Source organism: Variovorax ginsengisoli (assembly GCF_030811835.1).
GTDB classification, from domain to species: domain Bacteria; phylum Pseudomonadota; class Gammaproteobacteria; order Burkholderiales; family Burkholderiaceae_C; genus Variovorax; species Variovorax ginsengisoli_C.
In genome coordinates this window covers 1-55,928 of sequence record NZ_JAUSRO010000007.1, presented here as the reverse complement: position 1 = coordinate 55,928, position 55,928 = coordinate 1, and the positions used below count along the sequence as shown (strand labels likewise).

The window sequence follows — 55,928 nt, the reverse complement described above, 5'->3', positions numbered from 1 at the left end:
CACGCGACAGTCGCCAAGTATAGAGAGAGCCCAGATGACAAAGACTTTGGTTATTGCAGAAAAGCCGTCGGTGGCGCAGGACATCGTCCGCGCGCTGACGCCGACCGCAGGCAAATTCGACAAGCACGACGACCACTTCGAGAACGAGCATTACGTCGTGACGAGCGCCGTCGGCCATCTGGTCGAGATCCAGGCCCCCGAGGAATTCGACGTGAAGCGCGGCAAATGGAGCTTCGCCAACCTGCCGGTGATTCCACCGCACTTCGACCTCAAGCCCGTGGACAAGACCAAGACGCGCCTGAACGCCGTGGTCAAGCAGGCCAAGCGCAAGGACGTGACCCAGCTCATCAACGCCTGCGACGCGGGCCGCGAGGGCGAACTGATCTTCCGCCTGATCGAGCAGTACGCCGGAGGCAAGACCCCGCTGAACAAGCCGGTCAAGCGCCTGTGGCTGCAGTCGATGACGCCGCAGGCGATCCGCGACGGCTTCGAGTCGCTGCGCACCGAAAAGCAGATGCAGGGCCTGGCCGACGCCGCGCGCTCGCGCTCCGAGGCCGACTGGCTGGTCGGCATCAACGGCACGCGCGCCATGACGGCGTTCAACTCGCGCGATGGCGGCTTCTTCCTCACCACCGTGGGCCGCGTGCAGACGCCCACGCTGTCGGTGGTGGTCGAACGCGAGGAACAGATCCGCAAGTTCGTCTCGCGCGACTACTGGGAAATCCACGGCACCTTCCAGGCCGAGGCCGGCCAATACCCGGGCAAGTGGTTCGACGCGAACTGGAAGAAGTCGACCGCGCCGACGCTGGCCAACGGCGAGCCCGATGCCGAGCAGCGCGCCGACCGCGTCTGGAACGAACGCGACGCCCGCGAAATCGCCGACGCCGCACGCGGCAAGCCGGCCACCGTCACCGAGGAAAGCAAGCCCACCACGCAGGCCTCGCCGATGCTGTTCGACCTGACCTCGCTGCAGCGGGAAGCCAATGGCCGCTTCGGTTTCTCGGCCAAGACCACGCTGGCGCTGGCGCAGAGCCTGTACGAACGCCACAAGGCGCTGACCTACCCGCGGACCGACTCGCGCGCGCTGCCCGAGGACTACCTGCCGGTCGTCAAGGACACGATGAAGATGCTCGCCACGAGCGGCATGAAGCACCTGGCACCCTTCGCGCAGCAAGCCGTCGACGGCAGCTACGTGAAGCCGAACAAGCGCATTTTCGACAACGCCAAGGTGTCGGATCACTTCGCCATCATCCCGACGCTGCAGGCGCCCAGCGGCCTGTCGGACGCCGAACAGAAGCTCTACGACTTCGTGGTGCGCCGCTTCATGTCTGTCTTCTTCCCGAGCGCCGAATACCAGGTGACCACCCGCATCAGCACGGTCGAACAGAACGGCAAGAAGTACCCCTTCCGCAGCGACGGCAAGGTGCTGGTCAAGCCGGGCTGGCTCGCCATCTACGGCAAGGAAGCCATCAACGACGACGACGAGAAGGATGGCAAGAACCTGGTCATCGTGAAGCCGGGCGAAACCGTGCAGGCGGTCGCCGTCGACACCAAGGGCCTGAAGACGCGCCCGCCTGCGCGCTACTCCGAAGCCACGCTGCTCGGCGCCATGGAAGGCGCGGGCAAGACCATCGACGACGACGAGCTGCGCGAAGCCATGCAGGAGAAGGGCCTGGGCACGCCCGCCACGCGCGCGGCGACCATTGAAGGCCTGATCGCCGAGAAGTACATGCTGCGCGAGGGCCGCGAGCTGATCCCGACGGCCAAGGCCTTCCAGCTCATGACGCTGCTGCGCGGGCTGGGCGTGGAAGAACTCTCCAAGGCCGAGCTGACCGGCGAATGGGAATACAAGCTCGCGCAGATGGAAAAGGGCGCGCTCAGCCGCGATGCCTTCATGCGCGAGATCGCCGCGATGACCGAACACATCGTGAAGAAGGCCAAGGAATACGACCGCGACACGGTCCCCGGCGACTATGCGACGCTGGCAGCGCCCTGCCCGAACTGCGGCGGCGTGGTCAAGGAAAACTACCGGCGCTACACCTGCACCGGCAAGCAGGGCCAGGAGGGTTGCGGCTTTTCCTTCGGCAAGTCGCCAGCCGGGCGCACCTTCGAGGTGGCCGAGGCCGAGCAGTTGCTGGCGAACAAGCACATCGGCCCGCTGGAAGGCTTCCGCTCCAAGGCGGGCTGGCCCTTCACCGCCGAGATCATCCTGAAGTTCGACGAGGAAGAAACGAAGAACTGGAAGCTGGAGTTCGACTTCGGCGACGACAAGAACGAGGAGAGCGGCGAGATCGTCGACTTCAGCGCGCTGGACACGGTGGGCCCCTGCCCGATCTGCGGGGCGCCAGTGTTCGACCACGGCAGCAACTATGTCTGCGAGAAGTCGGTGCCGACGACGGCCCAGCCGACACCCAGCTGCACCTTCAAGACCGGCAAGATCATCCTGCAGCAGCCGGTCGAGCGCGAGCAGATGGAAAAGCTGCTGGCCACCGGCAAGACCGACCTGCTCGACAAGTTCGTCAGCATGCGCACGCGCCGCGCCTTCAAGGCCTTCCTGATCTGGAACAAGGAGGAAGGCAAGGTGACCTTCGAGTTCGAGCCGCGCACAAGCAAGTTCCCACCGCGCAAGACCTTTGGCAAAGCGGCGCCTGCGGCAAAGAAAACGGCGGCTGCCAAGAAGGCACCGGCGGCAAAAAAGGCAGCCGCCAAGAAGGCCACTGCGCCCAAGGCGCCGCGCAAGACCGGCGCCGGGCTGACGCCGAGCGCTGCGCTGGCTGCGGTGATCGGCACCGAACCGGTGGCGCGCACGGAGGTGATCAAGAAGCTCTGGGACTACATCAAGGCCAACGGCCTGCAGGATGCAACCAACAAGCGCGCCATCAACGCCGACGCCAAGCTCAAGGCTGTGTTCGGCAAGGACCAGGTGACGATGTTCGAGCTCGCCGGCATCGTCGGCAAGCACCTGACGGCGGCGGCGGCCTGAGATCCGCCACCCCCTGCACCGTTGGGGGTGACCGCACGGCCCGCGGGGGTTGGTACATGTTCTTACGTGCGCCCCCGCCTGGCCCGCCTATAGTGGAACGACACTTTCGGAGTCCCAATTTGAAGTTCTTGAGCATCGTCCTGGTCGCACTGGCCTTCGTTTCGGCCTGCAGCGGCGTGCCGAACGCGGGCGATCACCGGGCGGACGACAACCGGGCCGGCGCCTCGCGCAGCGGGGTGGAGGTGTTCGGCACGATCGACGCCGGCGTCAGCCGGTACGAGAAGAAGTAACCGTCGCCACGGGCGGCGGCTGCAGTGCCGCCGTCGCTTCCACGGCCTGCTCGGCCATCGGCAGCAGCCAGTTGCGGAAGTGGCCCAGCGTGGCCAGTTGCCCGCGCCCCTCCGGGTAGCAGAACCAATAGCCGGTGTCGCCCCGGTACCCGCCTCCCGGCAGCGGCTCCTCGACCAGCCCCGAGCCGATCTCGTCCTGTACCAGGCAGCGCGGCACCAGCGCCACGCCCATGCCCACCATCACGGCGCGGATCATGGTCTGGAACTGGTCGAACTGCGGCCCGGCCAGCGGGTCGAGCCCGCGCACGCCGTGCGCCTCGCTCCACTGCAGCCACGATTGCGGCACGCTCACATGGCGCAGCAGCGTGCAACGCGCCAGGTCCTGCGGCGAGCGGATGGGCACTTCGGCCAGGCCCGTGCGGGGCGCGATCAACGCGACGTCCTGGCCGGCCAGGTAGTGCGAGCGCGCGCCCGGCCAGTGGCCATCGCCGAACAGGATGGAGCAGTCGAGCTCGGGCCGCTGGAAATCGTAGCCGTGCACGAAGGGCACGAAATGCAGGGTGATCTGCGGATGCACGCGCTGGAAGTCCGGCAGCCGCGGAATCAGCCACTTGGCGCCGAAGGTCGGCAAGGTCGACAGATGCAGGGCACCGCCACCGTCGCCGCTGGTGATGAGTTCGAGGGTGGCGGCTTCCAGTCTTGCGAGCACGGCGCGCACTGCCTTTTCGTAGCGTTCGCCCGCAGGCGTGAGGGTCAGGCGCTTGCGACTGCGCTCGAACAGCGGCACGCCGATCCAGCGTTCGAGTTCCTGCACCTGCTTGCTGACGGCGCCCTGGGTGAGGTGCAGCGCTTCGGCCGCGCGGGAGACGCCGCCGAAACGCGCGACGGTGGAAAAGGCGCGCAGCAGGTTGAGCGGCGGGTTCAGGCGGCGAAGCGACATTCAAAAGCACCCATCAAATCATTCCAATTTGGAATGTTATCAGGTATATCCTTTGCTTCATACAACGCAGCATTCCGCTCCATTTCCCATTTCTCGCTGGTAACAACTCATGCATCGTCGTCACCTTCTTTCCGCTCTTGTCGCCGCCAGCATCCTTCCTGGAATATCCTGGGCCCAAGGCCGGCCCATCCGCATGGTCGTGCCCTTCCCTCCAGGTGGCGCCACCGACATCACCGCGCGCGTGCTGTCCGAGCCGCTGGCGCAGATCCTCCAGCAGCCCGTGGTGGTCGACAACCGCGCCGGCGCGGGCGGCTCGATCGGCATGGCCGAGGTGGCACGCTCCGCACCGGACGGCCTGACCTTCGGCGTGGCCACGCTGTCCACCCACGGCGTGAACCCGGCCGTCTACCAGAAGCTGCCCTATGACCCGATCAAGGGTTTCGTGGCAGTGACGGAGCTGGTGAAGGCACCTGGGGTGATCGTCATCAACCCGAAGGAACTGCCGGTGGCCAACTTCGCCGAGCTGGTGAAGTACCTCAAGGCCAACCCGGGCAAGGTGTCTTACGCATCGCCCGGCAACGGCACCATCGGTCACATGTGGGGCGAGCTGTTCAAGAGCAGCACCGGAACCTCGATGGTGCACATCCCCTACCGTGGTGCAGGTCCGGCCGTGAACGACGTGCTGGCCGGCCAGGTGTCGGTGTACTTCGACCAGGTGGCATCGTCGCTGCCGTACGTGAAATCGGGCAAGCTGCGCGCGCTGGCCGTGTCGTGGCCCAGCCGCCTGGACGTGCTGCCGGACGTGCCGACCTATGCCGAACTCGGCTACCCGGCGAACAACGACCCGTCGTGGTTCGGCCTGGTCGCACCGGCCGGCACGCCCGCGCCGATCGTGCTGCGCATGCAGCAGGCGGTGGCCACCGCGCTGAAGGACCCCTCGGTGCGCGAGCGCCTGGCCCTGCAGGGACTCTACGGCTCGGGCAACACGCCGGCCGAGTTCGAGAAGCAGCTGGTCAGCGAGATCGAGAAAATGAAGAAGGTGGCTGCCTTCGCCCGCATCCGCCTGGACTGATATGCATGAGAAAGCGCCGATGCATCCCGTCCTGAAGCTGATCCAGACGCGTCCTCGCCACGCAGATGACGGGCTCGCCGCCGACGGCGAGCAGCGCCGCGTCACGTCCCTGCCGGGCACCACGCCACTGGTGCTCGATTCGCCGCACAGCGGCACGTTCTATCCGGCCGACTTTCGGCCGGTCTGCGACCTGCTCACGCTGCGACGCGCCGAGGACACGCACGTCGAAAAACTCTACGCCTTCGCGCCGGAGCTGGGCGTGGCCTGGGTGGAAGCGCATTTTCCGCGCAGCTACCTCGACGCCAACCGCGACACCACAGAGCTCGACACCACCCTGCTCGACGGCCCGTGGCACGGGCCGCTGGCGACCGACCCTCGGGTGCTGGCCAAGGTGCGCCTGGGCAAGGGCCTGATCTGGAAGCTCACCGACGAAGGCCTGCCGATCTACGACAGGCTGCTGGGCGTGGACGAGGTCGCCGCGCGGATCGCGCACTGCTGGGTGCCGTACCACGCGGCCGTGGCCGAGGCGATCGACGCAGCGCACGCGCGGCATGGCTACAGCATCCACATCAACTGCCATTCGATGCCGGCCATCGCCGGCAGCCATGCGACCGACTTTCCCGGACTGGCGCATGCGGATTTCGTGATCGGCGACCGCGACGGCACCACTGCCAGCCCGGCGCTGTCGCAGGCGCTCTGCGCGCACTTGCGCAGCCGAGGCTACAGCGTGGACTACAACCATCCGTACAAGGGTGTGGAACTGGTCCGCCGCCACGGCCATCCGGCGGCGAACCGCCACAGCATCCAGGTGGAGATCAACCGGCGCCTCTATATGGACGAGGCCACGCTCGCGCTCGACGAGGTCGGCGCCTTTGAACTGCAGGAGAGCCTGCGTTCGATGGTCGACCTGCTGCTGGCGACCGACCCGCGCTGAATCGCCCGGTGCACCGCCTGCGCACTCAAGTGCGCAGCAGCGCCTGGCGCAGCATGCGCGCTGCACGGTCGCGGATCTTGCCCGGCGTGCTGCGATGAGGCCGCGCCGGCTGCACGCGCGCGGCGGTGCAGGCGCCCAGGAAGTCGTGGAGGATGGCCGTGTCGTCCACCGTGCTGATCGTGCTGCCGGCGCGATGGAATTCGGGATGCCACTGCGTGGCCGCGATGTAGCTGCGCGGACCGCGCCCGTCGCTGCGCTGCACCCGGCGAATGGCCTCAGGCACACGGTCGGGATAGCTCCAGGCTTCGACCTCGAAGCCCGGCGCCAGGTCCTTGATGCCCTGGTGATGGATGCTGTTGACCCGCGCGTGCTGCACACCCGGGTACATCTGCGACAGCTTCGTGCCCTCGACCATCACGATGTCGTGGAAGTTCTGGTCGTAGCTGACCGGGTCGCGGTGTTGCAGCGCGTTCGGATGCTGCGTCGCGATGTCCTGGAACAGCGTGCCGCCGAAGGCCACGTTGATCAGCTGCAGACCGCGGCAGACACCGAAGATCGGCTTGCCGGCCTGCTCGAAGGCTTCCACCAGCGCCAGGTCGTAGAGATCGCGGATGCGGTCGCCGATCCACGCCTCGCGCAGCGGCTCTTCCCCATAGCTGCCGGGCCAGACGTCGACCCCGCCGTGCATCACCACGCCATCGAGCCATTCGGCGTAGTGCGAGAGGTTGGTGTCGCCGCGTGCCGTCTCGCCCGTCGGGCAAGGCACCATGACCACCATGGCGCCGGCCGACATGAGCCAGTGCGCGATCGATTGCTCGACGTACTGCAGCGTCTTGTTGGTGAACAGAGACCGGGCGGGGTCGGCGTGCTGGAAGCAGGCGGACAATCCAATCTTGAGGCGGCCGGCAACGGTGTGGGGCATGGCTTCTGGCGCAGTACGAAAAGAGAAATTCATTGTGCTACCGGCGGCCGAGGTCCGGGGGTCGGACGGCATGCCAAGTATGCTTTCCACAACGCCGCAAGACACCACCGAGAGGACAACACGATGAAGACCATCCAGGGGCCGGCCATCTTCCTGGCCCAGTTCGTCGGAGACAGCGCTCCATTCCATTCGCTCGACGCGATCGCCGGCTGGGCGGCGGGGCTGGGCTACAAAGGCGTCCAGATCCCCAGCTGGGACGCACGCCTGATCGACCTCCAGCTAGCCGCCGAAAGCGCCACCTACTGCGAGGAGATCCAGGGCACGCTCGCCCGGCACGGCCTGGAGATCACCGAGCTGTCGACCCACCTGCAGGGCCAGCTGGTGGCCGTGCACCCGGCCTACGACGCTGGTTTCGACGGCTTTGCGGCACCCGAAGTGCGCGGCAATCCGGTGGCGCGCCAGCAGTGGGCGGTCGAGCAACTCAAGCTCGCCGCCAGGGCGTCCGCACGGCTGGGCCTCAAGGCGCACGCCACCTTTTCCGGCGCGCTGGCCTGGCCGTACCTGTATTCGTGGCCGCCGCGTCCGCCGGGCCTGATCGAGGAAGCCTTCGACGAGCTGGCGCGCCGCTGGCTGCCGATCCTCAACGCCTTCGACGACGCGGGCGTGGACGTGGCCTACGAGGTCCATCCGGGCGAAGACCTGCACGACGGCGTGAGCTACGAGATGTTCCTCGACCGCGTGGGCCAGCATCCGCGCGCCTGCCTGCTCTACGACCCCAGCCATTTCCTGCTGCAGCAGCTCGACTACCTGGCCTACATCGACCACTTCCACGAGCGCATCAAGGTCTTCCACGTGAAGGACGCCGAGTTCAACCCGACCGGTAAGCAGGGCGTGTACGGCGGCTTCCAGCCGTGGATCCACCGTGCGGGCCGCTTCCGTTCGCTCGGCGACGGCCAGGTCGACTTCAAGGCCATCTTCTCCAAGATGGCGCAATACGACTTTCCCGGCTGGGCCGTGCTCGAGTGGGAGTGCTGCATCAAGCACCCCGAGGACGGCGCCCGCGAAGGCGCGAAGTTCATCGCCGACCACATCATCCACGTCGCCGACCGCGCCTTCGACGACTTCGCCGCAGGCAGCATCGACGCCGCCGCCAACCGAAAAATGCTGGGTATTGGCTAACAGGCAAAGCCCGCAGGGCAAGCCAAAACCCCAGAAACACCGCGGAACCGGCTCCGCCGGGCCGCCGGTGTTGCCCCCGATGGGGGTAGGAGCAGCGACACGAAGTGCGCAATCCTGGGGGAAAGCCTATAATCCAGGGTTCGTTTCGATATCACGACGAAGAATTTCGTCATATCGCCGGCTGGCCTGTGCATCTGCGGATCACCGGGCCACCTACTTTTCAAGCCAGCTCTCACAGTGTGTTGGAGCGCCAGACCGGGCGCCCATGAATGCCACCACTGCCTTCGTTCTTGTTGAAGCGAATAGCGCGTCTGCCGCGCCATTCAGGCCGGCTTACGCCAGTTTCATCAATAATTTTCATGGCGACCTGCCCACAGAGCGGGCGCCTCAAGGCTTTCAATGGACATCATTCAACACAGCATCGCAGTCGGCAAGTACCTGGTCTCGCCCCTTATCAAGAACCTGGACAACGGGCGCTTCGCAGCGTCCGTGTCGATCCGTTCGGGCCGCGGCAACGGCATGCACGACCGCGTGATGCGTTTCACCCCGTGCTTCGGCAGCCACGCCGCCGCCTCGCACTATGCGGTCAACGAAGGCCTGGGCTGGGTGCGCGAACGCACTGCGCCGAGCCTGCCGTCGACCCCCTGCGCAGCCTGAACGGGCGCACCGTTTTCTCATCCAATCACACGACAACCATTCAGAGGTAATTCATGGCCAAGGAAGAACTGATCGAAATGAACGGGGCGGTGACCGAAGTCCTGCCCGACTCGCGCTATCGCGTCACGCTGGACAACGGTCATCAGCTGATCGCCTACAGCGGCGGCAAGATGCGCAAGCACCACATCCGCATCCTGGCGGGTGACAAGGTGTCGCTGGAGCTTTCCCCCTACGACCTGACCAAGGGCCGCATCACGTTCCGCCATCTGGAACGCCGCGGACCGCCGCCGGTCTCGCCGAACAACTCGCAGCGCCGCTGATTGCCCACGTGACAGATTCCGCCCTCGGTTTCGGCACGCTGCCGCTCGCGCCGCAGACGCTCGCCAACCTCACGCAGCTCGGCTACACGCAGATGACGCCCATCCAGGCGGCCAGTCTGCCGGTGGCGCTGCTCGGCAAGGATCTGATCGCGCAGGCCAAGACCGGCAGCGGCAAGACCGCCGCCTTTACGCTGGCCCTGCTGGCCAATCTCAATGCGCGTCGTTTTGCGGTGCAGGCCATGGTGCTGTGCCCGACGCGCGAACTCGCCGACCAGGTCACCACCGAAATCCGCCGCCTGGCGCGCGCGGAAGAGAACGTGAAGGTCGTCACGCTGTGCGGCGGCGTCGCGCTGCGCGGGCAAACCGCCAGCCTCGAACATGGCGCCCACATCGTGGTGGGCACGCCCGGCCGCATCATGGACCACCTGGAGCGCGGCAACCTCGAACTCTCGGCGCTCAACACGCTGGTGCTCGACGAAGCCGACCGCATGCTGGACATGGGCTTCTTCGAGGACATCGTCACCGTGGCGCGCCAGTGCCCGGTCACGCGCCAGACCTTGCTGTTCTCGGCCACGTACCCCGAAGGCATCGCCAAGCTGAGCGCCCAGTTCATGAAGGCGCCGCAGCAGATCACGGTGCAGGCGCAGCACGAAGAGGGCAAGATCGTCCAGCACTGGTACCAGGTGACGAACAACGAGCGGCTGCACGTCGTCTCGCGCCTGCTCGACCACTTCCGCCCCCAGAGCACGCTGGCCTTCTGCAACACCAAGCAGCAATGCCGCGACCTGGTGGCGGTGCTGCAGGCGCAGGGCCTGAGCGCCATGGCGCTGTTCGGCGAGCTGGAACAACGCGAACGCGACCAGGTCCTGGTGCAGTTCGCCAACCGCAGCTGCTCCGTGCTGGTGGCCACCGACGTGGCCGCGCGCGGCCTGGACATCGCGCAGTTGGCGGCGGTGATCAACGTCGACGTGACGCCGGATTCGGAAGTGCACATCCACCGCATCGGCCGCACCGGCCGCGGCGACGCCGAAGGCATCGTGCTCAATCTCGCCAGCATGGACGAGATGGGCAGCGTCGGCAAGATCGAGCAGTTGCAGGGGCGTGAGTCGCAATGGCAGCCGCTGGACACACTCACCCCTGGCAGCGGCGAGCCGCTGCGCCCGCCCATGTCGACATTGCAGATCGTCGGCGGTCGCAAGGAAAAGATCCGCGCCGGCGATGTGCTCGGCGCGTTGACCGGCGAAGCCGGTTTCACCAAAGAGCAGGTCGGCAAGATCAATGTGAACGAATTCTCGACCTATGTGGCGGTTGACCGCCGCATCGCGCGGGAAGCCGCTCACAAGCTCTCCACCGGCCGCGTCAAGGGCAAGACCGTGAAGGTCCGGCTGCTCGACGATGTGGCCTAATCCACGTTTCGTACCTTTCACTTTTATCGAGCTTTTCATGCCCAAGAAAATTCGCACCGAGGCAGACCGCATTGCCACCCCCGCACCCGTGCCTGTCGCTGGCTACAACATTCCCCGCGCCGGTGGCGGCCAGAAGGTCAGCCTGGAACGCGGCACCGCGACCCGCAGCAAGAAGAACCCCGGCAAGCGCGCCAAGAAGGGCGGCTGAAGCACCGGGCGCCTGGCGCCTTGCTTGAAGAGAATCGAAAAAGCGCCCTGCGGGGCGCTTTTTTCATGGCGTTGACGACCCATCTCCGGTGCCTCACCTACACACAGGACCCGTCGGCACACGCACGATCGACGCCATGATCACCATCTACCACCTCAACAGCTCGCGTTCCGAACGCATCATCTGGCTGATGGAGGAGCTGGCACTGCCCTATGCGCTGCACACACTGCATCGTGGGCCCGATGCGCTGGCGCCACCGGAGCTCAAGGACATCCATCCGCTGGGCCGCGCGCCGGTCATCCGCGACGGCGACACGGTGCTGGCGGAGTCGGGGGCGATCGTCGAATACATCATCGCGCGCCACGGGGAGGGACGGCTGGCAGTGACGCCCTTCGAACCGGAGTTCGCGCGCTACCTGTACTGGCTGCATTACGCCGAAGGCAGCCTCATGCTGCAGCTTCTGCGCGAATCCACGCTGGAGCGACTGCTGCCCGAGCCCGACCACACTCCGGGCATGGCCCGCATCCGCGCGGCCACCTGGCAGCACCTGCAGTTCATCGACAACGCGCTGCAGACCTCGGCGTATTTCGCGGGGGACCGCTTCACCGCGGCCGACCTCATGATGGCGTTTCCCTTTACCACCCTGCGCCAGTTCCTGCCGCACCCGCCGGACCTGTCAGCCTACCCCGCGCTGGCGGCCTATCTGCAGCGCATCGAAACCCGTCCGGCTTACGAACGTGCCATGGCCGTGGCCGGGCCGCCCTGGAAGACCTGAGCGTACGCAGGGGGCGGCGAGGCAGTCGATGCGCGCGACGCCAGGGTGCCGTGGCGGCGTCCTACAGCACGGCCGCATCGGCATGCCTAGGATGTGCGCGCGGCACGAAGCGTGCGTCGCCGTCATGTGCGCGACATGCACGCCCTGTCGAATCCTCTTCATCCCACTGGAAGCCTGAATTGAAACTCAAAGCCAACTGCACCATGACCGTCAAGGCGGCCGAAGACTGCCCCACGATCGCCATGCTGCGGCCGCGCAGCGGCCAGGCCCAATGGATGATCAGCGAGCGCTACGAACTCTCGCCCTGGGTGCGCACCACCGAATACGTCGACAGCTACGGCAACCTGTGCCAGCGCCTGAAGATCCCCCAAGGCGAAATGCGCATCGAAGTCGAGATGGTCATGGAAACCGAGGAATACATCCGCGTGACACCGGGCGCGCCGCCCACGCCCGTGGAAAACCTGCCCGACGACACGCTGCTCTACTTGCTGCAAAGCCGCTACTGCCCCTCCGACAAGATGGAAGCGCGGGCGCGTGAGATCGTGGGCAACGCGGCCCCCGGCTACGACCAGGTCGAGGCCATCCGCCAGTGGATCCACAACAACCTCGAATACCGCTACGGCGTGAGCGACGGCACCACCGACGCCCTCGACACGCTCGGCCATGGTGCCGGCGTGTGCCGCGACTTCTCGCACGTCGGCGTGAGCTTCACGCGCGCGCTCAAGATCCCGGCGCGGGTGGTGGTCGGCTACCTCTACCAGCTCGACCCGATGGACATGCATGCCTGGTTCGAGGCCTTCATCGATGGCCGCTGGTACACCTTCGACGCCACGCAGGCCCAGCCGAGGGGCGGGCGCATCGTGGTCGCCTATGGACGTGATGCGGCCGACGTGGCCTTCGTCTCGAACTACGGCCCCCTGGAGATGGGAAACATGCAGGTGACCGTCGAGCAGTTGTTCTGACTCACGCCTGGCGCTTGGGGCCCGTCCCAGCGCGGCGGCTGGCGCTGACGTTGCGGCGGGCCGATCGGCGTTGTCGCTTGTGCCATTGCGCGACCACCGAGCTCGCCACCGTGGCGATACCCAGCAGCAGCACCTGGCGGGTGAGCACCGCGGTGGCACGATGCAGCCGCACGTCAACCTCCCGCCGTGCCGCCACGGTGCGTGCCAGCCCTGCGTCGGTCGCCTCGTCCCTGCGGGCAACGTCGACCGTGGGGGCGGTCACCGCGTCGGTGCCGGCTTCGGCCACGGCTGCCATGGCCTGCGTGCTCGCGACGGCCTTGGCGCCCGCCACCGAACCGTGGGCATGGGCATAGACCTTGGTGAACTCGGCGCCCAGCAGGAAGATTTGCGCGGCGTAGTACACCCAGGCCAGCAGCACCACCAGCGAGCCCGCGGCCGCAAAGGATTCGTTCACGCCGCTCTTGCCGAGGTAGAGGCCGATGGCCGTCTTGCCGATCTCGAACAGCACGGCCGTCACCGCCGCCCCCACGACCACGTCGCGCCAGGCGATGCGCACGGTCGGCATGTACTTGAAGATCATCGCGAACAGCAGGCCGGTGATGCCCATCGACACCAGCGTGTTGACGGCCATCAGCATGACTTCCCAACCCGGCAGCAGTCCACCGGCCCAGCCGCCGAAGGCGGCCACGCCCGCACTCACGAGCAGCGAGACCATCAGCAGGAAGGCCAGGCCCAGGATGAGCCCGAAGGACAGCACGCGCGCCCGCAGGATGGCCCATATGCCGGTCGGCTTGTCCGCCTCGGGCACATGCCAGATGCGGTCGAGCGCGCTCTGCAATTCTGCGAACACGGTGGTTGCGCCGACCACCAGCACGCCGATGCTGATGATGCTCGCAACCAGCCCTTTCGACGGCTCGTCCGCACTCTTGATCAGCCCCTGCACGGCCACCGCCGCATCGCGCCCGATCAGCCCCTGCAGCTGCGCCACGATCTCGCCCTGCACCGCCTCGCGCCCGAAGATCGCGCCGGCCACGGCAATGACGATGACCAGCAGGGGCGCCAGCGAGAAGATGGTGTAGTACGAAATCGATGCCCCCATGCTGGGGGCGAAATCGTCGATCCAGGCCGTGACTGCCTTGCGGCAGAGGTCGAGCAGTTGACGGAGCTTCATGGGGACGGCGCAGATCGGTAACGTGGAGGGCGGTAACGGGAAGAAAGGCGAACTCCCAATTTCCCGCGCCCTGCGCCCGCGCCCTATCCGTCAACGCAGCATGTTCAAGTAGGCGAAACACTGCCCTCGCCGGGCCCGGCGTCGCTCCAGCGCGCCTGGATCGCCGTGAATTCATCGAGGTTGCGCTCCAGCAGGTCGACCAGCTCGGGGTCGAAATGGCTGCCGCTCTGGCTGCGGATCCATGCCATCGCCTGCGCCACCGGCCAGGCCGGCTTGTAGGGCCGCGCGCTGGTGAGCGCGTCGAACACGTCGGCCAGCGCCACAATGCGCCCGACATGCGGAATGTCGGCCCCGGCCAGGCCGTTCGGGTAACCGCTGCCATCCCATTTTTCGTGGTGGGTGAGCGCGATGGCGCGCGCCATGCGGAACAGGGTCGAGGGATGGTCGCCCAGAATCTCGGCGCCGATGCGCGGGTGCGTCTGCATGACATCGCGCTCGGTGTCGGTCAGCGCACCGGGCTTCTTCAGGATCGCGTCGGGGATGCCGATCTTGCCGATGTCGTGCATCGGCGCGGCATGGAACAGGTCGTCGGCCTGCTGCAGGCCGTAACCCGCCATCAGCGCGAGCGCCTGGGCGTAGTGGCTCATGCGGATCACATGCCCGCCGGTCTCGTTGTCCTTGTACTCGGCCGCCACGCCCAGGCAACGGATAGCCTGCAGCCGCGTCTGCTTGAGCTCCTCGATGCGCACGAGGGACAGATGGGTGCGCACGCGCGCCTTCAGGATGCCCGCGCTGATCGGCTTGGTCAGGTAGTCGACCGCCCCCAGTTCCAGGCCGAGCGTTTCGTCGGTTTCGTGCGACAGCGCGGTCACGAAGATCACCGGCACGTGGCGCGTGCGTTCGTCGGCCTTGAGCTCGCGACAGACTTCGTAGCCGGTCATGCCCGGCATCATGACGTCGAGCAGAACCAGGTCCGGCGGTGCGGCGGTCGCCAGGGCAAGCGCGCTGCGGCCGTCCTTGGCAAAGACCAGGCGGAAGTCGGCATGCAGCACCTGCCGGATCACCTGCAGGTTGAGCGGTTCGTCGTCGATCACCAGGAGGGTGGGGCGATGGAGGGGGTTCGCGAGGGGGTTCGTTTCACTGTGCATTCAGGTGTGCTCCGTCGTCTCCCGTGCCGGCTGGCCGTCGGGCAGCAGACGCGCCGCCAGGGCCGCCAGCAGCGCCTGCGCCGCCTGGAAATCGAAAAGATCGAGCGCACGGCCCAGGGCGGCTGCAGCCGGCGCCTCGCCGTGCGCGCGGAGCGCGTGTTCGAAGGCCCGCAGGCTCGCGTCGTCGCTGCCGAGCTCGCTGTGCTGAACATCCCGCAACAGGCGCGCTGCCCACGCCTGCGTGGCCGTGCGTGTCAAAGGCGCGCGGTCGGCGGACGCGGCACCACCGACGGCCCCTCCGGCGTCGGGGATAGGCGGCCGACGCTGCTGCAGCGCCTGGGCCACCTCGCGCAGCGTGGCGGCCAGCGCAGGCAGCCGCGCCTTGGCATCGGTCCGGTCGCCGGCGATCAGTGCCATCTCGACCTGCGCGGCCACGGCCTGCACGCGATCGCAACCCACGTTGCCGCTGACGCCGCGCAGCCGGTGCGCGTACTGGCGGGCGCCTTCCAGGTCGTCGGCGTGCAGCAGGTGCGCCAACACGGGCAGCGCGTCGGCATAGCCGTCGGCGAAGGTGTGCAGGCTGCGCAGGAGCTGCGGCTCCGACGCCCACACACGCAGCCCGCGCACCCAGTCGATCACGGCCGCATCGGCCGTCGGGCTCGCATGCACCGGCCCGATCGCGGTGCGGCCGGTCACGCGCGCCAGTTCGTCGAGCAGCTGGTCCAGATCGACCGGCTTGGGCGCGAAGCCGTCCATGCCGGCAGCCTGTGCCGACCGTCGGTCCTCGGGCAGCACGCTGGCGGTCAGCGCGACGATGGGAATGCGCCGGGCGCCCGCCTCGGCCTCGCGCGTCCGCACGCGCCGCGCCGCCTCCAGCCCATCGACCTCGGGCATGTGCAGGTCCATCAGCACCACGTCGAAGGGCTGCGTGGCCAGCGCCGCCCATGCCTCGACCGCGCTCGCGGCGGTGCGCACACGATGTCCGGCGTTGCCCAGTGCGATGCGCAGCAGCTCGCGGTTCTCGGGCACGTCGTCCACGGCCAGGACGTCCAGTGGCGGCGGAACGCAGCGGGGCTCGGTGGCCGCCGTCCGCCCGGGCACGGCCGCCTGCAGCGGCAGCCAGACATGGAAGGTGCTGCCCTCGCCTGCCCGGCTTTCGACCTCGATGCGCCCGCCCATCAGTTCGACCAGTTGGCGCGCGATGGTGGTGCCCAGGCCGGTGCCGCCGAAGCGGCGGCTGGTGGACGCATCGGCCTGCGCGAAAGGGTCGAAGATCGCGCTCAGGCGTTCGGGCGCGATGCCGATGCCGGTGTCGCGAAAGGCCAGGTGCAGCGTGTCGCCGTGGTGCGCCGCCTCCAGCCGTACGCTGCCCGCGGCGGTGAACTTGATGGCATTGCCCAGCAGGTTCAGGACGACCTGCCGCAGCCGATGCGCATCGCCATGCACCCAGGCGGGCAGCGCGTCGTCCCAGACCAGGGAAAAATCCAGCCGCTTGTGCTCGGCGTCCAGGCGCAGCGAATCGACCGCCTGTTCGATCGTCTCGCGCAGCGCGAAGTCCACCTGCTCGAGTTCGAGCGCCCCCTTCTCCAGCTTGGCCGTGTCGAGCACGCCGTTGAGCAGCGCCAGCAGCGCGCGCGCGGACTGCCGCACCGTCTGCAGGTGGCGCCGCTGCACGGCGTCGAGCGCGCCGTCGAGCAATACGTCGGTGAAGCCGATGATCGCGTTCATGGGCGTGCGGATCTCGTGGCTCATGTTGGCCAGGAACTGGCTGCGCGCCGCCGCCGCCTGCTCGGCGCGCTCCTTGGCATCGCGCAGCGCACGCTCCATCTGCCGGCGCGCGTTGAGGTCGGTGGCCAGCAGCACGACCTTGAAGGGCGTGCCGTCGGCGTCGAAGATCGGGTTGTACGAGCCCTGCACCCAGAACTCGGCGCCGGTGCGGGTGCGGCGCCGGTATTCCCCCGTTTCGTACTCGCCACGGCGCAGGCGCTGCCACAGCGCGTTGAAGGCGGTATCGCGCGCCAGCGAAGGCTCGACCAGGTCGTTGTGGTGCAGGCCGTGCAGGTCAGCCACGCTGCAGCCGAGCCAGCCGCACATGCGCGCGTTGGCCCAGAGGATGGCGCCGTCGAGGTCGAACTCGATCACGCCCATCACGCGGTGCACCGCGTCCACCGTGCCCTCGAACCCGGCGTTGCGCCGCCGCGTCTCGGTGATGTCGAACAGGACGCCATCGATCCAGGCTCCCTCACCTTCGTGCTGCATCACGCTGCCGCTCTGCCAGACCCAGCGCTCGCCGCCATCGCGGTGCAGCACCCGGAATTCGGTGACGAAGCTGCGCATCGTGGTGGCCGCCGTGCGCATTTCTTCGGCCACGCGCTCACGGTCCGCCGGATGCAACAGTTCGCCCAGGCTCCTGCGGCCGCTGGCGAAGTCTTCGGCCGGCCAGCCGCTGAGTTCGACGATGCCGTCGCTCATGAACAACGTCGTCAGGCGCGCATCCACCCGGTTGCGAAAGGACACGCCCGGAATGTTGCCGACCATCGTGCGGTACTGCTGTTCGCTGGCCCGCAGTGCATGCTCGATGGCCTTGCGCCGCCCGAGGTCGGACACCGAGATCACATAGCAAGGCTGCGCCGGGTCGAATGCGCCCAGCCGGCCCACCGCCAGGCGCAGCGAACGCAGCGTGCCGTCGGCGCACAGCACGGTCGATTCGAAGTCGTCGGGCCGCGCGTCCGCGGGCACCGGCGCCGTGTGCAGCCAGGTCTCGAAGCCCGCATCGCCCGGTGCCAGCAGCGCGCAGGCATCGCGGCCCACGGCCTGTGCGTCGGTGCAGCCGAGCACGTCCGCCGCGGCCGGGTTGATACGCAGGATGCGACCTTCGCCATCGGTCATGACCAGGCCGTCGGGGGCGTTCGCCAGAAAGGCACGCTGCACGCCCAACGCCTCGCGGGCCTGCAGCGCCTGACGGCGGTAGACAGCCATGGCAAAGACGGCGGCCAGCCCGAGCGCCCACAGCGGCGCGGCGCCTACGACCACCAGCAACCAGACATCGGCCCCCGCAGAGTAGGGGTGTGGCTGTGGCGCGCCCAGGCCGACCGTGTGGCGCTGCACGCCCCAACCCGCCGCACCCGCCAGCAAGGCGCCCGCGACGCCGACCAGCGCTGCACCACAGCCCGATCGCCAGAGGCCCGGCTGCGCGCGCTGCTCGACCTCGCGCGATACGCGCAGGCACACGCCCAGCAGCGCCATGGCGCACAGCGTCACCAGCAGGCCGAAGAGCGCGCGATCCATCGGGCGCAGCGCGCCGATCACGGTGGCGACGACACCCGCCAGCGCCAGACTGCCCGCGCCGGCCACCCGCCACACCAGCGCCCACGGTCGACGCCGCAGGGCCACCGCGAGCGCGCAGGCCAGCGCCACAGGCCAGGGCGACCAGGCAACCCAGGCGGTCGGACGCTCCCACGCCAGCGCCGCCGTGCCCCATTGCAAAGCCGCCCAGAGGCCCGTCGCCCAGACCAGCGCCGCGGCGACGCCACCACCGGCGCGCCACCCCCGCTCCACGGCATCGGCACCGGTCTGCGCCACCTGCCAGCCGACCAGCGCACAGACGCTGGTCACGCCCCAGGCCACGGCCAGTCCTCCCGCGGACCCTAGGCTCGCGTTCACGAAGAGAAGTTCTGCGAATGCCATGGCCGGTGGACCGCAACATGCATGCCGACGTCGGCGGCCACCATCACCGCGCCCGGATCAAGCGCCAAGTGATTGATTGCAAAGGAGATTCCGACCGGCCCCAGCCAGCGGAACGCCGCGCGTGGCGTCTGCGATGCCACGTCGTTACGTAACGCATGCAGACGCCACGCCGTAGCACCACAGGGCGCACAGGAACGCGCGACTGCCTACCATCGAGTCCTCACGCCCCTGATCGCACCCCCATGTCCGACGACTACCAGATCGATATCCCTGCCTCCTTCTTCGCGCTCTACACCGATGCCCGCCAGCAGCGCCTGCGCGAACCCATCGGCACCGTGCGTGCGCGCTACGAGGTCTGCGAGGACCTGGCCACCCACCTGATCGAGCAGGCACGGATCCTGGCGCATGTCGAAGTGCCGTCGGAAGACGAGGTGCTGCAGCGCATCCACGCCGGCCTGCGCTCGCCGGACGCCGGCGTGTCGACGGCCGAGGCGCGTTGGATCGTGCTGCGCCTGGCTGAACTGCTCGGGTGGCAGACGCCGATGCTTGAATGAGTTGACGGGCGGAAGGAAGGTTCGGCGCGCTGGGTCCAGCGCATGACATGTCGGGTCGATGCGCCGCGTGCCGCGGCGGGCATGCCCCTTGCACGATGACGCGCATGACCCGCCCCACCGCCATCCCCACCGTCCAGATCGACAACGACCGCGTCAAGGTCACCGAATGGCGCTTCCCGCCCGGCGCGGAAACCGGCTACCACCGCCACGGCATGGACTACGTCGTGGTGCCCATGACCACCGGCACGCTGCTGCTGGAAACGCCGAACGGCGAGGTTCGCAGCCCCCTGACCGCCGGCGTGTCGTACACGCGGCTCACGGGCGTCGAGCACAACGTGATCAACGCCAACGACCACGAGTTCGTCTTCGTGGAGATCGAACTGAAGTAGGGCCTCAGGCCACCTTCACTTCGACCCGGCGCGGCTGCGCATGCTGCGCCTTCGGGATGCGCAGCCGCAGCACGCCCTGCGCGAACTCGGCCGACACCTGCTCGGTGTCGAGCTCCTTGCTCAGCGTGAAGACGCGGCGGAAGCGCGCCAGGCCAACTTCGGTATGGCTCGACTGCAGGCCTTCGGGCGACGGGAGCGCCGACTCGGCCTCGATGGTCAGCGTGTCGGCCTCGACGTTCAGTTGCAGCTTCTCGCGCGACACGCCCGGCAGGTCGGCGTAGAGCGTGATGCCGCCGCTGTCTTCGATGACGTCGACCGGCGGCGTGAGCGCGGCGTCGCTGTAGCGCGACCGTGCCTGGGCTTGCTGCGTTGCGGTCGGCGTGTTCGACGCGCCGCGGGTGGTGGCAGGTGTCTGATGGGTGTTCACGATGCACTCCTTTCTTGCGGTGTCGATGTTGAAAATCACTGGACGGCGATGCGCCGCGGCTGGGCCGATGCGCGCCGCTGGATGCTGATGTGCAGCACGCCGTCGCGGTACTTGGCGTCGACCGCGTCCGGGTCGGCATCGTCGGGCAGCGTGAGCACGCGGCGGAAGCTGCCTTCGAAGCGCTCGTTGATGTGCACGGCGGCCTTGTCTTCGGGCTTCGGCAGGTCGGCCTTGCGCTCACCGGCGATGGTCAGCAGGCCGCGTTCGAGGTTGACCTCCAGCCTGGTCGGATCGACGCCGGGCGCGAAGGCGAAGACCTCAATGGACTGCGGCGTGCCCCCGACGTTGATGGCCGGGAAGCCGTTGCGGCCGATGCCGCGGATGGTGGGCGACAGATCGAAGGCCTGCTGCATGTCGCGTTGCAGGCGATCGAGTTCGGCGAACATGTCGCGCGGAAAAAGCGATCGGTACATGGCGATAACCTCCATTGATGCGTTGAATCGAAGGAGGCGCCGGAGGCGTGTCCAGCGCTTCCGAGGGCGTACATAGGGCACGCCCTCGTCGACTTCAAGAGCGGAGATTTCGCTTTTTTCAGGCGCGGTTCATCCCACTCAAGCGGGCTGAACCATGAAACGCGAAGCTTTGGTTGGTTGGGATTAACCGGGGTCTCTTGGACGGCGCGTCCTCGGGGCGGCGCGCTTGCCTGCTCCGAACCCCACGCTCAACAGGCTAGGAAGCTTTCAAGGCGCTCTCACTAGGCGGCATTGCCCACCCGCCGCCTTTCGTAGGACAAAAAATAGGAACCAGCGAAAATGCCGGATCCTTTTTGTCGCGCCAGACCCATTCCTCACCTGTCAAATAAAAACACTAGTCCCCCGCGCTTAGGGAGAATATTTCATGCAGTTTTTCGATGGAGCCAAAAACCTTGGTTTCCACTCCTTGCGATTTGCTTGGATCGCCAACGACAACGACCCGAGTCCACTTAAACTCGCCAATGTATTTTGGCGCCCAAGGATGAATGACTCACAGCCTAAAAATAAAACAAATAAGAACCGAAACGAAGGCAACCACCCTAACGGCCGGGCTCAAAATTTTGCAAAACCAATCTCCAAAATCGTTCAATTTTACCCTTTACATAAAACCCACACCAGCATCCTTAATTGCCAAAAAAATACTTATTATTCTAATTTCTCAAAAGGATAGCCGTTGCTATACATAATCCATCCATTGCCTTGGTCGCACGCGATTTCTTTGTACATGAAGATTTTTACAACTCGCTCTTGGCCCAGGGCGCAGATATCACCTTTTTTAACAGTGAATTTAATTTGATCTGCTTCATTTGCGTCGCTAAAAACAGGCATATCCTCAAGTGCCCTCCACCTCCCAGCAGGCTTCTGACACCCGAAGGCAAATAACGCGCAAAAAATAATAAAGACGGATTTTCTCATCGCTTTCAAATTCAAATATTAGCAGCAATCGCCATCTCATTGACAGTGCAATCAAAAATTTGTACGCGCAAGCCTGGAGTAAAAACTACTCCAAAGGCTCCTTCGGCATCGATAATTATTTTATAAAGTACTCGTTTCTTTTTACAACCCGCTTTGATCTCAGGATGAAAATCAACAATTCTTTCGGCGCGACACCAGCACTCGAAGAAGGGGCAAAGAAAAATCGAGGGTCGTGAGCAAGTATGCCGATACTTTCCAAAACATCGGCAACATTCGTAGAACAACTGTTCAACAGAACATTGTAGTCACCTCCTATTTTCAGTCGGCGCTCAAGTTCGTCTTTCATTTTCTCTTTTTCAGCAACAGAAACTCTCAGCACCACACCAATTGAATCACGATATGAATTCGCATTGAGATAGATTGATTTAGCTCTTTTGTCATAGCCGTTATGAGACATTCCGTAGACAGTGCCATCGATATCTATGGCGACATGCCCCCATTGAGAACCTTGACTGACAACCCTCCCGTCGCTGACAATTACCTCCACCGTAGTTGAATCAGTCGTGATCGTCTTGATCGAGTCGTCGCTATGCTGCGTCGTTTTGGTCCTGGCAACCAACCGCAGAATCTCGCCATTGTCGTCTGTTATCGTTTGACTCGCCATACTAGCCCGCAATGTAAAAAATAATGGAACTCTCTTCCTCGCCTGTGAGGAAAATGTGCGTATGCCCTGCCTCGTCAGTTGTACCGTACTCGATTGAGTTATCCAGCTTTTTCGCTGCATAATAGGTGTACGGCATCGGCTGACCGCTCTCGTCTCGCAAGATATAGCGATCGTCAAATCCTCTTCCATTGGAAAAGTGCAAGACTTCAAGCAGCAAGCGTGAAGGCGCGCTCTCAGCGATGAGCGCCGCGCCACAAGTGGTCAAGTGGCCCTCGGTAGCAAGAGGGAGCGCTGCATCGGTATCGGTGCAGTTGCCCAAGCCTTCAGCGATTTCAAAGAAATGAGGGGCGCATTTCGGGCAATACACTCGATCCTTTTTTCTAGCGACGGGTATTCCATGCCACGAGCTCGTGGCACTGCCGGAAATAACCACGCCTCCATGGCTGGTTCTATCTCCCAGAACGACTTGCGATTTCCCGTAAAGATTGGCTCGTGTTGCCATTTTATCTCCCTGAGCTGCTCAACGAACACGAGTGACATGCACTCGAACCACGCCTAAAAGCGGCAAAGAAAGTATTGCTTACCCGAACCAAGCCAAGCAACTGAATTGACTTCGATCATTGGAATTAATCTGCCTCAATGACCAATTTTTCACGATATCGCGATGAATGGCTTTGTATGAACTCCCGTCGAACAAACGTCGTTGCCGCTCGGCCACGAGCGGCAACGACAGCGCTCCGAATCAGGCGACAGGATCGACCGGCGCCGGCGGCGTCCCGTGCGCCTCGATGGCCTCGCCGGCCGCCAGCAGCAGGTCTTCGCGAAAGCGCCCCGCCACCAACTGCACGCCGACCGGGCGCGTGCCGACCATGCCGGTGGAGACGACCAGCGACGGCAGCCCGGTGAGCGGCAGGCCGATCATCGGCGACTGCGCGGCCCACACCCGCGCGTAGGCTTCCGGCCCCTGCAGATCGAGGTCCGACGCGAAGGGCAGTTCGGCGCTCGCCGGCATCAGCAGCACCGGGTAGCGCGTGGTGAATTCTTGCCAGGCACGCGCCAGGGTGGCACGTCGGATCAGCGCCTTCGACAGGTCTGGCGCGCCTGCCGTGCCGACGAGGCCCGCCTGGCCCGCGAGCGCCGCGATGGCGCCGGCATCGCCTTCCTGCTGTGCGGCGGTGACCATCGCGTCGTAGCCGTCGCCCATCCAGAGCACGATCTGCGTGGTGCAGGCGTCCTGCAGCGGCGGCAGGTCGTCGAGTTCTTCCACCTGCCAGCCGGCGTCGCGCAGGCGCTCGGCGGCATCGACCAGGGCGGCGGCCACTGCCGGCGATGTGTCCAGCCCGTCGGGCCGCACGCACAGACCGACGACACGCGGTGCATCGGGGCCGGTGAGTGGCGCCGGCACCCACCACGGGTCGCGGTCGTCGACACCGGACATCGCGGCCAAGCCCAGGCGGATGTCACCGATGGTGCGCGCGATCGGACCCGACACGGCGGTGATCTGCCCGCCGATGTTGCGCTCCGGCCCCGACGCATTGAAGGCGGCCACGCGGCCCAGCGAGGGTCGCAGGCCGTGCACGCCGCAGGCGTAGGCCGGGTAGCGGATCGAGCCGGCGATGTCGGTGCCGTGGGCGATGTGACCGATGCCTGCCGCGATGGCCGAAGCCGCGCCGCCGGACGAGCCACCCGGCGTGAGCGACGCATCGCGCGGGTTGATCGTGCGGCCGTGCAGCCGGTTGTCGGTGAACCAGCGGTAGCTGAAGGCCGGCGTGTTGGTGCGGCCGACGATCACCGCGCCAGCCTTCAAGAAGTTGTCGACCACCGGGCTGTTCGTCGCCGCGATGCGGTCCTTCTGCAGCGTCACGCCGTTGGTGGTCGCGAAGCCGGCCTGGTCGATGTTCACCTTGACGGTGATCGGCACGCCGGCCAGCGGGCCGCAGTCCTCGCCGCGGGCCAGTGCGGCATCGATCGCATCGGCACGCTGCAGCACCTCGTCAGGCCGCCAGTCGACCACGGCGTTGAGCTGCGGGTTGACGGCGTCGAGGCGGGCCAGTGCCGCTTGCGCGGCCTCGACGGCGGAGAAGGTGCGTTGCGCGATGTGGTGCGCAACGTCGGATGCGGAAAGGCGCCAGATGTTGTCGGTCATGGTCGGCTGTTTACAACGAGGCGAGCACCGTGTCCAGCGTCTCGACCGGCAGGTCGGCGTTGGCGTCGGAGAAGACCAGCGGCGGGGGGGGATCGTGCCGAATGACACGAGCTGTTCTGCTTCACTCGCAAAAATCCTAGACACCGCGATAAAGTCAAAGGTGTAGGCATATCGGCCAGTGGCTGCTTTCGGCGGCCAGAAGCGGACATAGAAACACGAGGACGACAATGCAAGTTCGAGCATCTATTTGCGCGGTTACGGATAACGCTTGCGAGGTCGAACTGGCTGAGGCGTGGCTACGGGATAACGAATCACGCCTGACGTTCGTCTCGGAGATGAACGGATGCGGTTGCTGCGTCTTTTCCTGGGATATCGAAGGGCCCGCAGAGGTTGTCAAGACTCTTCCGCCATTCCTGTCCTCAAGCAGCGAATGGGCTTCGTCTACGCCCGCTTGAGGAAGCTGGAGAACGTCCTATTTGGGTGCTTCGACGGACGTCTGCCATCGGCTAGGAGCGGACCTCGGCACTCGCAGGCCCATGATCAGCATGCGTTGTGCAATTCCCCAAACCCACAAATTCTGAATTGTTGCGGAAATGAGAAAAACTAAAATTTTCTTCTTGCTATGCCTGGCGGCCTTGTTCCAGCCATGCCATTCCAAATCTATCGAAATCGGCAAATCCTTGCCGCTCGAGAGTCGCGCGCTGAATAATTTCAGGCTGTCAAGTTCGGGTGCAGGAATTGGGACGAAGGAGGTGCAGTACACCTGCTATGTGGTTGAGAAAAATGGTACGGCAGTCTTCGGCGGCATCGAGATTCCAATAGTCGATTCAGCCGCTTCATCACCGACATGTTTTTACTCAAAAAATGGAGGGGCTTCGCTTCAAGGCTATACACTGAGTTTGCCCAATCCTGATGTATTCGCAAAAATACTCAAATATCTTCTTGAAGACAAAAACAAGTTCAAACTCGTTTTTGACGATGGCAAAGACAGTGAAGAAAGAGCACGGATTTTCGTATCCAATATCGACGGCGCTACATACCTGCTATTGTCGCGAGTGAACCAAAAAGGCAAGAAGTCGGGGTACATCGACGGAATAAGCAAGGACGAGTCAGCCTTGCTATCTTCTAGACTAGGAGGCGCATTTGGTTACTACGAACAATTTCTTGAATATAAAAAACACAGGCCGGCTGGATTTGTTTATTTAGATTTTCTTCGTGAAACCAATAGCGAAATATACAAGAAAGACAACAATCTGAAACCATGATCAGATGCCAAAAGAAGAAATTTTTCAACACCTTACCAAATTGCTGCAGATGCACTTCTGCTCTCGGCCAGAAGCGGTTGTTTATGACTTCGACTCTCCGGACCTTAGTCTTCCTTTAGCTATTTTTCTACACCCGGGTGTCTCACTTCATTAGGCCAACATATGTTGTTTCTCGTTTCACTCATGCTCCCTTTTGTCGTTTGTATCGCCTTGGCTGGAGTCACTGCAATGTCATCGTGGAGCAGGCTATCTGCACCGTGGGCATACGTGGCGTTTTCGTTTCTAGGAGTATTAGGCTTGCACAGGTGCCTGCAGGTAATTTCCGTGTTCGTGAAAGGATTTTTTGATACGGGCGGCTACTTTCTCGAATATGAAAAAAATCCAATTTGCTGGAAATGGCTCTAAATTCTATTACTGTCGAAGCGTTCATAATTTCAACGGTTCTAGCAATAAGTGGTTGGTATCTGCTAGATTGGATGAAGACCTTTATGATTCGGTAACAAACGAGTGGCCGCTTTGGAAACGCCGTAAGTTCCGCTTTTTGCCCGGCGCAGCCTCAGCTACGATGGCGGGACTCGGCCAAAAGCGGTCGGTCAGCCCAATGGCAGGATTCGAGAGTTACGCACCTGTCAAGAGACCTTTTTTCCACTGAATCGAAAATTCAATCGCCTCCCATGAAAGCATCGCTTGGCACAATCCTCATCTATGCTCGTGACATGAGGAAATCTGCCGATTTCTATTCCAAGCATTTCGGGTTTATCACGACCGGTGAAGTCAGCGAGGGTCTCATCGAGCTGAAGGCGGCGGATGTCGGTGCAGGAATACTCATCCATCAAGCAGCCAAATCTGTAAAGCTGGGGCAAGCCGGTGTGAAATTGAGCTTTCACGTGAGCGACGTTGAAGCCTTCGTAGCCGAGGCAGCGGCACAGGGGCTCAAGTTCGGCGCCGTCCATAAGGCGAATGGATATGCTTTCGCCAACGTAAAAGACCCCGACAAGAATTCAGTCAGCGTCTCTAGTCGTGCCCACCGCGGGTGACGAACGTCGTCAGTCGGCCAGGACCAGTCGTAGTAGTCGGTGCGGCCTGCGTGGCTCTGCAAGGCCCAAACAAGAGGGGCTTCTCGGAGAGGTCATCGATGTTTGAGTATCGAGTTACCAAGACAACCCTGCCTTTTGCCAAAGCGCGGTCCTTAGCTGCAGCAGGATGCGCCAGGCCGAGTCAGTCCCATTCGGAGAATTCACATGAAGGTTGACGGTCAGTGCCATTGCGGCGCGATTGCATACGAAGCCGAAGTTCAGGAGGGCAGCATCACAGTTTGTCACTGCACCGACTGTCAAGCCCACTCGGGCTCCGCCTTTCGAGCCAACATCTCTGCGCCCGCGGCCGGCTTTCGTTTGGTGAGGGGCGCTCCTCGCACCTATGTCAAGACCGCTGCCAGCGGCGCAAAGAGGGTTCTGGCATTTTGCGAAACATGCGGCACACCGTTGTATGCATGCGCGGTCGAAGAGCCGGCAGCTTATTCGCTCCGAATCGGGACGCTCAAGCAGCGGCAGGAGTTGGGCACACCGAAAAGGCAGATATGGACGCAACGACGCCTTCCGTGGGTGACACTTCCGGAAAGCGCAGAGACGTTCCCAGGTCAGCCTTGATGGCGGGAGCCAGTCAGCCGCGCAGCAAGGTTGCCGCGGAGCGGCCGGCAGGGAGCGGCGAGAAGCAGCCGGTCCAGGCAATTCTCCGCAGGAGATGGTGGCAAGCCGACAAGCGTACTTCCGCTTTCGAGAAGCTCGTACAGCCGCTTGGGGCCCAAAGCGGTCCTCCAGGAAAGACCCCGCAACTTCGTATCTCCAACTTTCAGCCGCTCCAAGTGCACATCACTCAAGGTCGGCGTTTTCTCTGCGCATGCAAACACCACGACGTGCCCAAGGCCGAGGGCGGTGGGTGACTCCTGCAGCGAAGTAGAGGAGGAGGCCGCAGGCCGGGGGACATGAGCGGAAGGAGTCACCCGCCGCCCTCGGCCCGCCCACGAACACAAGCCGGTAGAAAGCCGACAACTCAAGCCGAAGACAGCACCTCGTCCAGCGTCCCAACCAACAAATCGGCGTTGGCTTCGGAGAAGACCAGCGGCGGGCGGATCTTCAATGTGTTGGCGTGCTCGCCCGTGGCGCTGAACAGTACGCCGCGCTCGCGCATCGCATTGACGATGCGCGCCGTCTCGGCCGTGGCTGGCGTGCGCGCTTGGCGGTCGCTCACCATCTCGACGCCGACGAAGAAGCCGGCACCGCGCACGTCGCCGATCAGCGCGTGGCGGTCCGCGAGCTGCGTGAGTCGCCCGCGCAGGTACGCGCCCACGCGCTGCGCGTTCGCGACCAGGCCTTCGCGCTCGACCACGTCGAGCACCGCCATGCCGGCGGCCATCGACACCGGGTTGCCGCCGAAGGTGTTGAAGTAGCGGCACTCGCGGCCGAAGGCAGCCAGCACCGCAGGCTGGATCGCGATGCCGGCCAGCGGATGGCCCGCGCCCAGCGGCTTGCCCATGCTGACGATGTCGGGCACCACGCCGTGGCGCTGGAAGCCCCACATCGCATCGCCCGTGCGGCCGAGCCCGGCCTGCACCTCGTCGGCGATGAAGATGCCGCCGGCCTCGCGCACCGCCTCGACCGCCTCCGCCAGGAAGCCGGGCGGGTCGGTGAAGATGCCGTCGCTGGAGAACGACGTGTCGACCAGCAGCGCGGCGGGACCCATGCCGTGGGCCTTCAGGTCGGCGATGGCTTCGCGCACGCCGGCCGCGAAGGCAGGCCCCATGTCCGACGGCGCGATGCGGTAGCTGTCGGGTGCGGGCACGGTGCGCACGTTGTCGCCGAGCTGCACGAACTTGCCGAGCGAGGGCGAGGCGACGGCGATGGCCGAAGTCACGCCGTGGTACGCGAAGCGCGTGACGATCAGGCCTTCGGCCTTCGTGTGCGAACGCGCGATGCGCATCGCCAGGTCGTTGGCCTCGCTGCCGGTGCAGGTGAACATGGCATGCGCGAGTTCGCTCGGCATCGTCGCGAGCAGCCGCTCGGCATAGTCGAGCACGCCCTCGTGCAGGTAGCGCGTGTGCGTGTTGAGGATGCTGGCCTGCCGCGCGATGGCCTCGACCACGTGCGGATGGCAGTGGCCGACCGACGCGACGTTGTTGTAGGCGTCGAGGTAGCGCTTGCCGTCGGCGTCGTGCAGCCACACGCCCTCGCCGCGCACGGGGTGCAGCGGGGTTTCATAGAACAGGCGGTAGGCCGGGCCGAGCACGCGGGCGCGGCGTTCCATCAGGGCCTGGGTCTGGGCGGGGATCGAGGACATGGGGTGCTTTCGCTTCAGAGTCCGCAGGCGCTGCGGAAGGCTGACGTGGCCGCGGCGTGGCCGACGCGCTCGCAGGCCTGCAGCCGTGCCCACGACAGCGGGTTGTTGCGCAGCAGGTAGGCCGCGTTCTCCGGGTAGCGCGCGGCGCGCCAGCCGCTGATGGCGACCACCATCACCAGCCGGGCGGTGATCAGCGTGAAGAGCAGGTCGAGTTCGGTCGCCGACAGCGGCCGCACGGCGTGGTACGCGGCGACGAAGGGCACGATGTGGGCGAAGGGCCCAAGCGGATCGTCGTCGGTGCCGATCTGGTAGGCCGCGGCCACGGCCAGGTCGTCGATGCAGGGCGCGCGCACCATGTCGCCGAAGTCGAGGATAGCTGCGATGCGGTCGGTGTCGTGCGGGTCGACCAGCACGTTGTAGATATTGAAGTCGTTGTGGATCGGCTGCGCGGGCAGCGTGCGCAACATCGGCTGCGCCGTGTGCTCGAAGCGGTCGAGCGCCGCCGTGGCGAGCGCGCGCCGGTCGGCATCGGCGATGTGCGCGAGCAGGCCGCGCACGCTCTCGGCGCGCTGCAGGTCCCAGGGCAGCGGCAGGTCGCCGGCGGGATGGTCGAAGCCGGCCAGCGCCACGTCGAGCCGCGCCAGCATGCGCGCCAGGTTCTGCTGCTGCAGCGGCGTGCGCGGTGCGTCGGGCAGCGGCAGGCCGGGCAGGTAGGTGAAGACGCGCGCAACCCGCGGCAAGCCATCGCCCGGGTCGACCACGATCGACGGCGCGCCGTCCAGCGCCGGCACGATGCGCTGCACCGGCAGCGTCGGGTCGGCCTTCGCGAGATGCAGCAAGGCCTGCGTCTGGAAGTCGGCGACCAGCGGGGTCTCTGCCGGGTGCGAGATCTTCAGCATGAAGCGTGCGCCGTCCGATGCGCGCGCCAGCCGGTAGTTGCGATCGCGCTCGCCGGTCAGCGGCTTCATCTCGCCCGCGATGCCCCAGCGTTCCTGCGCGAGCGCGTGGACCCAGGCGTCATCGAGTTCGGGCGAGCCCTCGCTCAGCACCTGTGCGTCGTCGAACTCAGCGCTCATGCAACGCTCTCGAACCCGCGCAACGCGCTCGCGATGTTCGGGCCGAGGTCGTCCGACAGGTAGCCGCCCTCCTGCACCAGCACCGTCGGCAGGCCCAGGCGCGCGATCTCGGCCAGCAGCACGGCAAAGCCGGGCGTGGTGATCTTCATGCCCTTGTACGGGTCCTTCTCATGCACGTCGAGCCCGAGCGCGACCACCAACGCCCCCGGCGCGAAGGCGCGGATGCTGTCGCAGGCGTCGCGCAGCGCGGGCAGGTAGCCGTCGATGTCGGTGCCCAGCGCCAGCGGCTTGTTGATGTTGTAGCCCAGGCCTTCGCCCTCGCCACGCTCGTGCGCATGGCCGGTGAAGAAAGGCGTGAAATTGCGCGGGTCGCCGTGCAGCGAAATGGTCAGCACGTCGCTGCGCCGGTAGAAGATGCCCTGCGTGCCGTTGCCGTGGTGCACGTCGATGTCGAGGATCGCCACGCGATCGTGGACCCGGCGCAGGTACTGCGCGGCGATGGCCACGTTGTTGAGATAGCAGAAGCCGTTGGCCCGGTCGACGTAGGCGTGGTGGCCCGGTGGGCGGCACAGCGCGTAGGCGGCGCGTTCGCCGTCGAGCACCAGTCGCGCCGCGTGCGTCGCCATGTTCGCCGACGCGATGGCCGCGGCCCAGGTGTGCGCGCCGATCGAGCAGGCAGCGTCGCCCATGTGGAACCCAGCCTGGCCGACCACGCTCTCGGGGTAGGTGCAGGGTTGGCCTGGGAAGGGGTGGATGTTGGGCATGACCTCGTCCGACGGGTCGTCCAGCAGCTGCCAGCGTGCATGGGCCGTCTCGAGAAAGCGCAGGTACTCGGGCGTGTGGATGGCCGCGCGCGGTGCGGGGCCGAAGTCTTGGGCACCGATGACTTCGTGGCCCTCGGCCTGCACCGCCTTCAGCAGGCGGAAGGCGCGCTCGGGCTGCTCGTTGCTGCGCTTCAACTTGCCGCGCACCATGAAGAGTTGCGGGTCGTGGTCTTTGTGGGTGTCGGTGTAGACGACTTTCATGCAATGGCTCCGAGTTCGATGCGGCGGCGCGGCTGGAGTGGGGCATCGCCGTGCTGCTCGACGAACAGCGCGCGCACATGCTCCCAGGCGTATTCGAGGTGGATGCGCATGGCCTTCTGGGCGGCCAACGTGTCGCGGCGCAGCAGTGCGTCGACGATCACGCCATGCGTGGCGGCCACGGCGGCCGAATCGTCGACCGCATTGATCAGCGCGATGATCATGCGCAGCTCCATCTGCGTGTCCATGAAGATGCGCAGCAGGCGCGCGTTGCCGCCCAGTTCGCAGATGAGCGTGTGCAGTGCCAGGTCGGTGGCAATGCGTTCGTCCTGCGGCGTTGCGGGCGAAGGCCGCACCATGGTGTCGAACAGCGCCTTCACGCGAGCCAGGCCGGCGTCGTCGGCCTTGCGGCAGGCCAGCTCGATGCTGGTCAGCTCGATGCTGATGCGCACTTCGTACAGATCGTCGATCTCCTGCACGCTGATGGTCCGCACCGCAAAGCCGTGGCGCGGACGCGCGACCAGTACGCCCTGGCGCTCCAGCCGACGCGCCGCTTCACGCACCGGCGCCCGGCTGATGCCCATGCGGCGCGCGATGTCGGCCTCCACGATGCGGCTGCCCGGCGGCAGCTTTCCGTCGACGATGGCACGCGTGAGCTGCGCTTCGACCAGGTCGACGAGGTCGGGTGTCTCTACGGATTCGAACAGTGCGGTGTCGGTGGTTGGATTGGCCATGGATGTTGTCTCTTCATTGGTGTGCTGCTGCGCGGGCGGCCGATTGTCGAGGTGCGGTGCGGGCGCGTGCCAGGTAGATGCCGGCGGCCATGATCAACGCGATGCCCGCGATGGCGATCGGGTCTGGCGGCCTGTGGAACCAGACCGTGCTGAAGCCCACCGCCAGCAGCAGCTGGAAGTAGTTGAGGGGCGCGAGCGTCGACGCCTCCACGCGCGAGAACGCGGCCAGCAGCAGCCATTGCGCCGCGCCGCTGCAGGCGCCGCCGGCCAACAGCAGCAAGACGTCGCCGACGGGCACGTGCTGCGCTGGCCAGAAGAAGGGTGCGGGGATGGCCGTGACGACCAGGCAGACGATGGCGGTGTAGGCGTACTGCACGGGGCTCGCCACGTGGCCCGCGAGGCGCCGCGTGAGCAACTGGAAGATCGCGTAGCAGACGGCCGACACGGCCATCAGCACCGTGCCCAGCAGCGGCAGGTTGCCGCCCGGCCGCACGATGAGCAGCATGCCGCCGAAGCCGACCGTCACCGCGATCCAGCGGCTGCGCCGCACCGTCTCGCCCAGCAGCCACGGCGACAGCGCGACCATGAGCAGCGGCGCGGTGAAGTAGATGGCGGTGGCCTCGGCCAGCGGCATCCACAGCAGCGCCGTCATGAAGCAGGTGGCCACCGTCGCCAGCATCACGCCGCGCAACAGCAGCAGTGGCTTCTGCGGTGCGCGCCAGATGCGCAGGTCGCCGTGGTGCAGCAGCATCGCGAAGGCGATGCCGATGACCGCGAAGTAACGCATCACGTTGACGAAGGGCGCCGGGTAGAACTGCAGCATGTACTTGCAGAACGCGTCGTACGAGGCGAAGGCCACCAGCGCGCAGAAGAAGATCGCGACGCCCGCGCTTCGGGAGCCCGGCGGGCGCAACGAGGCGATGGCGGCGCTCATCGTTCGGCGTTCATCGGGTGGACAGGAAGCCCTGCACGAACTGGTCGAGCGCGGGGCCGATGGCCTCGACCATGTAGCCGCCTTCCTGCACCACCACGGTCGGCAGCTGCAGCGCGCCGATGCGCTCGCCGAGCGCGCGGTAGGCGTCGAGGTCGAGCTTCAGCACGCTGATCGGGTCGTCCTTGTAGGTGTCGAAGCCCAGCGGCAGCACCAGCGCGCCGGGCGCGAACGCGCGCACCGCTGCCACACCGCGGTCGACTGCGTCGAGGAACTCATCGTTGCCCGTGCCGTGCGCCAGCGGCAGGTTGAGGTTGAAGCCCTCGCCTTCGCCGACACCGCGCTCGTGGTCGTAGCCTGTGTAGAACGGGTAGTAGCCGCTCGGGTCCGCATGCGTCGACACGGTGAGCACGTCGCCGCGCGCATAGAAGATGTTCTGCGTGCCGTCGCCGTGGTGGGCGTCGACGTCGAACACCGCCACGCGTCCATGCTGCTGGCGCAGGCGCTGCGCCGCGATGGCGCTGTTGTTGATGTAGCAGAAGCCGCCCGCGCGGTCGCGGTGCGCGTGGTGGCCCGAGGGGCGGCACAGCGCGTAGGCCACGTCGTCGCCGGCCAGCACCGCATCGGCAGCGGCCACCGCCGTGTGCGCCGAGCGCAGGATCGAGCGCCAGGTGTGCGGCCCGAGCGGGCACGACAGATCGCTGATGTAGTAGCCGGTGCGCGCGATGAGCGAGGGTGACGGGCACGGCGCGCGGTCCACACCGGGCGCGCCGTTGTAGTACGGCGAAAGATTCGGCAGCACCTCGATGCCCGGTTCCAGGCCGAAGACCTTCAGCTCGCGCCACTGCGCATAGGCGGTCTCGAGGTAGTCGAGGTAATCCGTGCTGTGCACCGCTTCGAGCGGCGCACGGCCGACGTCCGGTGGCGATGCCAGCGCGATGCCGCGGCCCGCGAGCGCATCACGCAGCGCATGCGCACGGCTGGGCAGGTCCGTCGGCTTGCAGATGCGGCCGACGCGCATGTACTGCTGCGGGTCATGCAGCAACTGGTCGTCGGTGAAGAAGGCCTTCATGCGAAGGTCTCCTCGAAGATGGTCATGGCGCGCTCGAAGCGCACGAAGAGTTCGTCCATCTCGGCGGCGGTGGTGATGAGCGCCGGGCAGAAGGCGATGGCGTCGCCCATGGCGCGCACGATCAGGCCCTGCGCCAGCGCCAGCTCGGCCAGCCGTGCGCCGGCCTTCTTCGCGGGGTCGAAGGACACGCGCTGGGCCGGGTCCGCGTACAGCTCGATGGCGGCGATCAGGCCCACGCCGCGCACCTCGCCAACGTACTTGCGGCCTTCGTAGCCGTGCAGTGCCTTCTGGAACTGCGGCACCAGCGACTTCACGTGCGCGAGGATGTTCTCGTCCTCGTAGACCTTGAGCGTTTCCAGCGCGATGGCGCAGGCGACCGGGTGGCCCGAGTAGGTGAAGCCGTGGCCGAAGGTGCCGATCTTCCCGCTGTTGGCGGCAATGGCGGCATGCACCTTCTCGTTGACCATCACGGCCGAGATCGGCACATAGCCCGACGACAGCGCCTTGGCGCTCGTCAGGATGTCAGGCTTCAGCCCGAAGGTGGTCGAGCCGAACATCTCGCCGGTGCGGCCGTAGCCGCAGATCACCTCGTCGGCGATCAGCAGCACGTCGTACTTCGCGAGCACCTTCTGCACCTTCTCGAAGTAGGTGGCCGGCGGCACCAGCACGCCGCCCGCGCCCATCACCGGCTCGGCGATGAAGGCGCCCACGGTGTCGGGGCCTTCTTCGAGGATGCGCTTCTCGAGGTTGTCGGCCAGGCGGCTCGCGAAGTCTTCCTCGGTCTCGCCCGGTTCGGCATAGCGGAAGTGGTGCGGGCAGTCGACATGCAGGATGCGGTCGATCGGCAGGTCGAAGTCACGGTGGTTCGGCACCAGGCCGCTCAGGCTCGCGGCCGCGACGGTGACGCCGTGGTACGCGTTCTTGCGCGCGATGATCTTCTTCTTGGCCGGCTTGCCGATGGCGTTGTGGTAGTACCAGACCAGCTTGACGGCCGAGTCGTTGGCCTCGGAGCCGCTGTTGGCGAAAAACACCTTCGACATCGGCACCGGGGCCAGCGCGATCAGCTTGTCGGCCAGCGCGATGGCGGCCGGGTTCGAGCGGCCGTTGAACGTGTGGTAGTACGGCAGCCCGTGCAGTGCATCGCTGCCGGCCTTGGCCAGGCGCGCATTGCTGAAGCCCAGCGACGCGCACCACAGGCCCGACATCGCCTCCAGGTAGCGGCGGCCCTGGTCGTCTTCCACGAAGATGCCGTCGCCGCGCGTGATGACCAGCGGGCCGACCTGCGGGTGCGTCGCCAGGTTGGTGAAGGGGTGCAGGTGCGACGCGACGTCGTGCGCGGCATTCTCGGCGTGGGTGGCTGCTTGCGGGATGGCGTTCATGGAAGTCTCCGGGTGCGATCGGCCAGGCAGTGGCTCAGTAGCCGCGTTCGAGGTCGATCTGGTTGAGCGGATGTTGGCCTGCGCGGAGGACCGCCAGGTTGGCGAGCGTCTGCTGGGCGATGACGAGACGGTCGGTGCGCGTCGCGATGTGCGGCGTGACGAGGATGTTCGGGTGGCCCCAGAACGGGTGGTCCTTGGGCAGCGGTTCGACCGAGAACGCGTCGAGCGTGGCGGCCGACAGCTGGCCGCTGGCCAGCGCGGGCAGCAGGTCGGCCTCGACCAGATGGTCGCCGCGGCCGACGTTGATCAGGTGCGCGCCGCGCGGTAGTTTCGCGAACAGGTCGGCGTTGAGAAAGCCCTGCGTCTGCGGCGTCAATGGCAGCAGGCACACCAGCGTGTCGCAGCCCGACAGGAATTCATCGAGCTGGTCGGCGCCGTGGAAGCCGGTCACGCCGGCGGGCAGGTCGCTCTTTGCGCTGCGGCTCCAGCCGCGCACCTGGTAGCCGATGGTCGCAAGCGCGTCGGCGCAGGCCAGGCCCAGCGTGCCCAGGCCGGCGATGCCCACGCGGTGCCGGCGCGGCGAAACCACCGGCTGCTCTTCCCACTTCGCGGCGTCGGAACTGGCGACATACGCCTTCATGCCGCGGTGATGCTGCACCACGGCCCAGCTCACATAGGCCTTCATGCCGGCGGCCATCGTGTCGTCGACGATGCGGCACAGCGGCAGGTGGCGCGGCAGCGCAGGGTCGGCCAGGATGTGGTCGACGCCGGCGGCCAGCGACTGCACCAGCTGCAGGTTCGGGAACTGCGCGAGCCGGCCGTGCGGCGGGAACCAGCAGACGGCGACGTCGATGTCCTCCAGCGGGCCGAGGTCGTCGCCCATGCGCACGTCGATGCCCGGCTGCGCCGTCTCGAAAGCGTCGGCCAGGTACTGCACGGAGATCGCCGAACTCAGCAGCGCGACGACAGGGGGCTTCTTCATCTTCAGGTTCTTCGAGGTTGAGGGGTCTTCGATGGATTCGGCTCAGGCCACCAGGGCGGCCGGTTCAGCCGGCGACGACAGCCGCGGCACGGCCTCGATCAGCTTGCGCGTGTACGCGTGCTGCGGGTCGCCCAGCACCTTGGCCGTCTCCCCGTATTCGACCACCACACCGCGCTGCATGACGGCGATGTGGTCACACATCTGCCCGGCCACGCGCAGGTCGTGCGTGATGAAGACCATGGCGAGCTGAAATTCCTCGCGCACCTGCGCAAAGAGTTCGAGCACCTGCGCCTGCACCGACACGTCGAGTGCGGACACCGGCTCGTCGGCCACCAGCAGTGAAGGCTGCATGGCCAGTGCGCGGGCGATGCCGATGCGCTGGCGCTGGCCACCCGAGAACTCGTGCGGGTAGCGGTCGGCCGCGTCAGCGCCCAGGCCGACGAGCTTGAGCAGCGCCATCGTGCGCGCCATCGCCTCGGACTTGCCCACGCCTTGCGCGATCGGGCCGCCCGCGATGGCCGCGCCCACGCGGTGGCGCGGGTTGAGCGATGCGTACGGGTCCTGGAAGACCATCTGGATCTTGCCTTCTGCCGCAGCGCGGAAGTTGCCGCCCTGCGAGAGATTGCGCCCGTTGAAGAGAATGCGCCCGCTGTCGAAGGGTGCAAGCCCCACCAGGCAGCGGCCCACGCTCGACTTGCCCGAGCCGGATTCGCCGACCACGCCAAGCGTCTCGCCACGGCGCAGGTCGAAGCTGATGTCCTTGGCAGCCTGCACCGCGCGGCCGCGCTTGAACAGCCCGTTGCCCGAGCGGTAGGTCTTGCACAGGTCCTGCACCTGCAGCACGTAGGGGGCGTCGCTGGTCGACGGGCCGCGCGTGGCGGTGCCGGTGGGAATGGCATCGATCAGCTTGCGCGTGTACGGATGCTGCGGCGCCTGCAGCACGTCGTGCGCCGGGCCGGCCTCGACCACCTTGCCGGTCTGCATCACGACGACCTGATCGGCGATCTCGGAGACCACGCCGAAGTCGTGCGTGATGAAGAGCACCGCGGTGCCGCGGCGCTGCTGCAGCTCGCGCACCAGCTTCAAGATCTGCGCCTGCGTGGTCACGTCGAGCGCGGTGGTCGGCTCGTCGCAGATCAGGAGCACCGGCTCGAGGATGAGCGCGCAGGCAATCATCACGCGCTGGCGCTGGCCGCCCGACAGGCGGAAGGGATAGGCGTCGATCAACAGTTCGGGCTCGGGCAGGCCGACGTCGGCCAGCGCGGCGAGGATGCGCTTGCGCTTCTCGTCGGCCGGCACATTCATGTGCGCGTCGAACACCTCGCCGATCTGCTCGCCGATGCGCATCACCGGGTTCAGCGCGGTCATCGGCTCCTGGAACACCATGCCGATGCGGCGGCCGCGCAGTTCGCGCATCTGCGGCTCGGTCAACGTGAGCAGGTCGATGCCTTCGAAGAGGATCTTGCCGCCGACCGGCCGCACGTGCGGCTGCGGCAGCAGGCCCATCACCGAATTGGCGATCATCGACTTGCCCGAGCCGGATTCGCCGACGACGCACAGCGTCTGCCCCGGCAGCACCGACAGCGATGCGCCTTCGACGGCCAGCGCGCGGTCCGCGCCGGACGGCAGGCAGATGCTGAGGTCGACGACCTCCAGCACCGGCTGCACGGGCTTGATGGCGGTGACGCTCATTTCGTTCTCCCGTCGAGGCGTTGGTTGAGGCCGTCGTTCAGGCCTTCGCCCACAAGGTTGAGCGCCAGCACCGTCAGCACGATGGCCAGGCCCGGAAACAGCGCCATCCACCACGCCTGACGCAGCACGGTGCGCGCCGAGCCGACCATGTAGCCCCAGCTCATCTGGTTCGGGTCGCCCAGGCCGAGGAAGCTCAGGCTCGACTCCAGCAGGATCGCGGTGGCGATCATCAGCGAAGCCATCACGATGATGGGCGACATGGCGTTGGGCAGTATCTGCGTGAGGATGATGCGCGGCGTCGACTGCCCGGCCAGCAGCGCGGCTTGCACGAAGTCGCGCTGGCGCAGCGTGAGGAACTCGCTGCGCACCAGACGCGCCACCGGCGGCCACGAGACGATGGCGATGGCCGCGACGATGGAGCCCACCGACGGCTGGAAGATCGCGACCAGCACGATGGCCAGCGCGAAGCTCGGCACCGCCTGGAAGATCTCGGTGAAGCGCATCAGCGCCGCGTCGACCCAGCCGCCGAAGTAGCCGGCGATGGCGCCGAGCGTCACGCCGATGAGCAGCGCCACCACGGTCGACACGAGGCCGATCAGCAGCGAGATGCGCGCCCCGTAGATCAAGCCCGAAAGGATGTCACGGCCTAACGTGTCGGTGCCCAGGGCGAAGCCAGGCTCGGTCCACGGTCGCAGGAACGGCTGCTGCACCATGCCCCACGGATCGTTGGTGGCGATCCACGGGCCGAAGACGGCGACGACGGCAACCAGCAGCAGCACGACCATGCCGGCCACGGCGCCCTTGTTGCGCATGTAGCGCCGCCAGAAAGGACTCTTGAGTGTCATAGTTCTATTCGCGGGTCGACCAGCGTGTAGACGAGGTCGGTGATGAGGTTGAACAGAACGGCCATGGCAGCAGTCACCAGAAAAGTGCCCAGCAGCAGGCTGTAGTCGCGCTGCAGCAGCGCGTCGAACATCAGCCGGCCCAGGCCCGGCCAGGCGAACACCGTCTCGGTGAGCACCGCGCCGCCGATCAGCCCACCGGCCTGGATGCCGGCCAGCGTGACGACCGGCAGCAGCGCGTTGCGCAGCACGTGGGCGCGCAGGATGCGGCCCGGCTTCACGCCCTTGGCGCGTGCGGTCTTCACGAAGTCCATCTGCGCCACCTCGAGCATGGCGGCGCGGGTCATGCGTGCATACACAGCCATGTAGAACAGCGCCAGCGTCAGGACCGGCAGCACCAGATGCTGCGCGATGTCCCAGGCCAGGGCGAGGCCGGTGGCGCCCGAACCCACGGTGCTGAAGCCGAAGCCCGGCAGCCAGTCGAGCTGCACCGTGAACACCAGCACGGCCATGAGCGCCAGCCAGTAGAGCGGCGTGGCATAGAAGACGAGCGCCACCAGGCTGATGGCACTGTCGACCCAGGTGCCTGCCTTTCGCGCCGACAACGCCCCCAGCGTGATGCCGAAGATCAGCGACAGCACGAAGGCGCTGCCAGTGAGCAGCAGCGTGGCGGGCAGCCGCTCCAGGATGAGCTTGAGCACCGGCTGCTGCTGCCGGTACGAATAGCCCAGGTCCAGCTGCACCACCTTGCCCAGGTAGGTGACGAGCTGCGTGGTGATCGGCTGGTCCAGCCCGAACTGCGCACGCAACTGCGCCACGAACTGCGCGTCCGAAGCCCCCGCCTCGCCGGCCATGACCGACACCGGGTCGCCTGGCGCGGCGCGCACCAGCATGAAGTTGACGGTGGCGATGAGCAGGACGGCGATCAGACCCTGCAGCACGCGGGTCAACATGAACTGCGTGCGCTTCATGTCAGCCGATGCTCGCCGTGCCCAGGCTGTCGTTCAGGCCGATGGCCGAGCTCACCAGGTTGTTGATCTTGGTGCGGTAGAGCGTCGGGAAGTTGATCTCGTAGAGCCAGGCCACAGGCACTTCATCGAGCAGGATCTTCTGCACTTCGAGGTAGATCGCCCGGCGCTTCTCGGCATCGGGTTCCTTGCCGCCTGCCTCGAACAGCGCATCGACCTTCGGGTTCGAATAGCCCTCGACGTTGTTGAAGGGCGAGCCCTTGGCGATGTTGGCGCTCGTGTAGTTGCGCGCCACGCCCAAGGCCGGGTCGCCGTACTGGTAGACGTAGGTGAAGGCGAGGTCGTAGTCCCACTCGTTGAGCTTCTGGTTCCAGCCGGCCACGTCGGTGGCGACCATCTCCACCTTCACACCGACCTGCGCAAGGTTCTGGCGCAGGATCTCGGCCGAACGCGTCCAGGTCTCGCCGTAGGGCAGCGGCAGCAGGCGCAGCGTCTCGCCCTTGTAGCCGGCCTCGGCCAGCAGCTTCTTGGCGGTCTCGACGTTGCGCGGGTACTTGGCAACGTCGGTGCTGTAGAACTTGATGTTGCTGTTGAACGGGCCGGTCGCAGGCTTGGCGAAACCTTGCCACGCCACCTTGCAGATCGCCTCGCGGTCGATCGCGAACATCATCGCCTGACGGAACTTGACGTTGTCCATCGGCGCCTTGCGGTTGTTGATCCACATCCAGGCGTGCGGCGCGAAGAACTCCCAGCCCTTGGTGGTGACGGCCGCACCGGGCAGCTTGGCCAGGCGCTGCACGTCGAAGTACTCGACCGAGCCGCCAGGCACCACATCGATCTTGCCGGACTCGAACGCCGCCGCGCGCGAGGCCGCATCAGGAATGATGTGGAAGTACACGCTGTCGACCATCGGCACGTCCTTGACGTGGTACTTGTCGTTGGCCACCAGCTGGATGTAGCTGCCCTTGACCCATTCCTTGAACTTGAACGGGCCGGTGCCGATCGGCGTGGCATTGGCCGGGTTGGTGGCGAAGTCGGTGCCTTCGTAGATGTGCTTGGGCACCATTGGCATGCTGCCGACCTCGAAGATGCCCAGGAACGGACCGAAGGCGTACTTGAGCCTGAACTCGACGGTCAGCGGGTCGAGCGCCTTGATGCTCTCGACCGATGCCAGGTTGGCGCGCAGCCGCGCATGGGTCTTGCGCAGGAACACGTCGGCCGAGAACACCACGTCGTCGGCGGTGAAGGGCTTGCCGTCGTGCCAGGTCACGCCGGGCTTGAGCTTGAAGGTGAAGACCGTGCCTTCCTTGTTCGAGGTCCACGAGGTCGCCAGGCCCGGCAGCGGGTTGACCTTCTCGTCGTAGCGCAGCAGGCCTTCGTAGATGTTGCCCGCCACCAGCTGGGTGGGCGCGTTCTGCGTGATGCCGACCATCAGGCTGGGCGGCTCGGGCTGCACGACGGCGTTGATCACGCCGCCCTTCTTGCCGGCGGCCAGCAGATGCAGGGGAACGCCCGCGAGCGTGAAGCCGGCGGCGGTGGCGGCACCCATCTGGATGAGATTGCGACGTTTCATGGGAACGGTACTCCTGGTGACTGGGTCGGGACGTGGGGAGGAAGGCGAAGGGAAAAGGGGTGGGCGTCAGTCGCGGAAGGACGACGCGCGCGGCGGCGAGATGCGCTGGAGCATGGCGCGCCATTCGCGCGCATTCGGGTCGGCCTCGCCCACCTCGCGCGTGCTGTCGCCGCTTTCGTACTGCCGCGCGGTCTTCTCGCAGACCTCCGCGGGCACCGGGTACGCGGCCTGGCCGGTCGACTGGATGGCGACCTGCACGCGGCAGGCGCGCTCGAGGTTCAGCATCAGGATGAAAGCTTCGCTGACGGTGCGGCCCAGCGTGACCAAACCGTGGTTGCGCAGGATCAGCGCCCGCGCCGTCGGGCCGAGGTCGGCCACCAGGCGGTCGCGCTCGTCGGCGTCGAGCGCAATGCCCTCGAAGTCGTGATAGACCACGCGCTCGTGAAACTGCAGCGCCCACTGGTTGCACGGCTGCAGTCCGCAGGCCAGCGAGGACACCGCCACGCCGGCCACGGTGTGCGTGTGCAGCACGCAGGCCGCGTCGTGGCGCGCCGCATGCACCGCGCTGTGGATGGTGAAGCCTGCCGGGTTCACGTCATAGGGCGAGTCGTCGAGGATGCGGCCTTCCAGGTCGATCTTGACCAGCGACGAGGCCGTGATGTCCTGGAACAGCATGCCGAACGGGTTGATCAGGAACTGGTCCTTCGTGCCAGGCACCCGCGCCGAGATGTGGGTGTAGATGCTGTCGTCCATGCCGTAGTACGCGACCAGGCGGTAGGCGGCGGCCAGGTCTTCACGCACCTGGCGTTCGGTGGGGTGCGCGTCGGGCGCAGAAGGGTTCACAGCGTGCAAAGACATTTCCGGCTTCCTTGGGTTCCTTGTCAGACGGCCGATTCGACCGTGCGAACTGTCGACAGTCAACGATGGACAACCCTTAAGCAAAAGCCGGGCCTGCTTTGCTGCACCGCCGCAGGGCATGGCGGTGTCGTCATCCGTGTCGTCATGGCAATGAGTCATAAAGGTTTCATTCGAGCGTCATGACCGCTGCCTAAGCTGCCGCCTCCCCTCGGGATTTCTCCTCAATTCCTCCTATTTCTTTTGTCATCGAACATGTCCGCCTCCGACGACTCCCGCACACAGTTGCCTGCAGCTCCCGCCCCCCACGAGGCGCCTGCGCGCCGCCAGATCCTCAAAATGGGCGCGTCGCTGCTGACGGTCGGCAGTAGCACGCTGCTGGCCGCCTGCGGTGGCGGCAACGATGGCGCCGCACCGGCCGCCTCCCCGGCGCCCAGCCCTGCAGCCCCGGCGCCCGCGCCGGTGGCGAACACCCAGATCTCGGCCTTCGCACTGGCCGTGCTGCCCGACACGCAGTTCTACGCCCGCTATGCAACCTCCGGCGAGAGCAACCAGTACGAGCGCCGCTTCGGCAGCGAGCCCTTCGCCGCGCAGACGCAATGGATCGCCGCCAACGCACGGGCGCTGAACATTCCGTTCACCATCCACCTGGGCGACGTGGTCGATCAGGTCGGCAAACCCGAGCAATGGAAGGTGGCCGACAGCGCCATGCAGGTGCTCGAAGTGGCCAAGCGCCCCTACAGCGTGCTGGCCGGCAACCACGACGTGCTCAACGACGTCGACTACACCGTCGACCCGACCCGCGGCACCGACGCGAGCCGCACGCTGGCCAACGAACCCTACCTGCAGTGGTTCAGCACGACGCGCGCCAAGCGCCAGTCGACCTTCGGCGCGCGCGATGCCACCGGCTTCCACGAATACCACGTGTTCGAAGCGCAGGGCCAGAAGTTCATGGTGCTGTCGCTGTCGTGGCGCATCTCCGACGCGGGCATCGCCTGGGCGCGCCAGGTGATCGCACAGAACCCGACGCTGCCGGTCATCCTGGTCAACCACCAGTTGCTCAACATTGCCTCGGACGGCGTCACGCCGCTGGAGACCGACTACGGCAAGATGCTCTGGGACAAGCTGATCCACGACAACGACCAGATCTTCATGACGCTCAACGGCCACCACCACGGGGCCGCCCACCTGACGAAGATCAACGACTTCGGCCACAAGGTCGAAGAGATGGTGGTGGACTACCAGATGGCCTACCAGGGCGGCAATGGCCTGATGCGCCTCTATGAGTTCGACCTCACGCACAAGCAGATCAAGGTGCTGTCGTTCTCGCCCTGGGTGCCGCAGAAGCCGGCCGACACGCTGACGAGCTTCGACCAGGCCGTGCTCACAGGCGCCAACGAGGCGTTCACCATCGACATGGACTTCGCGCAGCGCTTCTCGGGCTTCAACAAGACCTTCGGCACCGGCACGGCCAACGTGGCCAGTTCGCTGGTGGCGCAGGCCAAGGCCATGATCCTGGCCAACTACACCGAGCCGACCGTGGTCGCGCCTCGCGCACCGGCCGATGCCGACGACTACCCGAAGGTGGCCAACACGCTGGCGCACTGGCGCTTCGTGGGCGGGACGGCCAACCAGCCGGTGGCCCCGGGCACCGTGATCGCCGACGTGACCGGCGCCAATCCGCTGCACCGCGACGCCCTGAACCAGCGCGGCATCACCGGCGCCACCGCCGCCGACATCGTCTGGAGCGACGACCGCCATTTCCTGTCGGCCGCGCCCGGCTCGGTGCGCTTCCAGAACACCGACAAGAACGTGCCGCGCCTGAGCTACTTCCTCACCGACACGAGCGCACCGATCAACGCGCAGACGCTGTCGAACGGCTTCACGGTCGAGGCCTTCATCAAGATCGATCCGAGCTGGACGAGCAGCAAGCAGGCCTGGATGAACATCATGACGCGCGACGGCCGCCGCGGTGACCTGGCCGGCTATTCGGGCGGCGACCCGGAAGCGCCGCCGATGCTCTTCGCCATCTCCAGCCTGCGCGAAGTGCAGTGGGAAGTGGTGCCGAGCCCGGCCAACGCCCACTCGCCGCGCACCAACTGGTCGGGCGAGATCGTGGCCGGCGGCTGGGCACACATCGCCATCGTCAACGACCCGGTCTCGCACGACACGACCATGTACGTCGAGGGCGCCCCGGTGCTGCGCAACGTGAGCAATGCGCCCGGCCTGGCCACGCTGTCTGCCACCTCACCCTGGGTGGTGGGCGGCGGCTCCTGGGACGGCGCGCGGGCCGACGGCTTCTTCGGCAACATCGGCGAGGTGCGCGTGGTCGGCGCGGCGCTGGCGCCGAACCAGTGGCTGACCGCCCGGCGCAGCTGAACCCGGCGCAGTTGAATGCACGGCCTGCGGCGCAGGCCTGGCATTCGCACGTCCGGTAACGGCCAGCATCGGCGGGCAAAGGGGACGACGATGGCGCATTGCTTTGTAGCGCCCCACTCTCGCCATGCACAGCCCCGACAACACCGACAGCTGCGTTCCCCTTCGCCGTCCACATCGCCGCGCGTCCGCCTTTGCGCGCCTGGCCGGCGCCAACCTCGCCGCCCAGTCGGCCGAACAACTCAGCCTTGCCGCCGTCCCGCTGGTGGCGGTGCTCCTCTTGGATGCCGGGCCCGGCACGATCGGCCTGCTGGCGACCGTTCAGACGCTGCCTTTCCTGCTGCTGTCGATGCCACTGGGCGTGCTGGCAGACCGCGTCTCCAAACGCCGCCTGATGGTGGCGGCCGAGGCCCTGCGCGCTCTTGCCTTGCTCGGCTTGCTGCTCGCGGTGCTGTCTGGCGGGCTGTCGGTGACCTGGCTGGGTGTGCTCGGCTTCATCGGTGCGATCGGCACGGTGGGCTTCAGCGTGGCGGCACCGGCGCTGCTGCCTGCACTGGTGGCGCGCGATGCGCTGGCGCATTGCAATGGGCGCCTGGAACTCGCACGCAGCGCCGCCTTCGCCGCCGGCCCGGCCGTGGCAGGCGCACTCGTCGCCTGGGGCGGTGCAACGTCGGCCTTCGTGCTGGCCACGGTGTTGTCGGCCACCGCCGTCGCGCTGCTGCTGCGCATCGCCGAGCCGGCGCCAGACCCCGCCGCGCAGGTGCACGCCCGCCATCCGCTGACCGAGGTGCGCGAAGGCGCCGCGCTGATCTGGCAGCACCCGATGCTGCGGCCCGTTCTGCTGACGGCCGTGGTCTGGAACATCGCCTGGTTCGTGCTGCAGGCCGCCTATGTCACCTATGCCGTGCACGGGCTCGGGCTCGACGCCCGGGGCGTCGGGCTCACGCTGGCGGCCTACGGGGCGGGCATGGTCGTCGGTGCCTTGCTGGCGTCGCGCATCACCACCGCCCTGCCCTTTGGCCGGGCCGTTCAGCTCGGCCCCGCCGTGTCGGTGCTCGCGGCCGGCCTCATGGCTGCCACGCTGGCGGTGCCCAGCGGCGCGCTGGCAGCGCTGGCCTTCTTCCTGTTCGGTGCGGGACCGATCGTCTGGACCATCACGTCGACCACGCTGCGCCAGAGCGTGACGCCGCACGGCAAGCTCGGCTGCGTGTCGGCGCTGTTCCTCACGGTGAATGCCGGCGCGCGGCCCGTGGGGGCTGCGCTCGGTGCCCTGGTGGGCGCACGCTGGGGCGCGCCGGCCTGCTTCTGGCTGGCGCTGGCGGGCTTCGCGTTGCAGGCGGTGGTGGTGTTCGCCTCGCCGCTGCGCGGCCTGGCGCGATTGCCGGCGACACCCGACCTGCAGCCGGGCACACCCCTCTGACATGAGCGCTGCGGCGAATCAAGTGAAAATGGCCGCATGAAAATCGAAAAAGACACCGTCGTCACCCTGACCTACAAGGTCGCCGACGCCCAGGGCAAGATGCTCGAAGCCAGCCCCGAGCCGATGGCCTACCTGCATGGCGGGTACGACAACACGCTGCCCAAGATCGAGGCAGCGCTCGACGGCAAGGAAAAGGGCTACAAGGTCACGCTCGACCTGGCGCCCGAAGACGGCTTCGGCGTGCGCGACGAGTCGCTGGTGCGCACCATCCCCAAGTCGGAATTCCCGCCAGGCGTGAAGGTCGGCGGCCAGCTGCAGGGACGCCTGGACGACGGCCGCGAGCACGTGTTCACGGTGGTGAAGATCAAGGGCCCGCAGGTGCTGCTCGACGGCAACCACGCCTGGGCCGGCAAGCAGCTGCGCTTCAGCATCACGGTGGTCGACGTGCATGCGGCCAGCCCCGAGGAAATCGCGCATCGCCACGTGCACGGCGCGCACGGCCACCACCACTGAAAGCCACCCCATGACCAAGGACCTGGCTCGACAGAGCGAATTGAAGAAGATGGAGCTGTGCGAGCCCTGCGCCGGCATCCAGCGCAACTGGCGCCGCGCGCCGGGCCATGCCGAGTTGGTGCAACGCTCCAACCGCAAGGAAGAGCGCGACCAGGGCACGGTGACGATCACCAGCTACCGCTGCGACCGCTGCGGCACGGCCTGGGAATACGAGAACGATCGCAGCAACCAGCAGGCCGGCTGGTCGGTGGTGGGCCGCTGACGCCAGCCGCGTCGGCGTGCTTGATGCTCAGGCGGTTCGGCCGTCCTGCGCCAGCAGGCGCTCGGCGAGCTTGACGACCGGCCCGTCGACCATGCGGCCGTCGACGTTGACGACACCGCCACCACCGGCTGCACGCATCGCATCGCGCACACGGCGTGCCCAGGCCAGTTCGTCGGCACTCGGCGCGAAGGCGGCCTCCACGCCGGCGACCTGATCCGGGTGGATGCACAGCTTGGCGCCGAAGCCGCCGCGGCGCGCGCGCAAGGCCTCGGCCGTGAGCCGCGTCGCATCGCGCCAGTCGGTCGTGACCCCATCGACCGGTGGCGCCAGTCCGGCCCGGCGCGATGCCAGCACCAGCGCAAGCCGCACCGGCACCAGTTCGGCCTCGTCCGGCCCGCAGGCCATGCCGGCGTCGGCCTGGAAATCGAGATGGCCGAACACCAGGCGCAGCACCTGCGGCGATGCGGCCAGCGCGTCAACGGCATCCAGCCCGGCCACGGACTCGATCAACGGCAACAGCGCGGCGGCCGGCCCGACGGCCTGGGCCAGCGCCGCGAGGTCGGTGGCACGCTCCGCCTTGGGCAGCACCACGCCGGCGAGCAGGCCCTGCGCAGCCAGCCGCGCGACCAGCGCGCGATCGTCCGCCTGCCACGGCGTGTCGGCGGCATTCATGCGCACCAGCAGACGGCCATGCGCTTCGGCCGGCAGCGCGGCGAAGCCCTCGGCGATCTGCGTGCGGGCCGTGTCCTTGCGCTCCGGCGCCACAGCGTCTTCGAGGTCGACGATCACGGCGCCCGCGCCGCTCGCCAGCGCGCGTGCATAGCGCTCCGGTCGGTCGCCCGGCACGAAGAGGAAGGTGCGCGCCAGCGCCAGGACCGACGTGCTGCCGTGGCGACCTGCGAGCGATGAAGTCGTCATCAGATCGCCTCCGCCGCGCGCAGTGCCGCGATGTCGGCCGCGCTGCGGCCCAGCGACTGCAGGATCGCCTCGGTGTGCTCGCCCACCGCCGGGATCGGGTCCATGCGGTAGTCGAAGGCGCTCTGCCGGCCCGGCGGCAGCAACGCCGGAATGGCGCCTGCGGGCGAGCCCACCTCGCGCCAGCATTCGCGCGCCTGCAGCTGCGGGTGCGCCCACAGACCGGCCATGTCGTTCATGCGGGCGTTGGCGATCTGCGCGGCGTCGAGCCGCTCCAGCACCTGCGCACTGCTCAAAGCGGAGAAGGTCTCGAGGATGATGGCCTTGAGTGCCGCGCGGTGCTCGTTGCGCTTCGCGTTGGCGTCGAAGAGCGGGTCGCTTGCCAGCGCCGGCTGCAGCAAGACCTTCTCGCAGAAGACGCGCCACTCGCGCTCGTTCTGCAGGCCGAGCATCACGGTGCCGCCGTCGCCGGCCACGAAGGGGCCGTAGGGGTAGATGGTCGCGTGCGACGCGGCACTGCGCGGCGGCGGCGTCGCGCCCTGGTAGGCGTAGTACATCGGGAAGCCCATCCACTCGGCGAGCGATTCGAGCATCGACACGTCGACGTGCGAACCCTTGCCGGTCTTGCCACGCTGCAGCAGCGCGGCGAGCACGCCGGTGTACGCGTACATGCCCGCGGCGATGTCGGCGATCGAGTTGCCCGACTTGCACGGCTCGTCGGGCGTGCCAGTGACCGAGAGGAAGCCGGCCTCGCTCTGGATCAGCAGGTCGTAGGCCTTCTTGTCGCGGTACGGGCCGTCGCCGCCATAGCCCGAGATGTCGCAGACGATGAGCGACGGGTGCCGGGCCTGCAGCGTGTCGTAGCCCAGGCCCATGCGGGCCGCGGCGCCCGGCGCGAGGTTCTGCACCAGTACGTCGGCACCGGCGATCAGCTCCTGCAGCACGGCCAGCGCGGCCGGCTGCTTGAGGTCGAGCGTGAGGCTTTCCTTCGACCGGTTGACCCAGACGAAGTGCGAGGCCTCGCCGTCCACCCGCTGGTCGTAGGCGCGCGCAAAGTCGCCGGCGCCGGGGCGCTCGACCTTGATGACGCGCGCGCCCAGGTCGGCGAGCTGGCGGGTGCAGAACGGCGCGGCGATGGCGTGTTCGAGGGAGATGACGGTGATGCCGTCCAGAGGTCGTGTCATGGTGTGGCGATCAGAAGGACCTTGGCAGGCCCAGCAAATGCTCGGCCACGTAGGAATGGATCAGGTTGGTCGAGATCGGGGCCACCTGGTAGAGCCGCGTCTCGCGGAACTTGCGTTCGACGTCGTATTCGCAGGCGAAGCCGAAGCCGCCGTGCGTCTGCAGGCAGGTGTTGGCGGCCTCCCAGCTGGCTTTGGCCGCCAGGTACTTGGCCATGTTGGCTTCGGCGCCGCAGGGCTGGCCGGCGTCGAACAGCGCGCAGGCTTTCCAACGCATGAGGTTGGCGGCTTCGGTCTCGATGTAGTCGGCCGCGATGGGGAACTGCACGCCCTGGTTCTGTCCGATGGGGCGGCCAAACACCTGGCGGTCGGTGGCGTAGCGGCGGGCCTTGTCGACGAACCAGTAGGCATCGCCGATGCACTCGGCCGCGATCAGCGTGCGCTCGGCGTTGAGCCCGTCGAGGATGTACCTGAAGCCCTGGCCTTCTTCGCCGATCAGGTTCTCCGCCGGGATCTCGAGGTTGTCGAAGAACACCTCGTTGGTCTCGTGGTTCACCATGTTCTGGATCGGGCGCACGGTCATCCCTTGGCCGCCGCGCTCGGGCATCGCATCCTTCAGGTCGACGATGAAGATCGACATGCCCTCCGACTTCTTCTTCACCTCCGCGAGCGGCGTGGTGCGCGCCAGCAGGATCATCAGGTCGGAATGCTGGATGCGCGAGATCCACACCTTCTGGCCGTTGACGACGTAGCGGTCGCCCTTGCGCACCGCGGTGGTCTTGAGCTGCGTGGTGTCGGTGCCGGTGGTCGGCTCGGTCACGGCCATCGACTGCAGGCGCAGTTCACCGGTCGCGATCTTCGGCAGGTACTGGCGTTTCTGCGCCTCGCTGCCGTGGCGCAGCAGCGTGCCCATGTTGTACATCTGGCCGTGGCACGAACCCGCGTTGCCGCCGGAGAAGTTGATCTCCTCCATGATCACCGAAGCCTCGGTCAGCCCGAGGCCGGAGCCGCCGTAGTCGGCCGGGATCAGCGCGGCCAGCCAGCCGGCCTGGGTGAGCGCGTCGACGAAGGCTTCGGGGTAGCCGCGCTCGTGGTCGACCTTCTGCCAGTAGGCAGCGTCGAAGCCGCCGCACAGCGCGCGCAGCGCCTCGCGCATCTCCTGGTGGCTGTCGGGGGAGGGGATCTGTGTCTTCATCGGTCGTTTGGATTCATTGGATTCGTTGGGCGCGGCGGCCTCAGGCCAGAGTCGCGGTCGCCTGCATGGTGAGCCAGCCGTCGGCGTCTTCGCCCCACAGGCTGAAACGCTGGCCGTCGGCATCGGGGCGGCCGTGCACCCGGAAAGGCGCGATGTCGAAGGTCGGCCGCACGGCGCGGAACTCGAAGCGCGACAGCGTCGCGTCGGGCCGCTCGCGGCGCAGCAGGTCGACCAGCAGCGTCGCGATCAGCGGGCCGTGGACGATCAGGCCGGGGTAGCCCTCGACCTCCGTGACGTAAGGGCGGTCGTAGTGGATGCGGTGCCCGTTGAAGGTGAGCGCCGAGTAGCGGAACAGCAGCACCTCGTCAGGCACGAGCGTGCGGCTGAAGGTGGCGTTCTGCGGCGCAGGTGTCGGCGCGGGCGCTGCCTCGCCAGGCGCGGCGGCGGCACGGTAGACGATGTCGTGCTCCTCGGTGAGCGCCAAGCCGCGCGCGTTGTGCACCTCGTGCCGCACCAGCACGAACACCAGTTCGCCGCTGCGGCCGGTCTTGTGCGTGACCGAGGCAATGGTCGACACGCGCTGGGTGGCGTCACCCACGCGCAGCGGGTTGCCCGCCTCCCATTGCAGGCGGCCACCCGCCCACATGCGGCGCGGCAGCGGCACGGGCGGCAGGAAGCCGCCCCGTTTCGGATGACCATCGGGGCCGATCTCCGACTGGCGGTGATGCGGCAGAAAGTAGAGCCAATGCCAGAGCTCGGGCAGCCGCGTGCCGGCGGCCGGTGCCGCATCGTCACGGTCGAGCGTGGCCGACAGCGCGCGCACGGGGGCCGCGGTGATGTCGTCGTGCAGCGTTTCGCTGCGGCCTTGCCACGCCTGCAGCGCGGCGATGTCTTCGGGGGTCAGCATGGCCATCAGTCCACCGCCGCGCCGGACGACTTGACGATGCGCGCCCATTTCGCGAGGTCGGCCTGCAGCAGCGCGGCGAACTGCTCGGGCGTGGTCGGCGCCGCGATTTCGACGCCCTGCTGCTCGAGCTTCTCGCGCAGGTCGGGCATGGCGAGCGCCTTGCGCGTGCCGTCCTGCAACGTGGTCTGCACATCGGCGGGCAGCCCGGCGGGCGCGAACAGGCCGATCCACAGCGTGCCGTTGTAGCCCGGCACCGACTCGGCGATGGCCGGCACGTCGGGCAGCGATGGCGAACGCTTCTCGCCGCTGACGGCCAGCGCGCGCAGCTTGCCGCTCTTGATGTGCGGCAACGCCGACGGCAGGCTGGCGAACACGATCGGCAGCTGGCCGCCCAGCACGTCGTTGATGGCCGGTGCCACGCCCTTGTAGGGCACGTGCTGCAGCTGGATGCCGGCCATGTTGTTGAGCATCTCGCCCAACAGGTGGTTGAGCGTGCCGTTGCCGGCCGAGGCGTACTGGTAGTTGGCGTCCTTGCGCCTGGCCAGCGCGAGAAACTCGCTCATCGTCTTCGCCGGGAACGCCGGGTTGACCAGCAGCACGTTGGGCACCGCGCCGATCAGGCCGACCGGCCGGAAGTCCTTCACCGGGTCGAAGCCCGGGTTCTTGTAGAGCGCGGGGTTGATGGCCTGGCTGCTGCTGATCGTCATGAGCAGCGTGTAGCCGTCCTTCGGCGCCTTGGCCACCAGCTGCGTGCCGATGTTGCCGCCCGCACCGGGCCGGTTGTCGACCACCACGCTGGCGTTGATCACTTCGCCCAGCTTCTGGCCGACCAGCCGGCCGACGATGTCGTTGGTGCCGCCAGCGGCCTGTGGCACGACCAGCGTGACGGGGCGCGACGGATAGGCGGCCTGGGCCATGGCCGGGACGGCTTGCAGCAGGCCGGCACTGACGGCCAGACCCAGCGCGAGGGCGCGAAATTGCATGGGGTTGTCTCCTTGTGCTTCGCATGGTGGCCGCTGCGATGGCGCGGCGCAATCTGCGAATTCGGAACCAAGCCTTCGGAGATTCCGAAGGCTCGACTACGATGCCGCATGCATTTCGACATGAACGACCTGCGGCTGTTCGTCGCCACGGCCGAGCTGGGCAACCTCACGCGGGCGGCCGAACGGCAGCACCTGTCGCTGGCCGCAGCGAGCGCGCGCATCAAGGCGCTGGAAGCGCAGTGCGGCCTGCCGCTGCTCACGCGGGAGGCGCGCGGCGTCAGGCTGCTGCCGCAAGGCGAAGCCTTTTTGCACCATGCGCGGCTGATGCTGAACCAGACTGATCGCCTACGCGACGAACTGCTGGCCTACGGCGGCGGGCTGCGCGGCCATCTGCGGGTGTTCGCCAACACCACGGCGGTGACCGACTTCCTGCCCGAACTGCTGCCCGCCTTCCTCGCCGCCCATCCGCGCATCAACGTCGACCTTCAGGAAAAACCGAATGCTCAGATCCCCCGCGGTGTGCTGGAAGGCCGTGCAGACCTCGGCATCGTGGCCGGCAACGTCGACGCGCTGGGCCTGGAGGCGATCCACTTCAGCACCGACCGGCTCGTGCTGGCCACCGCACGCAAACACCGCTTCGCGCGGCGCCGTCGCATCGCCTTTGCCGAGACGCTCGACGAAGACGCCGTCGGCATGCAGCAGGGCAGCACCCTGCACGCCTTTCTGTCGCAGATGACCGAGCACCTCGGCCGGCGGCAGAAGCTGCGCATCCAGCTCGCGAGCTTCGACGCGATGTGCCGGATGATCGGCAGCGGCGTCGGCATTGGCGTGGTGCCCGAATCGGCCGCACGCCGCAATCAGCAGAGCATGCAGCTGGCGCTCATTGAGCTGAGCGACCCCTGGAGCGTGCGCGAGCGCTACCTGCTGATGCGTGATCGCGCGAGCCTGCCGGTCTATGCGGCGGCGCTCGTCGATGCGCTGTGCGCGCACTATGCGGCGCCCCTTCGGCCCCAGGGCGGCGCACCGTCTTCGTCAAGATGACGATGAAGACGAGGGTGAGACAGCGGGCCGCTGGCGGCGCCCAGGCGCAGGCGGCACCGCCAGCGTGACCAGCCGCGGCGTCACGCGGCCATCGTCGTCAATCTGCAGCTCGGCCACCGAGATCGGCAGGCTGAAGCGACGCGGCCCCGCGCTGCCGGGGTTGATGAACAGCACCCCGTCGCGCTCAACCATCGACGGCTTGTGCGAGTGGCCCGAGACGACCACCCGCACGCCGGCATCTTCCGGGCCGAGGTGCAGATCGGCGATGTCGTGCACCGCATGCACCGCGACGCTGCCCAGCACCACCGTCAGCGACACCGGAATGTCGGCCGCCCACGGCGCGGCGTCGTTGTTGCCGCGCACCACGCTCAAGGGCGCGATGACCGCCAGCCGCGCCAGGATCTCCGGCCCGCCGATGTCACCGCAGTGGACGATGTGGTCGCAGCCGGCGAGGAACGCCAGGGCTTCGGGGCGCAGGAGGTTGTGGGTGTCGGAGATGAGGGCGATGCGGGGCATGGGGGATTTTGGTGGCGCTATGGCGAACGATGCGGCGGGGACGCGATCAATCGCCGTACAAAGCTGACTGCTGTTACGAGACCAGCTCTTAACGACGGCTTTGCAGCGATTGCAGTCGTCGGACTGGGAGCCGCCGATGTCTGGATTGAGTTCCGAAACCTGACACACGAGTTCGTGGGCCCGACTGCCGGGTTTCGCGTTAAAGCTCGGTCTGCTCAGAAATTTCCAGCGCGTCCCCTACCGCGCGCGCATGGTGGCGGATAGACTCGATGGATACAAATATACACATTTGCGGGACGGCTCAATGGAATACGTCAACGGAGAGTGGATTGAGAGCGCAGTGCACGATTTCTGGCTGGCTACGACCGGGTACGACACCTGGTGGAAGGGCTCGAACCACGCCCAACGAGAGACCCATTGGAATGACTACACGAGGGACGGCAAGACCCTCGTGAACACGGTGTGGCAAGACCGCATCGTGTCGGTGCAGGACGGTGAAGCACTGAGGCGCTTCGTTATCCTGGGCGGCAAGCGCCGGTCCTGGGAGAAGCTCTCCATCACGCATGGCAAGGAAGCCAATGAGAACCTGTTTCAGGCCATCCGGGCGCGTCACTTGGTGGTGGGGTATGAAACGGTGGGCAATCCTACAAAGTTGGAGAAGGGTGAGCGACATGTGGGGCACTTTTGCCTAGACAGGGCTTACGAACTGGTGCCAATCTTCGGCACGAGAGGTGAAGACTTGAAGGAGCGGCTGAAACTCGTTGAGGCGTTTCGAAAGGCCGGTGTTTTGGATGATGACTACATCGGCGCTGCTCCTTGGACCTTCGAGCTGGTGCCATTGAATGGCTTGGCGCCGCATCTGGTGAACGCACCCCCTGCAGCTCCACTTGGGGTGGATGTGCCAATCCTCGTCCCAGCCCCAGTAGCTGCGCCTGTGCCAAGTGAGGACGGTGAAGACGGCGCACTTGATGAAGAGCCTGCGACATACGTGGGGTATGCCAAGAAGGCATTGCCGGTATTGGTGGCCCATGTCTTGGCTCAACGTGACGGGGTCATGCAGCGTATGAGCTACATGGAGTTGGCAGAGCGCATTGGTTGTTTGACGTACAAGGGTGTTCCATGGCCAAGAGGCATAGGAGGGATGCTGCACATCATCACGTGCTGGATTGATGAGATTCAGTCAGCGTGGAACAACGAGATCCCGTACCTCACATCCATCGTGGTGAAGACAACAGGTGATGAGACAGATGGCCTGCCAGGCGATGGTGTGAGTGCAAAGTTTCCAGGCTATGCCTCGATGACTCGAGAGCGGAAGGAAGCGGAGGTCGAGGTCGAGTACGGGAAAATATTGAACTTCGGCAGCCGGTGGAAAGAAGTGTTGCAACAGCTCGGTATTGAGCCCCTTGAACCTGTCATCAAAGAGCCTGGTACACCTGGTAGTAGCAAGGGTTCTGGCGGTTGGGGAGGAGGTGAGTCGGAGGCGCATAAGGCTCTCAAAGGGTACGTGGCTGAGCACCCTGAGTTGTTTGGTGTTGCGCCTGGCGCGAAGTCCACTGAGGAGTACCCCCTTCACTCGCGCGATGTCATCGACGTGTTTTTCGAAACTGCAGAGGAGTGGGTGGGTATCGAGGTGAAGTCTCGGGTTTCTGATGGCGATGAACTGGACTACCGCAGGGGTGTCTACCAGGCCGTGAAGTACCGCTCCCTCCTAGAGGCCCAGGCGAAGGTGGAGCAACCTGGCAAGCCCATTTCAGTGAAGGTCTACCTTGTACTCGAGCGCTCCATGCCAAAGACCTTCAAAGATCTGCCTAGCAAGCTCGATGTGAGGGTGTTCGAAAACGTAGTGCCAGTGAACTAAGCTCCGCCCCGAGCAATGTTCCGTAGTCTTTGCCAAAGCTCGACATCTGAGTCGAACCAATAAAAGTAACGGAGGACAAGATGCCCATAGAGCGACTGAACAGTCTTCGAAACTATCGCGTTTTCAAGGATTTCACTTGGCCTGCTGGGCTCATGTCCTTCGGGCAGTTCAGCCTGATCTACGGCTGGAACGGGTCTGGCAAGACTTCGATTTCGAGTCTCTTCCGAAACTGCCAAGATGGAGTCGCCCCTGAGGGTGAAGTGGAGCTATTGGTGGACGGGAAGGCCGTCAAGGGTTCAGACTTTCCTGGGGCCGCGCTCCCACCGATTCGGGTCTTCAACAGAGATTTCGTGGACCGCACGGTCTTTGAAGATCCAAACAGGCAACTTCCTCCTGTGTACGTGGTGAGCGACGATGGGAAAGCTAAACAGACCCAGCTCGAGGCTCTGCGCGAGGAACTGAAAGACATCGCGGCGGCTTACGGTGAGGCAAAAAACGCCGAGAGCAAGCAAAGGATTGCAAGCGACAAATTTTGTACTGATAGAGCCCGAACCATTCGATCGCTACTCATTGGCGACCCCTCATACAGCAACTATGAAGCTCCCCGTTTTCGCACGCGCGTAAAGCTTATGGCTCTCGCCGCTGAGACCCCCGTAGTGATCTTGCCCCCGTATTTCAGGACACGGGCTATTCGCAATGTAGCGCCTGCTCGATCTGAGCAAGACGCTGTTGGGCAGCGCGATGCTGCCTGA

The 55,928-nt window shown here is 66.2% G+C and carries 53 protein-coding genes; 23 read left to right on the top strand and 30 right to left on the bottom strand.

The window, feature by feature from the left end:
• The first annotated feature begins 34 nt into the window (after nt 1-34).
• Together J2W36_RS12250 and J2W36_RS12245 are read left to right on the top strand one after the other, a co-directional pair.
• Nucleotides 35-2,983: a DNA topoisomerase III gene (locus J2W36_RS12250; protein WP_307690014.1), complete on the top strand. Its 2,949-nt coding sequence runs from the start codon at nt 35-37 to the stop codon at nt 2,981-2,983.
• Between the two features lie 119 nt (nt 2,984-3,102).
• Nucleotides 3,103-3,273, top strand: coding sequence for a hypothetical protein (locus tag J2W36_RS12245; protein WP_307690013.1), 171 nt, complete (start codon nt 3,103-3,105; stop codon nt 3,271-3,273).
• Here the strand turns inward: J2W36_RS12245 and J2W36_RS12240 are convergent.
• Complete coding sequence (locus tag J2W36_RS12240; RefSeq protein ID WP_307690012.1) at nt 3,251-4,213, bottom strand: LysR substrate-binding domain-containing protein; 963 nt, start codon at nt 4,211-4,213, stop codon at nt 3,251-3,253. The two genes, J2W36_RS12245 and J2W36_RS12240, sit on opposite strands and share 23 nt — an antisense overlap.
• Before the next feature lie 109 nt (nt 4,214-4,322).
• Here J2W36_RS12240 and J2W36_RS12235 point away from each other — a divergent pair, with 109 nt between their 5' ends.
• Nucleotides 4,323-5,285, top strand: a complete 963-nt coding sequence (locus tag J2W36_RS12235; protein ID WP_307690011.1) for a tripartite tricarboxylate transporter substrate binding protein BugE — start codon at nt 4,323-4,325, stop codon at nt 5,283-5,285.
• A 19-nt stretch (nt 5,286-5,304) separates the two neighbouring features.
• Entirely contained in the window at nt 5,305-6,219 is a 915-nt protein-coding gene (locus J2W36_RS12230; protein ID WP_307690010.1) for an N-formylglutamate amidohydrolase, read from the top strand.
• Between the two features lie 25 nt (nt 6,220-6,244).
• Here J2W36_RS12230 and J2W36_RS12225 read toward each other — a convergent pair whose 3' ends face one another.
• Nucleotides 6,245-7,141 (bottom strand): gamma-glutamyl-gamma-aminobutyrate hydrolase family protein, encoded by an 897-nt coding sequence (locus tag J2W36_RS12225; protein ID WP_307690009.1) that lies wholly within the window; start codon nt 7,139-7,141, stop codon nt 6,245-6,247.
• Between the two features lie 123 nt (nt 7,142-7,264).
• Between J2W36_RS12225 and J2W36_RS12220 the strand changes: the two genes are divergently transcribed.
• The 7 genes from J2W36_RS12220 to J2W36_RS12190 all read left to right on the top strand — a co-directional run bounded on the left by J2W36_RS12220 (nt 7,265) and on the right by J2W36_RS12190 (nt 12,648).
• The gene (locus J2W36_RS12220) at nt 7,265-8,320 is read left to right on the top strand and encodes a sugar phosphate isomerase/epimerase family protein (RefSeq protein WP_307690008.1); all 1,056 of its coding nucleotides are present in this window, start codon (nt 7,265-7,267) and stop codon (nt 8,318-8,320) included.
• 399 nt (nt 8,321-8,719) lie between these two features.
• Complete coding sequence (locus tag J2W36_RS12215; protein ID WP_307690007.1) at nt 8,720-8,977, top strand: hypothetical protein; 258 nt, start codon at nt 8,720-8,722, stop codon at nt 8,975-8,977.
• Between the two features lie 53 nt (nt 8,978-9,030).
• Nucleotides 9,031-9,297 (top strand): translation initiation factor IF-1, encoded by a 267-nt coding sequence (infA, locus tag J2W36_RS12210; RefSeq protein WP_307690006.1) that lies wholly within the window; start codon nt 9,031-9,033, stop codon nt 9,295-9,297.
• On the top strand, nt 9,297-10,703 hold the full coding sequence (gene dbpA, locus J2W36_RS12205) for an ATP-dependent RNA helicase DbpA (RefSeq protein ID WP_370869317.1): 1,407 nt from the start codon (nt 9,297-9,299) through the stop codon (nt 10,701-10,703). Before infA ends, dbpA begins: the two co-directional genes overlap by 1 nt.
• A 37-nt stretch (nt 10,704-10,740) precedes the next feature.
• Nucleotides 10,741-10,911, top strand: a complete 171-nt coding sequence (locus J2W36_RS12200) for a hypothetical protein (RefSeq protein WP_307690004.1) — start codon at nt 10,741-10,743, stop codon at nt 10,909-10,911.
• 136 nt (nt 10,912-11,047) lie between these two features.
• The gene (locus tag J2W36_RS12195; protein ID WP_307690003.1) at nt 11,048-11,686 is read left to right on the top strand and encodes a glutathione S-transferase family protein; all 639 of its coding nucleotides are present in this window, start codon (nt 11,048-11,050) and stop codon (nt 11,684-11,686) included.
• Between the two features lie 179 nt (nt 11,687-11,865).
• Nucleotides 11,866-12,648 (top strand): transglutaminase-like domain-containing protein, encoded by a 783-nt coding sequence (locus tag J2W36_RS12190; RefSeq protein ID WP_307690002.1) that lies wholly within the window; start codon nt 11,866-11,868, stop codon nt 12,646-12,648.
• 1 nt (nt 12,649) lies between these two features.
• Here J2W36_RS12190 and J2W36_RS12185 read toward each other — a convergent pair whose 3' ends face one another.
• From J2W36_RS12185 to J2W36_RS12175, 3 genes are all read right to left on the bottom strand, one after another.
• A complete protein-coding gene (locus J2W36_RS12185) occupies nt 12,650-13,819 on the bottom strand; it encodes a YihY/virulence factor BrkB family protein (protein WP_307690001.1) in 1,170 nt (389 codons plus the stop codon).
• Nucleotides 13,820-13,923: 104 nt separating this feature from the next.
• The gene (locus J2W36_RS12180) at nt 13,924-14,967 is read right to left on the bottom strand and encodes an HD-GYP domain-containing protein (protein WP_307690000.1); all 1,044 of its coding nucleotides are present in this window, start codon (nt 14,965-14,967) and stop codon (nt 13,924-13,926) included.
• Nucleotides 14,968-18,654 carry a PAS domain S-box protein gene (locus J2W36_RS12175; RefSeq protein ID WP_307689999.1) on the bottom strand — a complete coding sequence of 1,229 codons (3,687 nt, stop codon included), beginning with the start codon at nt 18,652-18,654 and terminating at the stop codon, nt 14,968-14,970.
• Nucleotides 18,655-18,896: 242 nt separating this feature from the next.
• On the opposite strand from J2W36_RS12175, the gene J2W36_RS12170 reads away from it, so the two are divergent.
• Nucleotides 18,897-19,208 (top strand): hypothetical protein, encoded by a 312-nt coding sequence (locus tag J2W36_RS12170; protein ID WP_307689998.1) that lies wholly within the window; start codon nt 18,897-18,899, stop codon nt 19,206-19,208.
• 104 nt (nt 19,209-19,312) lie between these two features.
• A complete protein-coding gene (locus J2W36_RS12165; RefSeq protein ID WP_307689997.1) occupies nt 19,313-19,597 on the top strand; it encodes a cupin domain-containing protein in 285 nt (94 codons plus the stop codon).
• Nucleotides 19,598-19,601: 4 nt separating this feature from the next.
• Here the strand turns inward: J2W36_RS12165 and J2W36_RS12160 are convergent, their stop codons facing one another.
• From J2W36_RS12160 to J2W36_RS12135, 6 genes are all read right to left on the bottom strand, one after another.
• Nucleotides 19,602-20,024 carry an Hsp20/alpha crystallin family protein gene (locus J2W36_RS12160; protein ID WP_307689996.1) on the bottom strand — a complete coding sequence of 141 codons (423 nt, stop codon included), beginning with the start codon at nt 20,022-20,024 and terminating at the stop codon, nt 19,602-19,604.
• Nucleotides 20,025-20,059: 35 nt separating this feature from the next.
• Nucleotides 20,060-20,497, bottom strand: coding sequence for an Hsp20/alpha crystallin family protein (locus tag J2W36_RS12155; RefSeq protein WP_307689995.1), 438 nt, complete (start codon nt 20,495-20,497; stop codon nt 20,060-20,062).
• Between the two features lie 705 nt (nt 20,498-21,202).
• On the bottom strand, nt 21,203-21,472 hold the full coding sequence (locus J2W36_RS12150; RefSeq protein WP_307689994.1) for a hypothetical protein: 270 nt from the start codon (nt 21,470-21,472) through the stop codon (nt 21,203-21,205).
• 115 nt (nt 21,473-21,587) lie between these two features.
• Nucleotides 21,588-22,136 carry a hypothetical protein gene (locus J2W36_RS12145; protein WP_307689993.1) on the bottom strand — a complete coding sequence of 183 codons (549 nt, stop codon included), beginning with the start codon at nt 22,134-22,136 and terminating at the stop codon, nt 21,588-21,590.
• Between the two features lies 1 nt (nt 22,137).
• The gene (locus J2W36_RS12140; protein ID WP_307689992.1) at nt 22,138-22,638 is read right to left on the bottom strand and encodes a PAAR domain-containing protein; all 501 of its coding nucleotides are present in this window, start codon (nt 22,636-22,638) and stop codon (nt 22,138-22,140) included.
• Nucleotides 22,639-22,878: 240 nt separating this feature from the next.
• Nucleotides 22,879-24,282, bottom strand: a complete 1,404-nt coding sequence (locus tag J2W36_RS12135; protein WP_307689991.1) for an amidase family protein — start codon at nt 24,280-24,282, stop codon at nt 22,879-22,881.
• Nucleotides 24,283-24,875: 593 nt separating this feature from the next.
• On the opposite strand from J2W36_RS12135, the gene J2W36_RS12130 reads away from it, so the two are divergent.
• From J2W36_RS12130 to J2W36_RS12120, 3 genes are all read left to right on the top strand, one after another.
• Nucleotides 24,876-25,547, top strand: coding sequence for a hypothetical protein (locus J2W36_RS12130; protein WP_307689990.1), 672 nt, complete (start codon nt 24,876-24,878; stop codon nt 25,545-25,547).
• A 674-nt stretch (nt 25,548-26,221) separates the two neighbouring features.
• Nucleotides 26,222-26,584 (top strand): VOC family protein, encoded by a 363-nt coding sequence (locus J2W36_RS12125; protein ID WP_307689989.1) that lies wholly within the window; start codon nt 26,222-26,224, stop codon nt 26,582-26,584.
• Between the two features lie 204 nt (nt 26,585-26,788).
• The gene (locus J2W36_RS12120; protein ID WP_307689988.1) at nt 26,789-27,196 is read left to right on the top strand and encodes a GFA family protein; all 408 of its coding nucleotides are present in this window, start codon (nt 26,789-26,791) and stop codon (nt 27,194-27,196) included.
• A 403-nt stretch (nt 27,197-27,599) separates the two neighbouring features.
• Here the strand turns inward: J2W36_RS12120 and J2W36_RS12115 are convergent, their stop codons facing one another.
• The 13 genes from J2W36_RS12115 to J2W36_RS12055 form a co-directional block, all read right to left on the bottom strand.
• Complete coding sequence (locus J2W36_RS12115; protein ID WP_307689987.1) at nt 27,600-28,883, bottom strand: aspartate aminotransferase family protein; 1,284 nt, start codon at nt 28,881-28,883, stop codon at nt 27,600-27,602.
• A gap of 14 nt (nt 28,884-28,897) precedes the next feature.
• Entirely contained in the window at nt 28,898-29,959 is a 1,062-nt protein-coding gene (locus tag J2W36_RS12110; RefSeq protein ID WP_307689986.1) for a phosphotransferase, read from the bottom strand.
• Complete coding sequence (locus tag J2W36_RS12105) at nt 29,956-30,984, bottom strand: histone deacetylase family protein (RefSeq protein ID WP_307689985.1); 1,029 nt, start codon at nt 30,982-30,984, stop codon at nt 29,956-29,958. The genes J2W36_RS12110 and J2W36_RS12105 overlap by 4 nt, the downstream gene beginning before the upstream one ends.
• On the bottom strand, nt 30,981-31,715 hold the full coding sequence (locus tag J2W36_RS12100; RefSeq protein ID WP_307689984.1) for a GntR family transcriptional regulator: 735 nt from the start codon (nt 31,713-31,715) through the stop codon (nt 30,981-30,983). The genes J2W36_RS12105 and J2W36_RS12100 overlap by 4 nt, the downstream gene beginning before the upstream one ends.
• A 13-nt stretch (nt 31,716-31,728) precedes the next feature.
• A complete protein-coding gene (locus tag J2W36_RS12095; protein ID WP_307689983.1) occupies nt 31,729-32,649 on the bottom strand; it encodes a DMT family transporter in 921 nt (306 codons plus the stop codon).
• Nucleotides 32,650-32,659: 10 nt separating this feature from the next.
• Nucleotides 32,660-33,718 (bottom strand): histone deacetylase family protein, encoded by a 1,059-nt coding sequence (locus tag J2W36_RS12090; RefSeq protein ID WP_307689982.1) that lies wholly within the window; start codon nt 33,716-33,718, stop codon nt 32,660-32,662.
• Nucleotides 33,715-35,097 carry an aminotransferase gene (locus J2W36_RS12085; RefSeq protein WP_307689981.1) on the bottom strand — a complete coding sequence of 461 codons (1,383 nt, stop codon included), beginning with the start codon at nt 35,095-35,097 and terminating at the stop codon, nt 33,715-33,717. Before J2W36_RS12085 ends, J2W36_RS12090 begins: the two co-directional genes overlap by 4 nt.
• Nucleotides 35,098-35,131: 34 nt before the next feature.
• The gene (locus J2W36_RS12080) at nt 35,132-36,079 is read right to left on the bottom strand and encodes a 2-hydroxyacid dehydrogenase (protein ID WP_307689980.1); all 948 of its coding nucleotides are present in this window, start codon (nt 36,077-36,079) and stop codon (nt 35,132-35,134) included.
• A 42-nt stretch (nt 36,080-36,121) separates the two neighbouring features.
• Nucleotides 36,122-37,771, bottom strand: a complete 1,650-nt coding sequence (locus J2W36_RS12075; RefSeq protein ID WP_307689979.1) for an ABC transporter ATP-binding protein — start codon at nt 37,769-37,771, stop codon at nt 36,122-36,124.
• On the bottom strand, nt 37,768-38,616 hold the full coding sequence (locus tag J2W36_RS12070) for an ABC transporter permease (protein ID WP_307689978.1): 849 nt from the start codon (nt 38,614-38,616) through the stop codon (nt 37,768-37,770). Before J2W36_RS12070 ends, J2W36_RS12075 begins: the two co-directional genes overlap by 4 nt.
• The gene (locus tag J2W36_RS12065; protein ID WP_307689977.1) at nt 38,613-39,584 is read right to left on the bottom strand and encodes an ABC transporter permease; all 972 of its coding nucleotides are present in this window, start codon (nt 39,582-39,584) and stop codon (nt 38,613-38,615) included. Before J2W36_RS12065 ends, J2W36_RS12070 begins: the two co-directional genes overlap by 4 nt.
• 1 nt (nt 39,585) lies before the next feature.
• A complete protein-coding gene (locus J2W36_RS12060; protein WP_307689976.1) occupies nt 39,586-41,154 on the bottom strand; it encodes an ABC transporter substrate-binding protein in 1,569 nt (522 codons plus the stop codon).
• Between the two features lie 66 nt (nt 41,155-41,220).
• Entirely contained in the window at nt 41,221-42,012 is a 792-nt protein-coding gene (locus J2W36_RS12055; protein WP_307689975.1) for a class II aldolase/adducin family protein, read from the bottom strand.
• Nucleotides 42,013-42,264: 252 nt separating this feature from the next.
• Here J2W36_RS12055 and J2W36_RS12050 point away from each other — a divergent pair, with 252 nt between their 5' ends.
• The 4 genes from J2W36_RS12050 (at nt 42,265) to J2W36_RS12035 (ending at nt 46,580) form a co-directional block, all read left to right on the top strand.
• The gene (locus tag J2W36_RS12050) at nt 42,265-44,388 is read left to right on the top strand and encodes a LamG-like jellyroll fold domain-containing protein (RefSeq protein WP_307689974.1); all 2,124 of its coding nucleotides are present in this window, start codon (nt 42,265-42,267) and stop codon (nt 44,386-44,388) included.
• A gap of 124 nt (nt 44,389-44,512) precedes the next feature.
• Entirely contained in the window at nt 44,513-45,805 is a 1,293-nt protein-coding gene (locus tag J2W36_RS12045; RefSeq protein ID WP_307689973.1) for an MFS transporter, read from the top strand.
• A 36-nt stretch (nt 45,806-45,841) separates the two neighbouring features.
• Nucleotides 45,842-46,318 carry an FKBP-type peptidyl-prolyl cis-trans isomerase gene (locus J2W36_RS12040; protein ID WP_307689972.1) on the top strand — a complete coding sequence of 159 codons (477 nt, stop codon included), beginning with the start codon at nt 45,842-45,844 and terminating at the stop codon, nt 46,316-46,318.
• Nucleotides 46,319-46,328: 10 nt separating this feature from the next.
• The gene (locus tag J2W36_RS12035; RefSeq protein WP_307689971.1) at nt 46,329-46,580 is read left to right on the top strand and encodes a hypothetical protein; all 252 of its coding nucleotides are present in this window, start codon (nt 46,329-46,331) and stop codon (nt 46,578-46,580) included.
• A gap of 27 nt (nt 46,581-46,607) precedes the next feature.
• On the opposite strand, the gene J2W36_RS12030 is transcribed toward J2W36_RS12035, so the two are convergent.
• Genes J2W36_RS12030 through J2W36_RS12010 form a run of 5 tightly spaced genes read right to left on the bottom strand, consistent with a single transcriptional unit; the run spans nt 46,608 to nt 51,761 of the window.
• A complete protein-coding gene (locus tag J2W36_RS12030) occupies nt 46,608-47,498 on the bottom strand; it encodes an HpcH/HpaI aldolase/citrate lyase family protein (protein ID WP_307689970.1) in 891 nt (296 codons plus the stop codon).
• The gene (locus J2W36_RS12025; protein ID WP_307689969.1) at nt 47,498-48,679 is read right to left on the bottom strand and encodes a CaiB/BaiF CoA transferase family protein; all 1,182 of its coding nucleotides are present in this window, start codon (nt 48,677-48,679) and stop codon (nt 47,498-47,500) included. Before J2W36_RS12025 ends, J2W36_RS12030 begins: the two co-directional genes overlap by 1 nt.
• 10 nt (nt 48,680-48,689) lie before the next feature.
• Complete coding sequence (locus J2W36_RS12020) at nt 48,690-49,871, bottom strand: acyl-CoA dehydrogenase family protein (protein ID WP_307689968.1); 1,182 nt, start codon at nt 49,869-49,871, stop codon at nt 48,690-48,692.
• A 40-nt stretch (nt 49,872-49,911) separates the two neighbouring features.
• Entirely contained in the window at nt 49,912-50,778 is an 867-nt protein-coding gene (locus J2W36_RS12015) for an HTD2 family dehydratase (protein WP_370869307.1), read from the bottom strand.
• A gap of 5 nt (nt 50,779-50,783) precedes the next feature.
• Nucleotides 50,784-51,761: a tripartite tricarboxylate transporter substrate binding protein gene (locus J2W36_RS12010; protein WP_307689966.1), complete on the bottom strand. Its 978-nt coding sequence runs from the start codon at nt 51,759-51,761 to the stop codon at nt 50,784-50,786.
• Between the two features lie 108 nt (nt 51,762-51,869).
• Between J2W36_RS12010 and J2W36_RS12005 the strand changes: the two genes are divergently transcribed.
• A complete protein-coding gene (locus tag J2W36_RS12005; RefSeq protein ID WP_307689965.1) occupies nt 51,870-52,802 on the top strand; it encodes a LysR substrate-binding domain-containing protein in 933 nt (310 codons plus the stop codon).
• On the opposite strand, the gene J2W36_RS12000 is transcribed toward J2W36_RS12005, so the two are convergent.
• Complete coding sequence (locus tag J2W36_RS12000) at nt 52,794-53,318, bottom strand: metallophosphoesterase family protein (RefSeq protein WP_307689964.1); 525 nt, start codon at nt 53,316-53,318, stop codon at nt 52,794-52,796. The genes J2W36_RS12005 and J2W36_RS12000 overlap by 9 nt on opposite strands.
• A gap of 304 nt (nt 53,319-53,622) precedes the next feature.
• Here J2W36_RS12000 and J2W36_RS11995 point away from each other — a divergent pair, with 304 nt between their 5' ends.
• Both J2W36_RS11995 and J2W36_RS11990 read left to right on the top strand, forming a co-directional pair.
• On the top strand, nt 53,623-55,176 hold the full coding sequence (locus tag J2W36_RS11995) for a hypothetical protein (RefSeq protein ID WP_307689963.1): 1,554 nt from the start codon (nt 53,623-53,625) through the stop codon (nt 55,174-55,176).
• An 80-nt stretch (nt 55,177-55,256) separates the two neighbouring features.
• Nucleotides 55,257-55,928 (top strand): AAA family ATPase, encoded by a 672-nt coding sequence (locus tag J2W36_RS11990; RefSeq protein WP_307689962.1) that lies wholly within the window; start codon nt 55,257-55,259, stop codon nt 55,926-55,928.

Bases quoted from the DNA above. Each gene is read 5' to 3' on its own strand.
- J2W36_RS12250 (WP_307690014.1), top strand. From the start codon at position 35: ATGACAAAGACTTTGGTTATTGCAGAAAAGCCGTCGGTGGCGCAGGAC.
- J2W36_RS12240 (WP_307690012.1), bottom strand. From the start codon at position 4,213: ATGTCGCTTCGCCGCCTGAACCCGCCGCTCAACCTGCTGCGCGCCTTT.
- J2W36_RS12235 (WP_307690011.1), top strand. From the start codon at position 4,323: ATGCATCGTCGTCACCTTCTTTCCGCTCTTGTCGCCGCCAGCATCCTT.
- J2W36_RS12230 (WP_307690010.1), top strand. From the start codon at position 5,305: ATGCATCCCGTCCTGAAGCTGATCCAGACGCGTCCTCGCCACGCAGAT.
- J2W36_RS12225 (WP_307690009.1), bottom strand. From the start codon at position 7,141: ATGCCCCACACCGTTGCCGGCCGCCTCAAGATTGGATTGTCCGCCTGC.
- J2W36_RS12220 (WP_307690008.1), top strand. From the start codon at position 7,265: ATGAAGACCATCCAGGGGCCGGCCATCTTCCTGGCCCAGTTCGTCGGA.
- J2W36_RS12215 (WP_307690007.1), top strand. From the start codon at position 8,720: ATGGACATCATTCAACACAGCATCGCAGTCGGCAAGTACCTGGTCTCG.
- infA (WP_307690006.1), top strand. From the start codon at position 9,031: ATGGCCAAGGAAGAACTGATCGAAATGAACGGGGCGGTGACCGAAGTC.
- J2W36_RS12200 (WP_307690004.1), top strand. From the start codon at position 10,741: ATGCCCAAGAAAATTCGCACCGAGGCAGACCGCATTGCCACCCCCGCA.
- J2W36_RS12195 (WP_307690003.1), top strand. From the start codon at position 11,048: ATGATCACCATCTACCACCTCAACAGCTCGCGTTCCGAACGCATCATC.
- J2W36_RS12185 (WP_307690001.1), bottom strand. From the start codon at position 13,819: ATGAAGCTCCGTCAACTGCTCGACCTCTGCCGCAAGGCAGTCACGGCC.
- J2W36_RS12180 (WP_307690000.1), bottom strand. From the start codon at position 14,967: ATGCACAGTGAAACGAACCCCCTCGCGAACCCCCTCCATCGCCCCACC.
- J2W36_RS12175 (WP_307689999.1), bottom strand. From the start codon at position 18,654: ATGGCATTCGCAGAACTTCTCTTCGTGAACGCGAGCCTAGGGTCCGCG.
- J2W36_RS12170 (WP_307689998.1), top strand. From the start codon at position 18,897: ATGTCCGACGACTACCAGATCGATATCCCTGCCTCCTTCTTCGCGCTC.
- J2W36_RS12165 (WP_307689997.1), top strand. From the start codon at position 19,313: ATGACCCGCCCCACCGCCATCCCCACCGTCCAGATCGACAACGACCGC.
- J2W36_RS12155 (WP_307689995.1), bottom strand. From the start codon at position 20,497: ATGTACCGATCGCTTTTTCCGCGCGACATGTTCGCCGAACTCGATCGC.
- J2W36_RS12150 (WP_307689994.1), bottom strand. From the start codon at position 21,472: ATGAGAAAATCCGTCTTTATTATTTTTTGCGCGTTATTTGCCTTCGGG.
- J2W36_RS12145 (WP_307689993.1), bottom strand. From the start codon at position 22,136: ATGGCGAGTCAAACGATAACAGACGACAATGGCGAGATTCTGCGGTTG.
- J2W36_RS12140 (WP_307689992.1), bottom strand. From the start codon at position 22,638: ATGGCAACACGAGCCAATCTTTACGGGAAATCGCAAGTCGTTCTGGGA.
- J2W36_RS12135 (WP_307689991.1), bottom strand. From the start codon at position 24,282: ATGACCGACAACATCTGGCGCCTTTCCGCATCCGACGTTGCGCACCAC.
- J2W36_RS12130 (WP_307689990.1), top strand. From the start codon at position 24,876: ATGAGAAAAACTAAAATTTTCTTCTTGCTATGCCTGGCGGCCTTGTTC.
- J2W36_RS12125 (WP_307689989.1), top strand. From the start codon at position 26,222: ATGAAAGCATCGCTTGGCACAATCCTCATCTATGCTCGTGACATGAGG.
- J2W36_RS12120 (WP_307689988.1), top strand. From the start codon at position 26,789: ATGAAGGTTGACGGTCAGTGCCATTGCGGCGCGATTGCATACGAAGCC.
- J2W36_RS12115 (WP_307689987.1), bottom strand. From the start codon at position 28,883: ATGTCCTCGATCCCCGCCCAGACCCAGGCCCTGATGGAACGCCGCGCC.
- J2W36_RS12110 (WP_307689986.1), bottom strand. From the start codon at position 29,959: ATGAGCGCTGAGTTCGACGACGCACAGGTGCTGAGCGAGGGCTCGCCC.
- J2W36_RS12105 (WP_307689985.1), bottom strand. From the start codon at position 30,984: ATGAAAGTCGTCTACACCGACACCCACAAAGACCACGACCCGCAACTC.
- J2W36_RS12100 (WP_307689984.1), bottom strand. From the start codon at position 31,715: ATGGCCAATCCAACCACCGACACCGCACTGTTCGAATCCGTAGAGACA.
- J2W36_RS12095 (WP_307689983.1), bottom strand. From the start codon at position 32,649: ATGAGCGCCGCCATCGCCTCGTTGCGCCCGCCGGGCTCCCGAAGCGCG.
- J2W36_RS12090 (WP_307689982.1), bottom strand. From the start codon at position 33,718: ATGAAGGCCTTCTTCACCGACGACCAGTTGCTGCATGACCCGCAGCAG.
- J2W36_RS12085 (WP_307689981.1), bottom strand. From the start codon at position 35,097: ATGAACGCCATCCCGCAAGCAGCCACCCACGCCGAGAATGCCGCGCAC.
- J2W36_RS12080 (WP_307689980.1), bottom strand. From the start codon at position 36,079: ATGAAGAAGCCCCCTGTCGTCGCGCTGCTGAGTTCGGCGATCTCCGTG.
- J2W36_RS12075 (WP_307689979.1), bottom strand. From the start codon at position 37,771: ATGAGCGTCACCGCCATCAAGCCCGTGCAGCCGGTGCTGGAGGTCGTC.
- J2W36_RS12070 (WP_307689978.1), bottom strand. From the start codon at position 38,616: ATGACACTCAAGAGTCCTTTCTGGCGGCGCTACATGCGCAACAAGGGC.
- J2W36_RS12065 (WP_307689977.1), bottom strand. From the start codon at position 39,584: ATGAAGCGCACGCAGTTCATGTTGACCCGCGTGCTGCAGGGTCTGATC.
- J2W36_RS12060 (WP_307689976.1), bottom strand. From the start codon at position 41,154: ATGAAACGTCGCAATCTCATCCAGATGGGTGCCGCCACCGCCGCCGGC.
- J2W36_RS12055 (WP_307689975.1), bottom strand. From the start codon at position 42,012: ATGTCTTTGCACGCTGTGAACCCTTCTGCGCCCGACGCGCACCCCACC.
- J2W36_RS12050 (WP_307689974.1), top strand. From the start codon at position 42,265: ATGTCCGCCTCCGACGACTCCCGCACACAGTTGCCTGCAGCTCCCGCC.
- J2W36_RS12045 (WP_307689973.1), top strand. From the start codon at position 44,513: ATGCACAGCCCCGACAACACCGACAGCTGCGTTCCCCTTCGCCGTCCA.
- J2W36_RS12040 (WP_307689972.1), top strand. From the start codon at position 45,842: ATGAAAATCGAAAAAGACACCGTCGTCACCCTGACCTACAAGGTCGCC.
- J2W36_RS12035 (WP_307689971.1), top strand. From the start codon at position 46,329: ATGACCAAGGACCTGGCTCGACAGAGCGAATTGAAGAAGATGGAGCTG.
- J2W36_RS12030 (WP_307689970.1), bottom strand. From the start codon at position 47,498: ATGACGACTTCATCGCTCGCAGGTCGCCACGGCAGCACGTCGGTCCTG.
- J2W36_RS12025 (WP_307689969.1), bottom strand. From the start codon at position 48,679: ATGACACGACCTCTGGACGGCATCACCGTCATCTCCCTCGAACACGCC.
- J2W36_RS12020 (WP_307689968.1), bottom strand. From the start codon at position 49,871: ATGAAGACACAGATCCCCTCCCCCGACAGCCACCAGGAGATGCGCGAG.
- J2W36_RS12015 (WP_370869307.1), bottom strand. From the start codon at position 50,778: ATGCTGACCCCCGAAGACATCGCCGCGCTGCAGGCGTGGCAAGGCCGC.
- J2W36_RS12010 (WP_307689966.1), bottom strand. From the start codon at position 51,761: ATGCAATTTCGCGCCCTCGCGCTGGGTCTGGCCGTCAGTGCCGGCCTG.
- J2W36_RS12005 (WP_307689965.1), top strand. From the start codon at position 51,870: ATGCATTTCGACATGAACGACCTGCGGCTGTTCGTCGCCACGGCCGAG.
- J2W36_RS12000 (WP_307689964.1), bottom strand. From the start codon at position 53,318: ATGCCCCGCATCGCCCTCATCTCCGACACCCACAACCTCCTGCGCCCC.
- J2W36_RS11995 (WP_307689963.1), top strand. From the start codon at position 53,623: ATGGAATACGTCAACGGAGAGTGGATTGAGAGCGCAGTGCACGATTTC.
- J2W36_RS11990 (WP_307689962.1), top strand. From the start codon at position 55,257: ATGCCCATAGAGCGACTGAACAGTCTTCGAAACTATCGCGTTTTCAAG.